Origin of the sequence: Arthrobacter sp. SLBN-100, from assembly GCF_006715305.1 — a bacterium.
In the GTDB taxonomy this organism is placed as follows: domain Bacteria; phylum Actinomycetota; class Actinomycetes; order Actinomycetales; family Micrococcaceae; genus Arthrobacter.
In genome coordinates this window covers 4,519,480-4,575,612 of the sequence record NZ_VFMY01000001.1, presented here as the reverse complement: position 1 = coordinate 4,575,612, position 56,133 = coordinate 4,519,480, and the positions used below count along the sequence as shown (strand labels likewise).

Below are 56,133 nucleotides of genomic sequence, written 5' to 3'. Positions count from 1 at the left end.
GCGTCTGCTGCGCTTCGTGCAATGGGCTGTTGCTGGGTGCTCACTGGCCGATCTCCGTCCTGACTGCGAATAGTTCGGGGAAGAACGTCAGTTCGAGGGCCTTCTGCAGGAACGCAGCACCGCTGGAGCCGCCGGTCCCCGTCTTCATGCCGATGGTCCGTTGCACCGTGCGCAAGTGCCGGAAGCGCCAGAGCTGGAAGTTGTCCTCCAGGTCCACCAGCTCCTCGCAGGCTTCGTACGCAGCCCAGTTGTCCGAGGCGTTCTCGTAGATGTGCTTGAACAGTGGAACGAGCTCGGGCCTGAATTCGTGGGCCTGGGTGACATCCCGTTCCAGCACAGACCGCGGCACGTCGAACCCCTGGCGGGCCAGATAGGCCAGGAATTCGTCATAGATACTCGGTGCATTAAGCAGTTGTTCCAACATGGCGTGGGCCTCCGGATCGGACTCGAAGACCGAAAGCATTTTGCCGTTCTTGTTGCCCAGGATGAACTCCACGGCGCGGTACTGGCTCGACTGGAACCCGGAGGCATGGCCCAGGAAGCCGCGGAACTGGGAGTACTCGGTGGGCGTCAGGGTGGCCAGCACCGACCACTGTTCGGTGAGGGTTTTCTGGATGTGCTTGACCCGCGCAATGCCCTTGAGCGCCGAACCCAGGTCATCGTCCCGGAGCCAGACGGCCGTGCTGCGCAGCTCATGCAATACCAGTTTGAGCCACAGCTCGGTGGTCTGGTGCTGGATGATGAAGAGCATTTCATCGTGGTGTTCCGGCTGGCTGACGGGTTGCTGTGCGCTCAGCAGGGTTGGCAGCTGCAGGTAGGAGGCATAACTCATCCGCGAGCTGAAATCACTGACAATGCCTTCGTCCAGTTTCCTGGTGTTCTTCTCAACGGACACGGAATTGCCTTTCCCTGCGGCGCTTGCCTTTGTGGCTGGTTCAGCTGTGGACGGTTCAGCGCCTGGCCAGGAGGTCGTGGGCCTGGACCACATCCAGCCGCATCTGGTCTACCAGTGCCTCAGGCCCACGGTATGCCACCATTCCCCTGAGCCGGGCCACAAATTCAACAACTACTGTCTGGCCGTACAGATCGAAGTCCTCCACCGCTTCGTGGGGCCTGTCGATCACGTGGGCTTCAACCTGCCTGCTCACGCCGTCGAAAGTGGGATTCGAGCCAACGGAAATGGCTGCCGGCCAGCGCTTGCCCGCCTGGTCTACAAGCCAGCCGGCGTAAATCCCGTCCGCTGGGATGAGCCCCGTGGCGTTGCTGGCGAGGTTCGCTGTTGGAAATCCGAGGGCACGGCCCCGGGCGGCGCCGTGGACAACCTCGCCGCGCATGCGGTGCGGGCGTCCCAGGACAGCGCACGCAGTGGCAACATCCCCCTCCTGCAGGGCTTCCCGCACCCAGGTGGAGGAGCAGCGGCGGTCCGTGCCGTCGTCGTCATGCAGAGGGTAGCCCTCGGAGCCGAACTCGCTGATCACGTGCACCTCAAACCCGAACTTCCGGCCGAGTGCCTTCATGGTATCCAGGTCTCCAGAGTTGCCGCGCCCGAACCTGACATCGTGGCCGATGACCACATGGCCGGCGTGCAGGCAGTCCACCAGGTACTGCTCCACGAATTCCTCGGGGGTGAGGCTGGCCAGGTCCAGCGAGTACTTCATGACGAGGATGGCGTCCAGGCCCAGCTCCCCCAGCGCCTCCAGTTTGTCCTGCAGCCCCATGATGAGCTCAGGGGCGGATTCGGGACGGTGGACCAGGGCAGGGTGCGGATCGAAGGTGACGGCCACCGCTTTGGACCTGGTGATCCGGGCCGTGCGGATCAGCTCCGACAGCACCTGCTGGTGTCCCCGGTGCACGCCGTCGAAGTTTCCGATGGTGACAACAGATGGGCCGAAGTCCGCCGGGACCTCGGACGGATCGTTCCAGATGTAGACCATCACCCTCGCCTTAAACCGCTTGCAAGTATCAATGTTCGGGCCGGTGCCGGCCGCGGAACTCTCTAAGATTACCTGCATTCGGGGGTCCGCCCTGACGAAGGGAAATCGACCCGTTTTGGCTGCTACCGGTCAGCTGACCGCCCTTGGCCATCACCGGGAGCCGGCCTTCCGGAGAACAAGCGGATCAACCCGTCCACTTCCTGTGCCGCTGTCGTGGGATGCCGGAAGTGCTGGTGCGGCTGGATGGTGTAGCGCGTCCTGCGTCCCACCTTGGCCCGTTGCAGGTAGCCGGCAGTTTCGAGGTCCTTGAGGATCTGCAGTGCCGCCCGTGTGGTGATGCCCACCCTCTCGGCGATGTCCGTCACCAGAATGTCGGGGTCCCGGGCCACGGAGAGCAGGACGTGGCCATGGTTCGTAAGGAAGGTCCAGGCGGGCCGGGCGGGCCCGCCTGGACGTGGAGCTTCCTCCCCGCTGTCGCTGGAACCCTTGACCGTCATGGATGCTCCGGCGCTTTCGCTGTCATGAGTGGTTTGACCTGCTGGTTTCGTGGCGGCGCCACAACGGTTCCAGGGCCGCCATGTCCTCCGGGGATGCTGTCCCGAACGGCGGCCGCTCCGGTGCGGGCAGGGGCCTGCGCCCCTGGCCCCGCGTGGCCCAAAGGCTTGCTGCCACCGATATGGAGAGAATCGCGGCAATGACCGCCAGGGAAACCGGCGTGGGAATGTAGTAGACGTCGATCTTCAGGAGCATCTTGATCCCCACCCAGATCAGGACGAGCGCGAGGCCAATCTTGAGGTAGATGAAGCGGTGGATGAGGTCGGCCAGCAGGAAGTACATCGCCCGCAGGCCCAGGATGGCGAACGCGTTTGCGGTGAAGACCAGGAACACGTCGTCCGTGACGGCGAAGATGGCCGGGATGGAATCGACGGCGAAAATAATGTCAGTGGCCTCGACGAGGACCAGGACGGCCAGCAGTGGGGTGGCCAGCAGTGCGCCGCCGCGCCGGACAAGGAAGCGCTGGCCGTGGAAGTCATCGGTCATAGGCACCCGCCGGCGGAAGAGTTGGAGCACTCGCGACTTCTCCGGGTCCACGTGATCGTTCCGGTGCCGGATCATCCGGTAGCCGGTGACCAGCAGGAACGCGGCGAACAGGTACAACACCCACGCAGCGCTGGCGATGATCGCGGCGCCGGCCGCGATGAAGATGCCCCGGAAGACCAGGGCGCCCAGCACGCCGAAGAACAGTACGCGGTGCTGGTACTCCCGCGGCACAGCGAAGTAGGTGAAGATGATGGCCCAGATAAAGACGTTGTCTACCGCGAGGGACTTCTCTATCAGGTAGCCGGCGAAGTACTGCTGGCCAAACTCCGCACCGTAGACCTGCCACACCAGGAGCCCGAAGCCGGCCCCAAAGGCAACCCAGACGCCTGACCATAAGGCTGCTTCCCGCAGGCCGATCACGTGGGCCCGGCGATGGGCAAAAAGGTCAACGGCAAGCATCAGGACAATGAAGAAAAGGACGGCCAGCCACGCCCATAGGGGGACGTTCATCAAGGAACCCGCTTCCAGTCAGATACACCAACCGGAGGTCTTTCCCGGCTCCCGGCGGGAGCCTGCCCCGCCGGGCCGCTCAGGGGCGGCCGTAGTGACGACGAAGCATTCAGGGGATACTCCCCTCCACACGAAACAGTGAACCATATTTCATGTTTCCCGGCAACGTCCGCATCCTGCCCCGGGAAGGCATGGTGCCCCGGCTCACCGTACTACCGCACCGGTGACTAAGGTCAGGCAGCAGTGGGCTTCGCGCCCGGCCGGCGGCGGTACAGCCACACCAGGCCAAGGACGGGCAGCAGCAACGGAATGAAGGCGTAGCCACGGCCAAACAGCGACCACACGGTTTCGTGCGGGAATGCGACTGGGTCGAAGACGCTCAGTGCCCCGACCACCAGCACCCCCACGAGTTCCACCAGGACGGCGGCAACCGACACTTTGAACCACGTACTGCCCGCCCGGGACAACGACACGGTTGCCACCACGTAAACCAGCGCGGCGAACGCGGACAGCAAGTACGCCAGCGGGGCCTCGGAAAACTTGGTGAGGATCTGGTAACCGGCGCGGGCTGTGGCCGAGATGGCGAAGACCGCATAGACGGCGATGAGCAGGCGGCCCGGCCCGGTGTTTCGGGTGTTCCCGGCACCGGCTGCATTGGAGCGTGCGCCCTTGGCGGTGCCGGGAGCGGCGGGGTTCTGGTTTTTCACGTTGCGCGCTTCTTCCACTTCAGTACCAGATCTGGTTCATACGAGCGGCCATCACCAAAGCGGTGACACCTACGGCGGCCAAGACAAAGTTGCTCCACCGGGTCCGTTCCAGGATGGACCAGTAGACGGCGGCAGGCGGCAGGAGCATGGCCGTTGCCAGGTAGCCCCAGAATTCCCAGGCCTCCCCTGCGATAGGCTCACCGGCGATGACCCGCACGATGGACCCCACCAGGTACACCAGGAGTGCCACCTCGACGGCGGCCACCGAGAGGATAGTGACGTCGTTCGGCGCTTTTTTCAGGATGCCGGCCAGCAGGCAGATCCCGGTGGACAGGAGACCCACCACCAGGATGATGTAGAAATACGCGTCCACGCTCAGGCCGCCCCGGAGGTGCCCGTGCCCGTGCCGGTGCCAGGGGCGAATACCAGAACTGGTTTGGCGAAGCTGCCGGCATCGGCCAGCAGTGCCACCAGGCTTCCGTCAGGAGCGAAGGCCGCTGCGGGACGTTCGGCAGTGGCTGCGGCGGGGCTGCCGGGGGCCGCGCCGGCGGCAATCCGGCGGCCGAATGAAATCTCGGTGGTTTCCTCCGGGCTAAGCTCGCGGTTGGGCATCAGCGCCCGGGCGGCATCCGCCATGTCGAGGACATCGAGCTCTTCGGCGAGCTGCTCGAGGGTGCGCGCCTGCTGCAACGAGTACGGTCCCACGTGGGTACGGCGCAGGGCCGTGAGGTGTCCGCCGACGCCGAGGGCGTTGCCGAGGTCGCGGGCCAGGGCACGGATGTAGGTTCCCGACGAGCATTCAACGGTGACGTCCAGGTCCACCACATCCGCCTCGTCCTGCCTGCTGATGCTGTGCACTTCAAACCGGTGGATGGTGACCGGGCGGGACGCGAGCTTGACCTCTTCGCCGGAGCGCACCCGGGCGTAGGCCCGTTCGCCGTTGACCTTGATGGCGCTCACGCTGCTGGGCACCTGCTGGATCTGCCCCGTCAGGGCAGCAACGCCGTCGTGTATTGCCTGCTCGCCCACCCCGGCAGTGGCGGCGGTGGCAGTAACTTCACCTTCGGCGTCGTCCGTCACCGTGGACTGGCCCAACCTGATGGTGGCCGTGTACGTCTTGGAGGTACCTACGATGTAGGTGAGCAGGCGGGTGGCCTTGTTGATGCCCACCACCAGGACGCCCGTTGCCATGGGATCCAAGGTGCCGGCGTGCCCTACTTTCCGGGTACCTGCGATGCGCCGCATCCGGCCAACCACATCATGGCTGGTCCATCCCTGCGGTTTGTCCACTATCACCAGTCCAGAAAGCACGCTTCCCAGTATATCGGCGCTGGTCCCGGCCCCCGCCCACGCATCCGGCCTGTTGGCCGCTTGGACCCTGCTGCTGAAGAGCCGGTTAGGATGGCAGGCATGCCAGAGCTTGCCGCCCACGTCCGCGAGGTGCCCGTCAACCAGATCCGTGAGATCACCGAGGCCGCGTGGCGCACCCCCGGGGCCCTGGTCCTGAGCATCGGCGAACCCGGGTTTCCGCTCCCCCGCCACGTCCTCGAGGCCGGCATCGCCTGCCTGGACCGGGACGAAACAAACTACACCCCCAACGCCGGCATCCCCGCACTGCGCGAGGCGTTCGCGGCCCGGTTCCGGGAACGCGCCAGCCACGGCACCGGCATTGGCTCCGACCGCGTGTATGTGGTGGACGGCGCGCAGCAGGGCCTGCACTTCGCGATGAGCCTGCTGCTCTCCCCCGGCGACGAGATCCTGATCCCCAACCCGGGCTACCCCACCTTTGCCATGACCAGCCGGCTCCTGAACGCTGTCCCCGTGGGTTACCCGCTCTATCCTGACCACGGCTTCCAGCCCAGGACCGAAGATATCGAGGCCCTCATCACGGACCGGACCCGCGTGCTGGTCCTGAACTCCCCTTCCAATCCGCTGGGTGCGGTCCTCAGCGAAAAGCTGACGCGGGAGCTGGTGGAGCTGGCCCGGAGGCACGATCTGTGGGTGATCTCGGACGAGTGCTACGAAGCGTTCACCTACGATGTGCCGCACGTGAGTCCGGCAAGTTTCGACGACCGGCTTCCGGGCGAGGCGCGCGTCTTCACTTCGCTGACGCTTTCCAAGACGTACGGCCTCACGGGGCTCCGGATCGGCGCGCTGGTGTGCCCGCCCGGGCTGGAGCAAAAGATGAACAACGTGATGGAGTCCATCGTCTCGTGCGTGGCATCGCCGTCACAGTACGCGGCGCTCGCCGCCCTTACAGGGCCACAGGATTACGTCCAGCATGCGCACGAACACTACCGGGCCAACCGCGACGCCGCGTCCGCCGTGCTGGATTCCAAGGGCATTCCGTATTTGAAGGCCGACGGCGCGTTCTACCTCTGGGCTGACGTTTCCCATGTCAGCGGCGGCGATGTCCGGGCGTGGGTCCGGCGCTTCCTCGCCGAGTCAGGCGTTGCCCTCGCACCGGGGACGGCCTTCGGTTCCATCGGCGAGGGCTGGGTGCGGATTGCGCTGTGCGGCAAGCGCGAGGAACTGCTGGAGGGCCTGTCCAGGCTCCCGGAACGCGTCGCCTGAGCGGCCTTCCCGTTAGCGCCGGGTTCCGGCCAGCGCCCCGTCCAGCCATGTGCGCAGCACCTCTGCCGGGGCGGCCCCCGCCTGCCGCGCCGCGACCTTGCCGTCAATGATGACCATCAGCGTGGGAATGGCCTGCACGTCGAACCGGCGGGACAAGCCGGGCGATTTATCAACATCAACCTTGACGAGCTTGACGGCTCCCTCCCGCTCCCTGGCCAGCTTGTCCAGGACGGGGCTCACCATACGGCACGGCCCGCACCACGCAGCCCAGAAGTCCACCAGCACCGGAACGGGCGACTGTTCGGCTATCGTGCTGAAGTCGGCATCACCGGCCTCCACGATCCAGGGCAGCCCGCTATGGCAGTTGCCGCAGCGGGGCCGGCCAGCGGCATTGGCCGGGATCCGGTTGGTCTTCCCGCAGTGGGGACATTTGATGAGGGACACTTCCATGCCTAATAGTCCTTCCTGCTTTTGTGCGTGCCCCAGGCCAGGAACGGGGCGTCCGACGCCGGCACGTCGCCCCGGCTGACCGGCAGCAGTTCCGGACGGGCACCGGAGAAGTAGTCATAGAAAACGGCGTCATCAAAGCCGGCGGAAGCGGCGCCGTAGCGGTCCGCGGCGAAGTAGACACGGTCGATCCGCGCCCAGAGGGCAGACGCCAGGCACAGCGGGCACGGCTCACAGCTCGTGTACAGGACTGCCCCGCGCAGGTCGAAGTGCCTGATGGCGGCAGCTGCGGTGCGGATGGCAACCACCTCGGCGTGGGCCGTGGGATCGTTATCTCGGGTGACCCGGTTGACGCCCTCGTGCACCCGTCCGTCCTTGGTCACCACCAAAGCCCCGAATGGACCGCCGCCGTCGGCAACGTTCCGGGTGGCCAGGGCCACTGCCTGTTCGAGGTACTGGTTGGCATCGCCGTGGTCCGCCTGGTTCATAGCTCGATCCTAGCCAAAGAGGCCGGCATTAGGGGCAAAAATAGGGGGCCGAATAGGGGGTAGTTTCCGGCGACATCGTTGCTCCGCAGGCATAATCTGGCGCCGGGGGTTCCGAATGCATTACCTCTCGCGAGGCTCCTTATCCGGCCCGTCAAGGGCGCCAACCGGAGTACCGAAATGAAGAAAAAATTTCCGCTCGTCGCCTGTCTCGCTGCCGCGGCGATAGTCCTTCCAGCCGGGCCTGCCGCCGCGGGTTCCAACGACCACCCGAAGCCGCGCACGTTGGTTGAGGGTTTGGCAGCACCTCTCAGCCTGGCGGTGGATTCCGAGGGCTCGGTTCTCGTCACCCAAAATTTCGCTGGCCTCCTCAGCCGGGTCAAAGACGACGCCACCACGCTCTATCAGACCAAAGCGGGTTGGGACGTTGGCGGCGTGGAAATCCGGCATGGAACCACCTATTTTGTGGAAAGTGTGGGCGCTGGCGTGGGTGATCCTGAAGCTCTCGAAGGCTACTTAAAGTCCATCGACGAGGACGGAGATGTCCGGACCATCGCGGACCTGGCCCGCTACGAACGCAAGCACAACCCGGACGGCGATCAGCATTACGGCCTAGGTTCCGACGTCCCGGACGAATGCCTGGCTCAGTGGCCTGAGTTCCCGCCCGCCCGCTACAAGGGCACTGTTGACTCGCATCCGTACGGCGTGGCCGTGCGGAGCGGCAAGGCCTATGTAGCTGACGCCGGCGCGAACGCCATCCTGGAAGTCGACATCGAAAGCGGCCACATTTCCACTTTGGCTGTGCTGCCGCCGCGGCCGGCGGTTATTCCGGAAAGCGCCGCCCGTCCGGTGGAGGAGGGCGGGCTTGGCGTGCCGGCTTGCGTTGCTGGTGAAAAATACGCTTTCGAGCCTGTTCCCACGGACGTGGAGATTGGGCCTGACGGCTGGCTTTATGTGACTTCACTACCCGGTGGCCCGGAAAGCCCGGAGCTGGGTGAACGTGGCGCGATATTCAAGGTCAACCGGTGGACCGGCGAGACAAAGCTCTGGGAGGACAGCATCCTGAGCCCCACGGGCCTTGCCATCGCGGACAACGGGGATGTCTATGTGGCTTCGCTCTTCGGTGGCATGATCCTGAAGTTCGATTGCCGGGGGGACCACCGTTCCGAATTCCTGACGGTAAGCCAGCCGGCCGCCGTCGAATTCCAGGACGGACACCTGTACGCCACGATTGACGCGCTGTCCGGCGCCCCGACCGGCCCGGGAGCGCCTCCTCCACCAGAGCCATCCGTCGGCAAAGTGATCCGGGTCCATATCGACTAGCCGGCCAGCAAAGTTTTCCGGGAAGCAAAAGGCCCGGACCATATGGTCCGGGCCCACTGCTGACGTTCTTGGCGGCCTACTTGTGGCCGTCTTCGTCGAGGTCTTCGTCGTCCGTCAGGTCGAAGTCCTCCTCGTCGAAGTCGTCCTCGTCGATATCCACATCGGCGGACGCGTCGCTCTTGTAGGGGTCGGGATCCCCGGCATGCCGGGCCTGCGCCGCCAGGGCGGCCACTTCGGCGTCGCGCTTCTTGGCCTCCCGGAGCAATTCCTCGAGGTTGGACGCGATAACGGGAATCTCATCGGAGACGAATTCAAGGGTGGGAGTCAGCCGGATGCTGAGGTTGCGCCCCACCTCCTGCCGAAGCACACCCTTGGCCTTCTCCAGGCCCTTGGCAGCATCAGCCTGAACGTCCTGGTCCCCCAGGACCGTGTAATACACAGTGGCATGCTGCAGATCATTGGTCACGCGGGCATCAGTAACAGTAATGCCCTCCAGCCGGGGATCCTTAACCTTCCGGCCCAAGGCCTCAGCAACAACAACCTTAATCCGCTGCGCCAACTTGGCAGCACGTGCCGGATCAGCCATGAACAACTCCTATAAAAAGAAAAATGTGGGACGTACGACGGCGGCGGTTTGGGCCTCGTCGCGAACGTTTCAGTTACCTGCCACTTACCTAAGGCGAGCCAACGACGATGCCGGAGAGTTTTGGGGGCGCCCGGGAGTGGCATCGGGCCTACCGGAGCTGGGCGGCAAAGGATCGCAAGATCCTTTGCCGCCCAGCGTAGGGGCGGGGCGCCCCCAAAACTCGGAGGCGGCCCCGCACAAAACAGCCTTAGACGCGCGGCTTCTCACGCATCTCGAAGGTCTCGATGATGTCGCCTTCGGTGATGTCGTTGTAAGACCCAAGACCGATACCACACTCGAAGTCCGTGCGGACCTCGGTGGCGTCGTCCTTGAAGCGCTTGAGCGTCTCAACGGTGAGGTTGTCACCGATGATCTTGCCGTCGCGGCTGATGCGGGCCTTGGTGTTGCGGCGGATGACGCCCGAGCGGACGATCGAGCCGGCGATGTTTCCGAACTTGGAGGAGCGGAAGACTTCGCGGACCTCGGCGGTGCCCAGCTGGAATTCTTCGTATTCCGGCTTGAGCATGCCCTTGAGCGCCATCTCGATGTCATCGATCGCGGAGTAGATGACGGAGTAGAAGCGCATGTCCACGCCTTCGCGGTCTGCCAGTTCGGCAACCCGCTCGGCAGGCTTGACGTTGAAGCCGATGATGACGGCGCTGTCCACTGTTGCCAGGTTGACGTCGTTCTGCGTGATGGCACCCACACCGCGGTGGATGACGCGCAGCTGCACGCCTTCGCCGACGTCGATCTTGAGCAGCGCGTCTTCGAGGGCTTCCACGGCACCGGACACGTCACCCTTGAGGATGAGGTTGAGGGTGTCGATCTTGCCTTCGGCCACGGCCTGGTCGAAGTCTTCGAGGCTGATGCGCTTGCGGCGCTTGGCCAGGGCGGCGTTGCGGTCCGCAGCTTCACGCTTCTCGGCGATCTGGCGGGCGGTGCGCTCGTCAGCGGTCACGAAGAAGGTGTCACCTGCACGCGGGACGTTGGACAGACCCAGCACCTGGACGGGGCGGGACGGACCGGCCTCGGTCAGGGCGCTGCCGTCGTCGTCGAACATCGCACGGACGCGGCCGTGGGCCGTGCCTGCCACGATGGTGTCGCCGACGCGCAGGGTGCCGGACTGCACCAGGACGGTGGCCACGGAACCGCGGCCCTTGTCCAGGTTGGCTTCGATGGCGATACCGCGGGCGTCCTTGTTCGGGTTGGCGCGCATGTCCAGGGCAGCGTCCGCGGTGAGCAGGACTGCCTCGAGCAGCTCGTCGATGTTGAGGTTCTGGCGTGCAGAGACCTCCACGAACATGGTGTCGCCACCGTATTCTTCGGGAACCAGGCCGTACTCGGTCAGCTGGCCGCGGACCTTGTCCGGGTTGGCGCCTTCCTTGTCGATCTTGTTCACGGCCACCACGATGGGCACGTTGGCTGCCTGGGCGTGGTTGAGGGCTTCAACGGTCTGGGGCATTACGCCGTCGTCCGCTGCGACCACCAGGATGGCAATGTCGGTGACCTTCGCACCACGGGCACGCATGGCGGTGAACGCCTCGTGGCCCGGGGTATCGATGAAGGTGATCTTGCGATCGTTGCCTTCGTGGTTGTGCGTAACCTGGTAGGCGCCGATGTGCTGCGTGATGCCGCCGTGCTCGCCCGCCATAACGTCGGACTTGCGGATGGCATCGAGCAGGCGGGTCTTACCGTGGTCCACGTGGCCCATGACGGTGACAACCGGCGGACGTGCCTCGAGGTCTTCGTCGCCTTCGGCTTCGAGCTCTGCTTCGAAGTCGATGTCGAAGGTGGAGAGCAGCTCGCGCTCCTCGTCCTCCGGCGAGACGACCTGGAGCTTGTAGCCAAGCTCTTCACCCAGCAGCGCGAAGGTTTCCTCGTCCAGCGACTGCGTGGCCGTTGCCATTTCACCGAGGTGGAACAGCACGGTTACCAGAGCGGCGGGGTTCGCCTCGATCTTGTCAGCGAAGTCCGTGATGGATGAGCCACGGCGCAGGCGGATGACGGTGTTGCCGTCGCCGCGGGGTACGCTCACGCCACCCAGCGACGGGGCACTCATCTGCTCAAGTTCCTGGCGCTTTGCACGCTTCGACTTGCGCTGCTTGCCGCGGCCTGCGCCGCCCTTGCCGAAAGCACCCTGGGTGCCACCGCGTCCGCGGCCACCCTTGCCGAAGCCGCCGCCGGCGGGGGCTCCGCCACCGGCACCGGGACCACCGGTTCCGGGAGCGCCACCCGGGCGTCCGGGGCCGCGGCCGCCGGCACCGGGACGGCCTGCACCAGCGGGTGCGGGACGCTCAGTGCGGTTGGGCATCATGCCCGGAGTGGGACGGTTTCCGCCGGCACCACCGGGGCGCGGTGCACCCGGGCGGGGTCCACCGGCACCTGCTGCGGGACGGGGACCGCCCGCACCGGCTGCGGGACGGGGCCCACCGGGACGGGGACCGCCGGCACCAGCTGCGGGACGGGGCCCACCGGGACGGTCGCCGTCGGTGCGGCTTCCACCGGGGCGGGGCATGCCCTGTGAAGTAGCGAACGGGTTGTTGCCCGGACGGGGAGGACGCTCGCCATCGCCGCCACGGCCGCGGGGCATGCCCTGCGAGGTGGCGAAGGGGTTATTGCCCGGACGGGGACCGCCGGGACGGGGAGCGGAGCTGCCTGCCGAACCGCCCTGTCCGCCGGAGCGGGCGGGGGCAGCCGGAGTTTCGGCCTTGGGGGCCGGACGTGCGCCAGGCTTTGCACCGGTGGACGGAGCAGTGCTGGTGGACGGAGCCGTGCTGCTGGACGGAGCCGTGCTGGACGGAGCAGCGGGAGCCGCCGGAGCTGCGGGCCGGCTGGCAGCGGGTGCTGCCGGAGCCGAAGCAGCAGGCTGGGCCGGTGCTTCGGGAGCGGCGGGAGCAGGTGCCTGCGCCGCGGGAGCCGGAGCCTTGGGAGCTGCCGGGCCGGGGGCGGGAGTTGAAGGACGTGCTTCTGCAGCCGGGGCGGCCGCCTTGGGCGCGGCCGCCGGTGCTGAGGCCTTGGCAGCAGCGTCGGGGAAGGCGTTGCGCAGTTTCCGCACAACGGGGGCCTCAATGGTGGAAGAGGCGGAGCGAACAAATTCGCCCAGTTCCTGCAGTTTTGTCACTGCATCTTTGGAAGTAATACCGAGCTCTTTGGCGAGCTCATGTACGCGGACCTTGGCCACATTTCTCCTGTCTCGGTCCGCACCGAGCCAGGCACGAACCGTCTACTTCTTACTGCGGGCCCCAGCCGCGATTACTGCGGAAGGGCCCATTGCAGAGCGCAACAAAGTTGTCATCGTTACGCACTCATCGCTGGGAACTCATCGGGTTTCCATCAGATTTCTGACCCGCTTTCAGGTTGGACGGTTGGTGTTGCAGTTGCCGTGGTGCCTGCAACGTTCGTTTCCGGCTTGATCCAGTGTTCAACGGCGGCAGTTCCGGTTGCGCCCGGAAGGGCACGTCCGAAAGCCCGCCGTTTGATCGCCAGAGCCAGGCACGATTCGCTGGGGTGCAGCCAAGCACCCCGGCCAGCCAGCCGGCGTCGTTCATCCACCAGGACAGCGGTTGACCCGCTGCCGTCGGCGACGAGCCGGAGCAATTCAGACCGCAGGCCCTTCTTCCGGCATCCGATGCAGGTGCGCTCCGGTTGATTCCCGGTGGAAAGTACTGCCACGGTCATCTTCCTGACATTCATATCTGCTGCCCCGGGAATGCCTGGCCTCCGCTGTGTCAGCGGAAGGGGCATGCTCGAGGCACACGGCTGCCGGCCGTTGGGCGCGGCCTTTTCTATTCTAGCCCCTCCGGGCCATTCTGCCCGAAACCGCGATGCAGTCCCGGCGTGGCCGCCCCGGGACGGGGACGGCCTAGTTTTCGCGGGTGGCGGCTGCGTCGGAAACGATATCGATGCGCCAGCCGGTCAGCTTGGCCGCCAGGCGGGCGTTTTGGCCCTCCTTGCCGATGGCCAGGGAAAGCTGGTAATCGGGAACCACCACGCGGGCGGAACGTGTGGCTTCATCGGTGATGGTGACCGAATTCACCCTCGACGGCGACAGGGCGCTGGCGATGAAGGTGGCCGGGTTCTCGCTGAAGTCGACAATGTCAATCTTTTCGTCGTTCAGTTCCGTCATCACTGCCCGAACCCGGGAACCCATTTCACCGATGCAGGCACCCTTGGCGTTGATGCCGGGGGTGTTGGCCTTGACGGCGATCTTGGTGCGGTGGCCGGCTTCCCGGGCCAGCGCAACGATCTCGACGGAGCGGTCGGCGATCTCGGGGACTTCCAGTTCGAAGAGCTTCCGGACGAGCCCCGGATGGGACCGGGACAGCGTGACGGACGGGCCCTTGGAGCCGCGGTGCACGTCGATCACCAGGGCGCGCAGGCGGTTGCCGTGAAGGTACTTCTCCCCCGGCACCTGTTCGGGCGGGGGCAGGAGCGCTTCAACGGCGCCCAGGTTGACCTGGACCATGTGCGGGTTATGGCCCTGCTGGATGGTGCCGGCAACGAGTTCGCCTTCACGGCCCTTGAACTCGCCCAGCACGTTGTCGTCCTCGACGTCGCGGAGCCGCTGCAGGATGATCTGCCGTGCGGTGCTGGCAGCGATGCGGCCGAAGCCCTCCGGGGTGTGCTCGAACTCGCCGATGGGGGCGCCGTCGTCGTCAATCTCCACGGCCCAGATGGTGACGTGGCCGCTCTTCCGGTCCAGTTCCGCGCGGGCCTTCTCGAAGGCGCCGGGCGACTTGTGGTAGGCCACCAGGAGCGCCTGCTCAATGGTGGGGATCAGGAGGTCCAGCGGGATTTCACGCTCACGCTCCAGAAGTCTCAGTGCGCTCATGTCAATATCCATCAGGCCTCCTCAGAAGGTCCATTGTGTTCAGGTTCCAGACCGTCCTCGTGGAGGTGGCTGAATTCGATCTCGACTTTTCCGTTGCGGATCCTGTCGAAAGGAAGCTTGATGGGATCACCCTGCTTGGGCTTCATCCCCTTTTTGACCGCGATCTCGGGCACGATGGTCACGCCGGCCTGGTCCACGGCCTGGATGCGGCCTGTCACGTTATCGCCCTGCAGGACGTTGACCTTCACCATCCGGCCCTTGGCGCGATGCCAGTGGCGCGGCTCCGTAAGCGGGCGCCCGACGCCCGGCGAGGAGACTTCAAGATCGTAGGGGCGGCCGTCGTCACCGGGATCGTTGTCCAAAACGTCGGAGAGTACTTTGGAGATGTCGGCAATGACATCAAGGCTCACCCCGCCGGTCTCCTCCTGCGGCAGGTCCACCACCACGTGGACCACGCGGTGGGATCCGGGAAGGATCGCCACGTCCTCCAAGTACAGGCGGTTGGCCCGCACCGAGGGTTCAAGGAGCGCCCTGAGCCGTGCAGCTTCCGGATTGTGTGCGGCCTCAGCCTTACCCGTTCCGGTATGGTCTGATGAAGCCGTGGCTTCTGCATTGCTCATGATGCCGGCCGCCTCCCTATAGATGATGTTGTGTGTACTAGCGTAGCTATTTTACTGGTTCATTGGTGCACGGCGATTCCCCCTCGACATGACACCATGGTCTGTTGTGAAAGACGACAACCAGGAAAACCGCCCGCGGATGCGCTATTTCCGGTACGCCGTTTTTTCGCTCGCGGCCCTTCTTGTCCTCAGCTTGGGTTTCGCCCTGATCCCGCCTGAACCGCCTGCTCCTGCGGAACCACCCTTCTCCGAACGGGCCCGGGCAGCCGCGCTGGAGGAGGCCCTGGAACTGCGTTCCGCCGGGCAGGAACTGGCCGCTTCCGGAATGGGCGGTGCGGCCGGCGCTCCGGCGGGGGACGCTATTGACGAGGTTGTGACGTTGCTGACCATCCAGGCCCGGGCGCTGCTGCTGCACCGAAATGCAGCCTCCCCCGGCCCAACAGAATCGGCCACAGTGTCACCCTCGTCAGCGGGGGTTCGCCCCTCTGCCGCTCCCCCATCCCCCGGTGCTCCTGCCTCGAGTTCCGCTGCCAAGGCAACAGTGGCGGAATTCGCAGCAGACCTCGCCGCCAGCGGCCGGCAACGCCTCAAGGACGCAGAAACGGCCGACGGCGGAATGGCACGGCTGCTGGCCGGCGCCGGAACGGCACAACTCCTTGCAGCCGAACGGCTTGGGGCGCCCGACGCACCGGGCCAAGAAGCTGCACGGGGCCAGGAAGCACAGGCCCAAGCGGCGGAGTCCCGAGAGACAGAGCCCCAAGAGACAAAGCTGCAAGAGATGGAGCCGCCAGCCTCCGCATGCCCGGCCACCCCTCCGGCTGCAGGCGCCAGGTTGGGGACCGCCCTCGTCACAGCCGCTGGCGCTGAACTGGAGACCGTGTACGGCTACCAGGCAGCGCTCAGCCGCCTTCCTCCGGAAGCCGCCGGCCCGGCGTCGGAATTCCTGGCGCAGCACCAGGAGCTGGCCGCACAGGCCGAAGAGTATGCGCTGGTGAAGTGCGGGACGCTGCCACCGCAACCACCCGGGTACGTCCTGGACCCGGGGTTCCTCGGGGCTCCCGCGGCCGGACTTGCCGGCCTGGAAGCTGACACCTTGCCGTCCTACGGTGACGTTGTGGCGCTGGCTGACGGGGCCACCCGGACCTGGGCCCTGTCGGCCCTCCAGGCAGCAGCGCGACGCGCACAGCATTGGGGCGCCGGCACGAATCCGCTACCGGGCCTTGTGCTGGACGAGGGGCAGCTTCCGCAACTGCCCCAGTGATGGGTCACGTCGTTCTCCTGGGTGAGGGGCAGCTTCCGCACTTCGTGATGGCACTCGGCGTCCCGCCTGGACGAGGGGCAGCTTCCGCAACTGCCCCAGTGATGGGGCGCGCGTCCCCCGGCACAAGGAACGATTTCGCTTTCTCCCCCGGTGCTGGCAGACCGGGGCGCCGGATGGTTTGCTGTAGGGATGGACACCGCGGGCGCATCCTCCTTCCATGACAACGAACCCCACCGCAACGACCTGGCGCATCGCCTGAACTGGCTGCGCGCCGGCGTCCTGGGCGCCAACGACGGGATTGTGTCCGTGGCCGCTATCGTGGTGGGCGTCGCCGGAGCAACTTCCGCGTCCGGCCCGATCCTTGCGGCAGGAGCAGCCGGGCTGGTGGGTGGCGCCGTGTCCATGGCGCTTGGCGAGTACGTCTCGGTCAGCAGCCAAAGCGACAGCCAAAAAGCGCTGATCGAAAAGGAACGGCGTGAGCTGGCCGAAGAACCTGAAGTGGAACTGGCAGAACTCACAGCGATCTACCAGGCCAAGGGCCTCAGCGAGGAAACGGCCGGACAAGTGGCGGCGGAGCTGACCGCGCACGACGCCCTCGCGGCACACCTTTCCGCTGAGCTCAACATTGACGAGGACGATATCGTCAGCCCCTGGCATGCCGCTTTTGCCTCGGCGGTGGCCTTCGTGATCGGGGCAACGCTGCCCATGCTGGCCATCCTTCTCCCGTCGGCGGAAGTCCGGGTTCCGGTCACCTTCGTAGCAGTGCTCCTGGCATTGGCACTGACGGGAGCAGTGGGTGCCTGGATCGGCGGCGGTTCCAGGTTCCGGGCTGCCGTCCGGGTGGTGGTGGGCGGAGCACTTGCCCTCGCCGCCACCTTCACCATCGGCAACCTGCTGGGGGCCACGGGCGTGGTCTGAAAGGGGCCTGCGGTACGGGCCGCTCCCATGGACTTAGGCTGGGACTGATGAGCCAGCCAGCGGTAGTACCCATCCCTCCGGACCTCACTGCCCGTTACACCCGCAGCAGTGCCGGGCGCGCATGGCTCGCGTCCCTGCCGGACCTCATCCAGGGCCGCCTGGAGAACTGGCAGCTAACCCCGGACCTGCTCCCCGGGGCGCTGCCCTGGAACGGCCACGGCGCAATAGTCATCCCGGTGCGGCAGCAGGACGGGGCCCCGGCTGCCCTCAAAATCGCCTTTCCGCACGACGAAGCCCGGGTTGAGCGGCACGCCCTGGCCCTCTGGCAGGGCCGGGGTGCGGTAGCGCTGCTCGCCTCCGACGCCGGCACCTGCGCCATGCTCCTGGAACGGCTCGACGGCGAACGCTCGCTCACCACCGTGCCCATGGAAGACGCCGTGGTGGTCTGGGCTGGCCTGGTGCGGCAGCTTAGCCTTACCCCCGATGACCGGCCACAGTGGTTTGAGTTCGAGCACATCGCCGCACGGGCGGAGCAATGGAGCGATGACTTGCCTGCGGACTGGGAACAGCTGGGGCGCCCCTTCCCCCGGTGGCTCCTCGAGGCCGCCCTGGAGGTGTGCCAGACCCGGGGTGCGGTGGGACGGCGTTCGGCGCGCGATGCCCTGGTCCACACGGACCTGCACTACCTCAACGTCCTGGCACGGCCGGCCACTTCAGCCTCTGGATGTCCGACGGCCGCTTACGCCGCCATCGATCCCCAGCCGATGATCGGGGAGCCGGAGTTTGCCGTGGCGCCGCTGCTGTGGAACCGCCTGTCCGATTTGCCGTTGGACCACCCTGCCGCCGGTCTGCGCGGGCGCTGCGCCGAGTTCAGCTCTGCGGCGGGCCTGGACCCGGACGTAGCCCGGCAGTGGGGAATCGCCCGGGAAGTGGCAAACGCCTTGGGATATGCGGGCAAGCCGGACCATGGAGGCGACCTGGCCCGCTCCCTTTGGGTGGCCAGCACGCTCGCCGGCAGGACCCTGGACGGGCTTCCCCCGGCCCACCGCCTGCCGGAGCCCGGCGAGGCCGCGGGCGTCCGCTGAAATCCTTCAGTTGATCAAGCACCCCGCACTGCAGCAAGGGCGGAACCGACGGCAGCAACGGCAGTGGCCACCTCGTCCTCCGCTGTCTGCCAGTTACTTACGGACACCCGCAGGATGTCCCGGTCGCGCCATCGGGAGCCGGACATCCACACCCTGCCGTCCTCGATAATCCGGGCTGTGACAGCGCGGGTGGTGGCGTCGTCGCCGAACGCCACGCTCACCTGGGTGTACTCGACGTCGTTCAGCACCTCCACTCCGTCCAACTCCGCCAGCCCTGCCGCGATCGCCGAGGCGGCGGCCGCCAACCCCTGCACCTGGGCTGCCACGCCGTCGCGGCCCAGGCTCTTCAGTGCCGCCCACACCGGCACGCCCCGGGCCCGGCGTGACAGCTCGGGAACTTTCTCAAACGGGTCTCCCGGCCCTTCGGCGTCCTGGATGAGGTAGCTGGTGTGCAGGCCCATCGCGGACCGGAGGGCGGACGCGTCCCGCACGATCGCGATGCCGCAGTCGTAGGGAACGTTCAGGGTCTTGTGCGCGTCGGTCCCCCACGAATCGGCGTCTTCGTAGCCGCGCGTCAGATGGCGCAGGCCCGGGGCCGCGGCCGCCCAGAGGCCGAAAGCGCCGTCGACGTGGACCCAGGCGCCGTGCTTCCGGGCGATGCGGATGGCGTCAGGGAATGGATCAAAGGCGCCGGAATGGAGGTTCCCTGCCTGCAGGCAGACGAGGGCCGGCCCGGTGCCTTCAGCCAGTGCAGCTTCCAAGGCTCCGGGAATCAGACGTCCCTGGTCATCGGCATCCACCCTCACGGGCCTGCCCAGCCCGAGATACCGGAGGCCGAGGTCGACGGCGTCGTGCCGCTCCCTGCCAACGAAGCATCGGACGCGGGGAGCGCCACTCAACCCGTCACGGTCAAGGTCGCAGCCGGCGTCAGCGAGAAGCCGCCAGCGCCCGGCTGCCAGCCCGGTGAAGTTGGCCATCGTGGCTCCGGTGACGAAGCCGACGTCGGACCCGGCGGGAAGCCCCAGCAGTTCAAGCAGCCAGGTTCCGGCACTTTCCTCCACCGCTGCCATGGCGGGGGTGGCGTAGCGAAGGCATGCGTTCTGGTCCCAGGCGCTCACCAGCCAGTCAGAGGCGAGGGCTGCGGGCAAAGTCCCGCCTATGACCCAACCGAAGAAGCGGCCGGACGGCATCGCCATAAGCCCGGGCTCGGCTGTCCGGGCCAGGAGGTCGACGACGTCTGCCGCGGGCATGCCGGAGGTTGGCAACGGCCCGCCGAACGCCCCGGTGAGGTCCTGGGCCGGCAGGCGGGGGCCGACGTGCCGGTCAGGAAGGCTGCGAAGCCACGCGGTGACATGACCCGCCGCTGCGGATAAAGCACTGGCGTACTCATCGTCACCGTGTGGCATACCTGCATGCTACGCCCGGCCGCTCACCGCCACGAGGCCTTGGCCTCCCCTGGTGCGCGCTGCATTTGGTGTGGTTACCTGGCCGCGTCTTACCCCTGGCCGGTGAAATTTTCCTGCCAGACGTCAAAGCCGAGTTTGATGATGAGGGCAGCTACCACCACGAGGAAGACGACGCGGACAAACCTGCTGCCCTGCGCCACTGCCGTCCGTGCCCCAAGGTATCCGCCGGCCATATTGGCTGCGCCGAGCAGCAGGCCCAGGGCCCACAGGATGGAGCCGTGCGGCAGGAAGAACAGCAGTGCGCCGGCGTTGGTTGCCATATTCACGATCTTCGCCTTGGCACTGGCTTCCAGGAACGCGTACCCCATCGCCGAGACCAGGGCGATGACCAGGAAGGAACCGGTCCCCGGGCCAATAAGGCCGTCATAGAAGCCGATCACAGCGCCGATGAGGCAGGCCACCACATAGTGTTTGTGGCCCTCGTGCCGCAGCGCGGTGATGTGGCCGGCGTCCGGTCTCAGCGCCGTGAAGAGTGCCACTGCCACGAGTGCGGCGACGATGATGGGTTTGAAGACGCTGGACGGCAAGGCGGCGGCAAGCACAGCGCCACCGAAACTGCCGGCCAGGGCAATGACTGCCATTGGCACCGCGGTCCGGAGGTCCGGTCCCACCCGCCGGTAATACGTGACGGCGCTGGTGGCGGTACCAAAAATGGACCCCATCTTGTTCGTTGCCAGCGCCTGGACGGGAGTGATGCCAGGCACCAGCAGCAGGGCGGGGAGCTGGATCAGCCCGCCCCCACCCACCACGGCATCCACCCAGCCCGCTGCGAAACCGGCCACCACGATCAGGACCAGCGTGGTGAGCTGGATGGACTCAATCCCCGGGAGCACTCCCAGGATCAGGAGGCGCGGACGGCGTTGACCACGTAGTCAACTGCCTTGTCCACGGCAACATTCTCGGCTTCGCCGCTGCGGCGGTCCTTGATTTCCACCACACCGTCCACCAGGCCGCGGCCCACGGCGAGGATGGTGGGGACGCCCACGAGTTCGGCGTCGCCGAATTTGACGCCCGGCGAGACCTTGGGCCGGTCGTCAAGAAGGACCTCAAGGCCTGCGGCTTCAAGGTCCGCTGCCAGCTGCTCGGCGGTGGCGAAGATGTCCTCGCCCTTGCCCACTGCCACCACGTGGACGTCTGCGGGTGCCACAGCGCGGGGCCAGACCAGGCCCTTGCCGTCATGGTTGGATTCAGCCAGTGCTGCCACGGCGCGGGTGACGCCTACACCGTAGGAACCCATGGTCACCGTGACCTGCTTGCCGTTCTGGTCCAGGACCTTCAGCTCCAGGGCTTCGGCGTACTTCCGGCCCAGCTGGAAGATGTGGCCCATTTCAATGCCGCGGGCTGTTTCCAGGGGTCCGGAGCCGTCCGGGGCGGGGTCGCCTTCGCGGACGTCGGTGCATTCGATGACGCCGTCCCAGGTGAAGTCGCGGCCGGCCACGAGGCCGAACACGTGCTTGCCTGCTTCATTGGCGCCGGTGATCCAGGTGGTGCCGCTGACGATGCGGGGGTCCACCAGGTAGAGGATGTTTGTGGCGCTTTCGGTGCCCAGCAGCAGTTCGTCCAGCGTCAGGCCGGGGCCGAGGTAGCCCTTGACGATGAGCGGCTGCTTCTTGAGGTCGTCATCGTTCGCGGCTTCCAGTCCGATCTCGCCGCCGATGGGCAGGAAGGATCCGATGTTGGCTTCGACGCGCTTCAGGTCCACCCCGCGGTCGCCCGGGAGGCCGATGACCACAAGCTGGCGTTCCCCGGTGGGCAGGGTGACGGCGAGGACAACGTTCTTGAGGGTATCCGCCCCGGTCCAGGCACCGCCGTCAGCCTCCGAACGGGGTGCAAGCTGGTTGGCTGCGGCCACCAGCGTTTCGATGGTGGGGGTATCCGGAGTGTCGAGCACCTCGGCGGCGGGGGCGCCGGTGAAGTCGATTTCCGCCGGGGCAACGGTGGTCACGGCCTCAACGTTGGCTGCGTAGCCGCCGGCGGAGCGGACGAAGGTGTCCTCGCCGATATCCGTCGGGTGCAGGAACTCTTCGCTCTTGGACCCGCCCATGGCGCCCGCCGTTGCGGTGACCGGGATGACTTCCAGGCCGAGGCGCTCGAAGATGCGCAGGTAGGCCCCGCGGTGGGCAGCGTAGCTGGCGTCCAGGCCGGCGTCGTCGACATCGAAGGAGTAGGAGTCCTTCATGATGAACTCCCGCCCGCGCAGCAGGCCGGCCCGGGGGCGGGCCTCATCGCGGTACTTGTTCTGGATCTGGTACAGGCTGAGCGGGAGGTCCTTGTAGGAGGAGTAAAGGTCCTTGACCAGCAGCGTGAACATTTCCTCGTGCGTGGGGGCCAGCAGGTAGTCCGCGCCCTTGCGGTCCTGGAGGCGGAACAAGCCTTCGCCATACTCTGTCCAGCGGTTGGTGGCCTCGTAGGGTTCACGCGGCAGGAGGGCCGGGAAGTGGACTTCCTGCGCTCCGATATTCGCCATTTCCTCGCGGATGATGGCCTCTACCTTGCGCAGGACGCTGAGCCCCAGCGGAAGCCAGGTGTAGATCCCGGGGGCAGCGCGGCGAATGTAGCCCGCACGGACCAGAAGCCGGTGGCTGGCCACCTCGGCGTCGACGGGATCTTCACGCAGCGTGCGCAGGAAAAGCTGGGACAGTCTTGTAACCACGGGTGGATATCCGTTTCTGGGGAGGTGCTGGATCAGCAGGGCCGGACAAATTCGTCTGGGTACTAATCTACCGGCACTGGACGCCTGGCCCCCACTCCCCCGGATGACTCTTGACTCCTCCGGACACAGTAGAGCCACGCCCGGGAAAACAAAGCCCCTGGCCCCCCTCGAGGCTGGTCATCGCTCCCGGGCGTGGCTCGACGCCGTTATCGCCCAAGTACTGGTGAGGACTGGTGAGACCGCCCACGCCACTCCAGCGCAGCTAGATCGAACCTAAGTGATAGCGCCCACATTTATCAAGTACTTTTCCATCCAAGTCTGTTGATTAAGGATAGTTGCAGGCATAGCGTTAATTCATCAGGTGATGAATTTACGGGCTTCCCGGCCCCGACCACCTGCAGTTCAGCGGAGGCGGCCTTGTCCCGTTCGGCACCGGAAAGCGCGCCCGGAGAGGATCAGAGCGGCGCGGTGGCGGCCAGCGCCCTGACGGTGGTGCGGGGCAGGGTTCCCGTCCTCCAGGGCCTTAATTTTGCTATTCCTCCCGGACAAATTACGGGACTCCTCGGTCCATCCGGAAGTGGGAAAACCACCTTGATGCGGGCCATCGTCGGCGTGCAACGCATCACCTCAGGCTCGGTGCGGGTCCTTGGGCAGCCTGCTGGCACCAGCCTGCTGCGGCACCAGGTGGGGTACGTGACACAGGCACCCAGTGTCTACCCTGACCTGACGGTGGAAGGGAACGTGCGCTACTTCGGGGCCATGCACCGCAAAGGGGCGGCCGAGGCAGCGGAGGCGATTGCCGCCGTCGGACTTGAACCCCAGGCGCGGCAGAAGACCGCAGACCTGTCCGGGGGCCAGCTCAGCCGGGTATCCCTCGCCTGCGCGCTGGTAGCCCGCCCGCGCCTGCTGGTGCTGGATGAACCGACGGTAGGGCTGGATCCTGTGCTGCGGGCGGACCTCTGGGGCCGTTTCCGCGCCATGGCCGCGCAAGGGATCACACTGCTCGTGTCAAGCCATGTCATGGAGGAGGCCAGCCACTGCCAGACGCTGCTTCTCCTGCGGGAAGGCCGTCTGCTTGCCCAGCTGACGCCCGATGAGTTGAGCCGGCGCGGACACAGCGCCGACCTGGAGAAAGCCTTCCTGCACATCATCCAGGAGGCGGGGGAAGAAGGGGTTCCCGCTGTCCGGCACAATTCGAACCAGGACAGGGCTGCACTGGACAGGGCTGCATTGGATAGGACCGCACAGGACAGGACAACTCAGGACAGGAGCGTGTGGTGATGGATGTCCTGATGATGCTCGCAACCACCCGCCGCGTGCTGGAGCAGCTGCGGCACGACCACCGCAGCATTGCCATGATCCTGGCGGTCCCGGCACTGCTGCTCACCGCCGTGTACTTCCTCTTCAAGAATGAGACCCTGCCGCCCGGGGCGCCGCGCACCTTCGACCGCGTGGGACTGATGATGCTCGCCATCTTCCCGTTTGTGGTGATGTTCCTGGTCACCTCCATCACCATGCTGCGTGAGCGGACCTCAGGGACACTGGAGCGGCTGCTCACCACACCCGTCCATAAATCCGACCTGCTCTTTGGATACGGCCTGGGCTTCTCCATTATGGCCGCCCTGCAGTCTTTGGTGGCGACCGCCGTGGCGTACTGGATTTTCGATCTCGACATCGAGGGCCCGCCTGGCTTCGTGGTCCTGATCGCCGTCATCAACGCAGTCCTGGGGGTGGCCCTGGGCCTGCTGTGCTCGGCGTTTGCGCAGACCGAATTCCAGGCGGTCCAGTTCATGCCGGTGGTGGTGGTGCCGCAAATCCTCCTTTGCGGACTGTTCGTGGCGCGCGACCGCATGAATGATGCCCTCGAGGCCATCTCGAATGTCCTTCCGTTGACGTTCTCCGTGGACGCTCTGCAGGAGATTGCCGCTAACCCGGAGGCCACGGAACAGATGTGGCAGGATGCCGCCATCATGGGAGCCATCGTGCTGGGCGTCCTGGTGCTGGCCTCGCTGACGCTGCGCAGGCGGACGGCATGACCCTGGAGGGGAGTGGTTCTCCACCGGCAAGGCGGGGGCGCCGCGGCGGAACAGCGGCATCAAGGGACGGGATCCTGGATGCCGCCCGGCGGCTGTTCGCCGAACATGGATTCGAGGGCACCAGCCTGAGGCAGGTGGCCCGGGCAGCGGGGGTGGATCCTGCCATGGTCCACCATTTCTTCAACGGCAAGGATGAGCTCTTCGCCCTGAGTATCGAACTTCCCGCCGACCCGGAGGAGGTGCTGGCGGGTGTTTCGGCCGCCCGCCCGGAGCAGCGGGCCGAGTTGATCGTCCGCGCCGTGCTGCGCCTCTGGGAAAGCCCCGCCCAGCCAAGCCTGGTGGCGTTCCTGCGCGGCACCCTCAGCTCAAAGGCCCGGACCGCGCTCCTCCCCGAACTGGTGACCCGGACTGTCGTCAGCCGGATCACGGCAGGAGTGCAGGGGCCGCCTCAGGAAGTTGCCTTGCGGGGAGACCTGGTGGCCACACAGATGGTGGGACTCATGATGGTCCGCTACGTGGTCCGCCTGGAACCCATCGCGTCGGCGGCACCGGAGGACGTGGTCAAGCTCGTGGCCCCGAATGTGCAGCGCTACCTGACCGGCGAACTGGGCAGCTAACCGCAACCTTGGCGGCTGGAAAAGAGCTGGCTAGAAAAGAACCGTAGCGAACGTGCCCACCTGCTGGAAGCCGACCCGCTCATAGGTGGCGCGGGCGCGCAGGTTGAAGCCGTTGACGTAGAGGCTGGTGATGGGCGCCATTGTCCGGGCTTGCTCCACCACGGCGGCCATGTAGCCGGCGCTCAAGCCCTGGCCCCGGTAGAGCGGGTTCATCCAGACGCCCTGGATCTGGGTGACGTCGGAGGTGACGGCGCCCAGTTCAGCCTTGAACACCACCTCGCGTGCGTTGTTCAGGTGGACCAGTGAATGGCCCTGGCGGATCAGCCCTTCCACCCGCCGGCTATAGAACTCCTTGCCGCCCAGGAAGGGGGAATACCCCACTTCTTCCTCGAACATGGCGGCGCAGGCGGGAAGGATGCGGTCAAAGTCGGCCAGGTTTCCCAGCGCAAGGCCGGGGTGGGGTTCGATCGACGGCCGGCCCTCGATGGTCATGAGGGGCTGCTCGGCGCGGACTTCGTGGGCCCGGTGGCCCAGTTCCACAAGTTCCGCGTGCAGGGCCAGGACCGACTGGGCGGGGCCAAAGGCTGAGGCGTACCGGCGGCCGGACGTGTTGGCTACTTCCGCGACCACCCCCGCAAGCTCCGGGTCCAGCTGGACCGGTACCAGGTTGGCCCCTGCCCAGCATGCCCCCACCAGGATGCCGTCGTCGAAAACGCCAATGACGCCGGCGCCGCCGCTGGTCGGTGCGGCGGTGCCGGCGGCATGCAGGTGGGCGAGGATAAAGACATTGGTGACCGGATCCTGCTCCGCCAGCAGCCTGAGCGCGGCAGTATCGGTCCCGTCCAGCGTGCGGACGGAAAGTCCCGGGGGGTCGGGGACGTCCTTACGAGACGCTAACCACGGGGCTACCCTTGACAGCATCTTCGCCATCGGCCTCCCCCATCTCTTCCGCGATACGCATGGCCTCTTCGATCAGTGTCTCAACAATTTGGCTCTCGGGCACAGTCTTGATGACTTCACCCTTCACAAAGATCTGGCCCTTGCCGTTGCCGGAAGCAACGCCAAGATCTGCCTCGCGGGCTTCACCTGGACCGTTCACCACGCAGCCCATCACGGCTACGCGCAACGGGATCTCCATGCCTTCCAGGCCGGCAGTCACCTGCTCGGCGAGCGTGTACACGTCCACCTGCGCGCGGCCGCAGGACGGGCAGGAGACAATCTCCAGCTTCCGGGGGCGCAGGTTGAGGGACTGGAGAATCTGGTTGCCTACCTTGATTTCCTCCACCGGCGGGGCGGAGAGGGAAACCCGGATGGTGTCGCCGATGCCCCGGGACAGGAGCGCACCGAAGGCGGTGGCGGACTTGATGGTTCCCTGGAACGCCGGCCCGGCCTCCGTCACACCGAGGTGCAGCGGCCAGTCGCCCTTCTCCGCCAGCATCTCGTAGGCAGCCACCATAATCACGGGATCGTTGTGCTTAACGGAGATCTTGAAGTCGTGGAAGCCGTGCTCTTCAAACAAGGATGCTTCCCAGACGGCAGACTCCACCAGTGCCTCCGGGGTTGCCTTCCCGTATTTTTTGAGGATGCCGGGCTCCAGCGAGCCTGCGTTCACGCCGATACGGATGGAAGTGCCGTGATCCCGGGCTGCTGCTGCGATCTCCTTGACCTGGTCATCGAACTTGCGGATGTTTCCGGGGTTCACGCGTACGGCGGCACAGCCTGCTTCGATGGCAGCGAAGACGTATTTGGGTTGGAAGTGGATGTCCGCGATGACCGGGATCTGGGACTTCCTGGCGATGATGGGCAGCGCCTCGGCGTCGTCCGCCGAGGGGCAGGCGACGCGCACAATATCGCAGCCGGACGCGGTGAGCTCCGCGATCTGCTGCAGGGTGGCGTTAATGTCCGTGGTGGGCGTGGTGGTCATGGACTGCACACTGATGGGGGAATCAGAACCGACACCCACGGAACCGACTTTGATCTGGCGGGTCTTGCGGCGGGGGGCAAGAACGGGCGGGGGTGCTGACGGCATTCCCAGGCTGACCGAGGTCACGTGGACTCCTAGAGTTGAAAGGGTGTTGAAGCGGCTACGCGACGAGTCCGGCGAGCACGCCGATGATGGGTGACCACTCCGTGATGCGGGTCCCGGCGATGACTCCTGCGGCGGCGAAGGGATCCTGCTTGAGGATCGAGTTGAGGGCGGCCTCGTCTGCTGTCTTGAAGATCAGGAGAGCTCCGGCGCCGTCACCGTACGGACCGCTGGCAAGGACGGCACCGTCCTGTGCAAGGCCCGCAAGCCATTCGCGGTGCGCTGGCCTGGCCTCGTTGCGGGCTTCGGTGGAATCGGCGGCGTAAACGTACTCAACGGCAAAAACTGTCATACGGCTACCCTATCGCCCTGCCTCCCGTTGCACGCATCCGCATGGCCGAACGGGATCCTTCCCACACCCGCACCGGTCCTGTTCCTACGACAGGAACAGGACTTTGACAGCAGCTGCAGTTCCGGCCGCCCACAGCATGGAGGTCAGCGTTCCGATGATGAAGCGTTCGGCCGCCACCGGCGTTTCCTTCAACTCCGCAAACCTGCCCAGGCCCTTGATGGCGACAATGTAGGCGATGGCCACCGGCTGCCCGGTCAGGATGGCCAGGCAAACGCCGAGCCTTTCGAGGATCCCGATGATGGCCCCGCCGCGCAGGATGCGCTGGGTTGGAGCCGGCGGCTCCCCGGCAGAACCGGCCGACGCCGGCGCCTCGGGCGCTGCTGTCAGCTCACCGTCCACGCTTTGGGTTTCGGTGTGCGGGGAATCAGCAGTGACGTCTGCCGAGGGGTCCTCCGCTGCCCTCCTGGCCTCTTCTGCAGCTTTGGCGGCGTCCGCCCTGTCATCGATGGTGCGGGCGAGCCGGAACACCAGGGCCGTCACGGGCCAGCCGGCGAAGCCAGCCACGAGCAGCGCGAGGGTGATCCAGAGTGCGGTCACGTGTCTCCTTCGTTCCCGGGCCGGGAGGTTTGCGGCGGGGCAGTTCCGGTATCGGCGGTCCGGCTCTGCGCATACCCGAGGAGCATTGCTGCGGCCGGCCTGGCTGCCCATTCTTCCTGCCAGCCTGAGCGGAGCACGGCACGGCTCACCGATTGCTCCGATATTCCCAGCTCCCGGGCTACATGTTTCTGGCTGCCGTGTTTGCCCTCGCCGGCTTCCAGGGCGCGGAGACTGTCCACCACCCGCCACTGGGCCTGCGTACGTTGCTGGACGAGACGTCCGATCAACCGAAGCACTGCCTGGGCATTTGCACCGGCCATGGCACCCTCCTTGGCTTGGGGCGGGATTTCCCTGCCACGGCCCATAGTGCCTGCGACCACTGACAACGGCACATGGCCCGCAGCGCTCTTCGCCAGTTCCACGGCTTTTCGCGCGGCCACAAACCCGCTTCCGGCCCCTTCGCGGGGGCTGCCTCCCGGAGCCACCTGCACCGCACCGATACCAATCCCGACGTACCAGTACCCGCCACGAAGGGCATGCAGGGCGATATCCACCACTTCTTCCGGCTGTTCCACCACGCCCTGGAGTTCGTCGCCTACCGAACGCTCGAAGCGGGCGGACGTGAGGCTTTGCAGTGCGGAAATCAGCTCCGGCACCCGGTCGATGTCGGAAGTGCTGCCCTGCTGGTCAATCGTCAGAACGTACATGCACCAACCGTAGGCGGCTGATTCACAACAATCAATCATGAACGGCTGATTATTCAATATCAGCCGAAATCGGCTGATAAATGGGAATCAGCTGAGTTCAGCCGAACAGGTTCACCGGCTTCACGATGTCGGCATAGATAAGGAGTGCGCTCATGCCCATCAGCAACGCGGCCACCACATAGGTCACCGGGAGGAGCTTTGCAATATCGAAGGCCCCCGGGTCCGGCCTGCCGAACAGCTTGGCCACCTTGCGCCGGGCACCTTCGTACAGCGCGCCCGCAACATGCCCGCCGTCGAGCGGCAACAGCGGGACAAGGTTGAAGACCGCCAGCGCAAAGTTGAGCCCGGCGAGCAGTCCGATCAGGGCGGCCACCCGCGACTGGACGGGAATCTCCTCCATGGCGGCCACTTCACCGGCCACCCTGCCGACGCCCACCACGCTGATGGGGCCGTTGGGATCCCGCGGTTCCTCGCTGAAGGCAGCCTTCGCCACACCCACCACCCGCGCCGGAAGGTTAAAAATCACGCCGGCCACCTGCTTGATGTTCTCTCCGGCCATGGGCAGGACGGACGACGCCGGCTGGGCCACGAGTTCAGTTTGGGCACCGATGCCCAGGAAGCCGACGTCCTGGTACAGGAGATTGCCGCCGTCGTCCCTCGCCTGCCGGCCGTCTGTCCCGATGATGGGCCTGGCGGACAGCACGGGGGTCACGGTAGTGGACACGGGAGAATCGTCCCGCTCAACGGTGATGGCTACCTCGCGTCCGGCGGAGGCACGGATCCACTCGGTGAGTTGGTCCCAGCTGGTGACGGTCTTGCCGTCGAAGGAGGTGACGGTGTCGTTCGGTTTCAGGCCCGCAGCGGCGGCTGGGGTGAGCTTGCAGTCGGCGGAATCGGGATCCACCGTTTCGCCGGCGGCCACCTGGCACTTGGAGACGTCAGAGATGCTGGTGGTGGCTATGGCGATGCCGAATCCCATCAGCAGGACGGCCGTCAGGATCACGCCGAGGACTATGTTCATGGCCGGGCCGCCCAGCATAACGATGATCTTCTTCCACACCGGAAGCCGGTAGAAAACGCGGTTTTCATCGCCCGGCCCCACTTCCTGGTGCGCCATGGAGCGGGCTTCCGTGGCCAGGGTCTGGAACATTCCGGTGCTGGACGGACGGACCGTCCCGTCCTCCTTGTTGGGCGGGTACATGCCAATCATGGACACGTAGCCGCCCAGCGGAATGGCCTTCACGCCGTACTCGGTTTCGCCTTTCCGCCGCGACCAAAGAGTAGGGCCAAAGCCGATCATGTACTTGGTGACGCGGACCCGAAAGAGCTTGGCGGGCAGGAGGTGGCCCACTTCGTGAAGCGCGATGGAGGCCGCGATGCCGATGGCCACAAAGACGACACCGAGGACAAAGAGGAGAACGGGGGTCATGGAGATGCTTGCTGCTTCCTAGAGACTGCTGACTGCTAAACGTTCGTTGGCGCGCGCACGTGCCCACCTCTCAGCATCCAGCACTGATTCCACCGTCAGCCCGGAGGACCCTGGGTGTTCGCTGAGAACGGCTGCGATGGTGTCCACAATGTCGGTAAACCGGATGCGGCCCGCGTGGAACGCGGTGACGGCTTCCTCGTTGGCGGCATTGAAGACTGCGGGGAATGTGCTGCCCTGCTTGGCGGCGTCCTTGGCAAGATCCACAGCAGGGAAGGCCGCCACGTCCAACGGCTCGAAGGTCCAGGTGGCGGCTTGGGTCCAGTCGCAGGCAGCGGCCGCCCCGGGGACCCTGTCCGGCCAGCCCAGGCCCAGGGCTATGGGGAGGCGCATGTCCGGCGGCGAGGCCTGCGCGATGATGGATCCGTCGATGAACTGGACCATGGAGTGCACCACGGACTGGGGATGGACCACCACGTCGATCCGGTCCAGCGGCACGTCGAACAGCAGGTGGGCCTCGATAACTTCCAACCCTTTGTTGACGAGGGTAGCGGAGTTGGTGGTGACCATGACTCCCATGTCCCAGGTAGGGTGCGCCAGAGCCTCCGGCGGCGTGACGTCGTGGAGCTCCTCCCGGTTGCGGCCCCGGAAAGGGCCGCCGGACGCAGTCAGGATCAGTTTCTCCACCTCCCCCGCCGAGCCTGAACGCAGGCACTGGGCGATCGCCGAATGCTCCGAATCCACCGGGACGATCTGGCCTTCACGGGCCGCCGCCTTGACCAGTTCCCCGCCCACAATCAGGGATTCTTTGTTGGCGAGGGCGAGCGTGGCGCCGGACTTCAGCGCCGCGAGCGTCGGCGCGAGTCCGATTGATCCGGTGATGCCGTTGAGCACCACGTCAGCTTCGGCCTCGGCGATCCTGGTGGAGGCGTCCGGCCCGGCGATGATCTCCGGCCGGTAACCGCGCTTCCCCGCTGCGGCAGCCGCCTCATCTATCAGGGTTGCCAGCCGGCGCGGGTCGCCGCCGGCGATTCCTACCGCTGCGGCTCCGGTGTGGACCGCCTGCCGGGCCAGGAGTTCCAGGTTTCCGCCGCCGGCGCTGAGTGCCACGACCTCGAAAAGATGCGGGGCGCCGTCGACGACGTCAATCGCCTGGGTGCCGATGGAACCAGTGGATCCGAGGAGGGCGATTCTGCGTGGCTGCATTGGTTAAGTATCCCGCACCATCATTGACCTGCTGCGCCTTGACCTGCGCATGGTCGGGCGTAACGTGGATTCCGTGGACTGGCTCTCCTGGTTTGACGCGCCGGAATACGAACTCGCCCGGCAGGTGCTGCAGCGAGGGACTGCGGCACTCTACTTTATTGCTTTCCTGTCTACGCTGAACCAGTTTCCGGCCCTTTTGGGTGAGCGCGGGCTTCTCCCCGTGCCGGAGTACCTGGGCGCCTTCAGCCGGCTGCGCCGGCCCACCCTGTTCCGCTGGCGGTACTCCGACCGGCTGTTGCGCTGGGTATGCGCGGCGGGGCTTGTGATCTCCGCCCTGCTCGTTGCCGGCATCCCGCAGGCAGGACCGCCGTGGGTTCCGCTGATTGCGTTCCTGGCCCTGTGGCTGCTGTACATGTCCATCGTGAACGTGGGCCAGACGTTCTACGGATTCGGCTGGGAGATGCTCCTGCTGGAGGCGGGATTCACGGTGGCGTTCCTGGGCTCGAACCAGACCGACCCGCCGCGGACCATCCTGATCCTGATCGTCTGGCTCGTGTTCCGGCTGGAATTCGGTGCCGGCATGATCAAGATCCGCGGCGGCAGGGAATGGCGCGACCTCACCGCCCTCTACTACCACCATGAGACGCAGCCGATGCCCGGGCCCCTGAGCCGCCAGGCTCACCTGCTGCCCAAGCCACTTCATAAGGTGGAAGTGCTGGGCAACCATTTCGCCCAGCTGGTGGTGCCCTTCTTCCTGTTCGCGCCGCAGCCCGTTGCCAGCGTGGCAGCCGCGGTGGTCATCGCCACCCAGCTGTGGCTCGTGGCCAGCGGGAATTTCGCCTGGCTGAACTGGATAGCCATTGTGCTGGCCTTCGCCGCGGTGAGCGATCCGGTGGCCCACGCCGTGTTCCCCGGCATCCCGCTGGACTGGCATGGGGACGCAACCGTGGACCGCGAGACCCCGCTCTGGTGGCTGGTGATCACCCTGGCGGCCACCCTGCTGCTGGTGGTCCTGAGCTACTGGCCGCTGCGCAACCTGTTCTCCAAGCGCCAGCTGATGAATGCCAGCTTCAACCGCTGGCAGCTGGTCAACACGTACGGGGCGTTCGGATCCGTGACCAAACAGCGGATCGAGATCGTGGTGGAAGGAACGCTTGACGACGAGCCGGACGACTCTTCGGACTGGCGCGAGTACGGCTTCAAGGGCAAGCCCGGCGACCTCCGGCGGGTGCCCCGGCAGTGGGCGCCCTACCACCTGCGGCTGGACTGGCTGATGTGGTTCCTTCCGTTGCGGACAGTGCACGAGGAGTGGTTTTACGCCTTCCTGGGCAAGTTGCTGGAGGCGGACCGCCAGACGCTGCGGCTGCTCCGGCATGATCCCTTCGACGGCGCGGCCCCGCATTTGGTTCGCGTGCGCAGCTACCACTACCGGTTCTCAACCCGGAAGGAGTTCCGGGAAACGGGGAACCGTTGGGTGCGGACACTGATCCACGAGCCAATTCCGCCCGTTTCGCTGCGGCGGTCGCAGGGACGGCAACGGTAACTGAACGTCCGTTATGCTTCCGCAGCGGGTTATGTGCCCGCGGCGGAGCGGCGGACGATCTCCTGGGCATGCTTGAGGATGGGTCCGTCGATCATCTTTCCCTGGTACTGGAAGACTCCCGATCCAGCCGACACTGCGGCTTCCAGGAGCGCTTGGGAAGCGGCAACCTCGTCGTCAGTGGGTGCGTAGGCTTTGCGGACCACGGCGGCCTGGTCGGGGTGGATGCACGCCTTGGAGCTGAAGCCGGAGGCCACGGCGTCGGCTGCTTCGGCCGCGAGCCCGTCGAGGTCGGGGATGTTGGTGTACACGGCATCCACCGCTTCCTTGGCATAGGCGCGCGCGGCCAGCAGGACGCTGGAGCGGGCGTGCAGCGCGACCGCCCGGTAGCCGCCGTCGTCCTTCCGGCTGGAGGTACCTCCCAGGGTGGCCAGCAGGTCCTCCGCTCCCCACATCAGGCCCACCACGTTGGGAGCGGCGGCGATGGCCTGGGCGTTGAGCACGCCCAAGGCCGTTTCACACAGCGCGATCACCTGGTAGCCCTCCAGCGCCTTAAGCTGTTCGGCCGATTCGGCCTTGGCCAGCATCACCGTGCGGTAGGGCGTGTGGGCCAGGCAGTGCAGGTCCTTTTCGAAGTCCGCCGTACCAACGGGATTGACCCTGACAATGGTGCAGCTGGGTTCGAGCTCCGGTTCCACACCCGTGGTTCCCACCTGGGCAAGGATGGCACCGCGCGCACGTTGCTTGTCCGCAGGGGCCACGGCGTCCTCAAGATCGAGGATCACGGCATCCGCGCGGGTGGCAGCCTTCTGGTAGCGCTCCGGCCGGTCGGCAGGGCAAAAAAGCAGGGCAGGGCCCATTACAAAGGTCATACCGGTATTGTGCCCCTTTCGCCGCCCGCCTGCTGCCGGTGCGCATCGCGGGTCCACATCAGGCAGCTGCGCGTGGCCAGTGCCACCACGGTGCCGTCCTGGTTGCGGCCGGTATGTTCCATGGTGACGATGCCCTGGCCGGGCCTGGATGAGGAGAGCCGCTTCCCGCTGATCACGGTCTCGGTGTAGAGGGTATCGCCGTGGTACAGCGGCTGCGGGAAGGAAACGTCAGTCAGGCCCAGCTGGGCGATGATGGTTCCCTGGGTCAGCTGCGACACGGACTGGCCCACCATCGTTGCCAGCGTGAACATCGAATTGACCAGCCGCTGGCCGAACGGCTGCCCGGCGCTCCAGGCCGCATCGAGGTGCAGGGCCTGGGTGTTCATGGTGAGGGTGGTGAACAGGACGTTGTCCGCTTCAGTGACCGTCCGGCCGGGCCGGTGGGCGTACAGCACCCCCTCCTCCAGCTCATCGAAGTACAGCCCGCGCTGCTCGATGACGCGCTGCTCCCCCGGATTGGAGCCGATGGTTGGGCCCGTCGAAACACCGTTCCCCGTCATACGGTCAGTTCCCGGTCTTCCTCGAAGAGCTCGGCGCCGGTGGCCGCTGCCACGTCCTCGACGGAAACGTTGGGCGCCAGTTCACGCAGCACCAGCCGGGAGCCTGAGTGGTCCGCAACGACGTCGATGACTGCCAGGTCTGTGATGATCCGGTCCACGCAGCCCTTGCCGGTCAAGGGCAGCGAGCACTGCTTGACGATTTTGGGGTTCCCGTTCCGGTCAACGTGTTCCATCATCACGATGACCTTTTTGGCGCCGAACACCAGGTCCATGGCCCCGCCCATGCCCTTGACCATCTTGCCGGGAATCATCCAGTTGGCGAGGTCGCCGTTCTCGGCCACCTCCATGGCGCCCAGGACAGCGACGTCCACATGGCCGCCGCGGATCATCCCGAAGGACGTGGCGGAATCGAAGAACGCCGCCCCTTTGTTGACCGTGACAGTTTCCTTGCCCGCGTTGATCAGATCGGGATCAATCGCATCCTCCGCGGGATAAGGTCCGACGCCGAGGATTCCGTTTTCGGAGTGCAGCACCACTTCCACGCCGGCGGGGATGTAATTAGGGATCAGGGTGGGCATGCCGATGCCAAGGTTGACGTATTGGCCGTTGCTGAGCTCTCGCGCCACCCGGGCAGCCAGTTCGTTCCTGGTCCAGCCTTTGGTGCCGGTACCGTCTGCGGCTGTCTCATGCTGCTGGGCCGCCCGGCGGTACTCGGGGCGGACCCCTTCGGGCCGCGGGGCATAGGGGCTGTTCGGGTCCATGGCTAGGCTCCTGCCTGCGGGTTGCTGCCGGTCTGGTCGGAGGCGTTCCGGTTGGAAGCGTTCGGATGGGTGCTGTTCCCCGCCCGCGGGGCGATGGCGACTGTCCGTTTCTCGATGCGCTTGCCGGCATTGGCGGCAAGCACCACGCGCTGGACGAAGATGCCGGGGGTATGGACGTGTTCGGGGTCCAACTCGCCCGGTTCCACGAGTTCCTCCACCTCGGCAATGGTGATCCGGCCCGCCATGGCGCACAGTGGGTTGAAGTTCATGGCCGTGGCGTGGAAGACCAGGTTCCCGTGCCGGTCGCCCTTCCACGCATGGACCAGCCCGAAGTCCGGGGTCAACGCCTCCTCCAGCACATAGTCGACTCCGGCGAAGGAACGTACCTCCTTCGGTGAGGACGCGATCGCAACCCCGCCCTCGGCGTCGTACTTTTGCGGCAGGCCGCCTTCGGACACCTGCGTGCCCACACCGGCTTTCGTGTAAAAAGCAGGAATGCCGGCACCGCCGGCACGGAGTTTTTCGGCCAGCGTTCCCTGCGGCGTGAGAACCACCTCGAGCTCGCCTGCCAGGTACTGCCGGGCGAATTCCTTGTTCTCGCCGACGTAGGAGCTGATGGTGCGGCGGATCCGGCCGTCGCGCAGCAGGATGCCCAGGCCCCAGTCGTCCACGCCGCAGTTGTTGCTCACCGTTTCCAGCCCGGAGATTCCTGCCCGGTGCAGGGCGTCGATGAGGGTTACCGGGATTCCGCACAAACCGAAACCGCCCACGGCCAGGGAGGCGCCGTCCGGGATGTCCGCCACAGCGTCCTCAGCGGTGGCAACAACCTTGTTAATCATCGGTGATCCTTTCAGGCGGCTACATCCCAGGTACTACAGACCCAACTCGCGGGCGATCAGCATCAGCTGGACCTCCGTAGTGCCCTCCCCCACTTCAAGGATCTTGGAGTCGCGGTAATGGCGTGCCACGGTGAACTCGTTGATGAAGCCATAGCCGCCGAACACCTGGGTGGCATCCCGCGCGTTATCCATGGCCGCCTCGCCTGCGACCATCTTAGCGATGGCCGCCTGCGTCTTGAACGGATTCCCGGCAAGCATCCGGGCAGCCGCATCGTAATAGGCCAGGCGGGCAGTGTGGGCCCTGGCTTCCATCCTGGCAATCTTGAAAGCGATGGCCTGGTACTTGCCGATTTCCTGGCCGAACGCCCTGCGCTCCTTGGCGTATTTGACCGAAAGGTCCGCGCAGCCCTGCGCGGCGCCGGTGGCCAGGGCCGCGATGGCGATGCGTCCCTCGTCCAGGATGGAGAGGAAGTTGGCGTAGCCACGGCCTTCGGCACCCAGCAGGTTTTTCTCCGGGACGCGGACGTCCTTCAGGGTAAGGGGGTGGGTGTCGGAGGCGTTCCATCCCACCTTGTTGTACGGCTTCTCCGCCTTGAAGCCGGGCGTGTCGGTAGGTACCAGGATGGTGGAGATCTCCTTCTGGACCGACCCGTCCGCACGTTCCTTCTGCCCCGTGACCGCGGTGACGGTGACGAGGCGGGTGATGTCCGTGCCCGAGTTGGTGATGAACTCTTTGTTGCCGTTGATCACCCACTCGCCACCCTCGCGCCTGGCGTAGGTTTTCGTGCCGCCCGCGTCCGAGCCCGCCTCCGGTTCGGTCAGGCCGAAGCCGGCGAGCGCCTGGCCGGACGCGAGCATGGGCAGCCACTCCTGCTTCTGCTCCTCGGTGCCGAAACGGTAGACCGGCATTGCGCCCAGGGAGACACCTGCCTCAAGGGTGATCGCAACTGACTGGTCCACACGGCCAAGCTGCTCCAGCGCGAGCGCCAGGGCGAAGTAGTCCCCGCCCATCCCGCCAAATTCCTCCGGGAAGGGCAGCCCGAACAGGCCCATCTCCGCCATCTGCTTGACCACCTCGTACGGGAAACTGTGCTCCTCGTCGTGCTTGGCCGATACAGGAGCCACCACTTCGTCGGCGAATTCGCGGACGGTGTTGCTCAGGTCCTGGTATTCCTCGCTGAGTTCAAAACCTGCCATGTCTAGGCTCCTTTGCCTGTTGCGTCTGCGGTTGCGTCTGTGTCTGGGGGCTGGCTGCTGCTGTCACTGGAGGGATGCGGATGAATGGTGGCCAGCACCTGGTCAGCCTTGACCAGGTCACCCGGCCGGATGCTGAGATGCACTGTTCCGTCCAGCGGAGCCAGCAGCTGGTGCTCCATCTTCATTGCCTCCACGGAAACGAGCACCTGCCCCAGGGTGACGGCCTCCCCGTCGCTGACCGGAACGGACACCACCGTTCCCGGCATGGGCGAGCGTACCGCGGGATCGGCCGTGCCCTCCTCCCGCTGGATGGCTGCAAGCACCCGCTCAAGCCGCGACTCCCGCGTCAGGACGTCCAGCCGGCAGGACCAGCCCCCGGTTCCGAGGAAAAGTTGCGAGGGCGAGAGCGGCTGGGGTGTGTCCAGGCCTGGCGGGGTGGGGCCGGTGTAGACGGGGGCGAACGAGTATTCGCGGTCCGTGCCCTCCAGGCGAAGCTCGATGCTGTTCCGGCTGGGGCGCTGGAGGGATGCCTGGCGCAATGGCCCGCCGTCCACGCGGACCGCAATATCTCCAGTGCTGATGCTGCCGCTGACCGCCACGGTGGCCACGCCGCCGTCGGGTGTTCCCAGGCTGATCCGGCGGGGCGCCGGCGCGCCCAGCCGCCAACCGTTGCGGACCTGCCACGGGCCGGCGGCGGGAGGGCCATGTTCAATGGCCTGGAGTACGAAGATCGCTGCCGCCACCAGTTCGGCGTCACCCACGCGCCGGAAGGCAAGCTCCGGCAGCTTACGCTCGATCAGGCCGGTATCGAGGTGCCCTGCCCGCACGTCTGCGTCATTGATCAGCAGCCGCAAGTACTCGACGTTCGTGTCCACGCCCAGTGCTGTGTGGCCTGCGAGCGCAGCGTCCAGGGTATCCAGGGCGGCCGCACGGTCCTGACCCCATGCGATCACCTTGGAAATCATGGGATCGTAACTGGAGGAAATTTCCAGGCCTTCAACCAGGGAGGAGTCCACCCGGACACGGCCCCCTGCTGTTTCCGTTTCGCTTCGGGCGGGGGCGCTCGGCCGCTGCCTCGGACCAGGCAGTTCATCCAGCAGAAGCACTGTCCCTGTTGACGGCAGGAAGTTCTTCTCCGGCATCTCGGCGTAAACCCGTGCCTCCGCAGCGTGCCCATTAAGTTCGACGTCGGCCTGCCGGAGGCTGAGTTCCTCACCGGCGGCGATCCGCACCTGCCATTCGACCAGGTCCACCCCGGTGACCATCTCGGTGACCGGATGCTCCACCTGCAGCCGGGTATTCATCTCCATGAAGTAGAACTCGTCCGGCGCCTCGTCGGAGACAAGGAACTCCACCGTTCCCGCGCCACTGTAATTGACGCTGCGGGCAGCATTGCAGGCGGCCTCACCGATGCGGGCGCGAATGGCGCCGCCCTCCGGGTGCCCCTCAAGCAGTGGCGAGGGCGCCTCCTCGATGACTTTCTGGTGCCGCCGCTGCAGCGAACATTCACGCTCGCCCAGGTGGATGACGTTGCCGTGGATATCGGCGAGCACCTGCACTTCGATATGCCGGGGCGTGGACACCAGCCGTTCCAGGAAAAGCGTGTCATCACCGAACGCGCTTGCGGCCACCCTTCGGGCAGTGGCCAGGGTGGCCGGGAGGTCCTCCGGGCGTTGCACCACGTGCATGCCCTTGCCGCCGCCGCCCGCAGAGGGTTTGATCAGCAGCGGAAATCCTACGGCGCCGGCAGCCTGGATCAACTGCTCATCGGTCATGCCCGGCTGCGCCACCCCAGGGACCACGGGGACGCCGTAACCGGCCACGTGGTTCTTGGAGCTGATCTTGTCCCCCATCATGTTCAGCGCCTCCACGCCGGGGCCGATGAAGGTGACGCCGGCCTGCTCCAGGGCGCGGGCGAAGTCGGCGTTTTCACTCAGGAAGCCATAGCCCGGATGCACAGCTTCGGCTCTGGTCCTGAGGCAGGCGTCGATGATGGCCTCGATCTTCAGATAGCTCTCTGTTGCGGGGGCCGGGCCGATCCGCACGGCAGTGTCAGCTTCGCGCACGTGCCGGGCACCGGCGTCGGCATCGCTGTAAACGGCGACCGAACGGATGCCCAGGGTCCGAAGGGTACGGATCACACGGCATGCAATCTCGCCGCGGTTGGCCACCAGGACTGTCCCGAAGAGCGGCTTACGGGCCGTGGGGGCGCTGGTAAGGGAAGGAATGGTCATACGGCTCACATCCTGAAGAGGCCGAAGGAGGTTTCCGGCAGCGGGGTGCGGGACACAACGTCCAGCGCCAGGCCCAGGACGGTCCGGGTGTCGGCGGGATCTATCACGCCGTCATCCCACAGCCGGGCGGTGGAGTAGTACGGGCTGCCCTGGTCCTCGTATTGCCGGCGGATGGGCGCTTTGAAGGCCTCCTCGTCCCCGGCGGACCACTCCTCGCCGGCCGCTTCATACTGGTCCCGCTTGACGGTGGCCAGGACACTGGCGGCCTGGTTTCCGCCCATTACGGAGATCCGGGCCGCCGGCCACATCCACAGGAACCGCGGTGAGTACGCGCGGCCACACATGGAGTAGTTGCCGGCGCCGAAGGAACCGCCGATGACCACTGTCAGTTTGGGCACTCGAGCGGTAGCGACGGCTGTAACCATCTTCGCCCCGTTTTTGGCGATACCGCCTTGTTCCGAGTCCTTACCCACCATGAACCCGGAGATGTTCTGCAGGAACACCAGCGGGATCCCGCGCTGGTCGCAGAGCTCGATGAAGTGCGCGCCTTTGAGCGAGGACTCGCTGAACAGCACGCCGTTGTTGGCCACGATGCCCACCGGATGGCCGTACAGCCGGGCAAACCCGGTCACCAGGGTGGTGCCGTACTCCTTCTTGAACTCGTGGAATTTGCTGCCATCAACCAGCCTGGCGATGACTTCGTGGACGTCGTACGGGGCGTTGACGTCCGTGGGTACAGCGCCGTAGAGCCCGTCGGGGTCCGTGGCGGGTTCGACGGCGGCGCCCACCTCCCAGACGGGCAGGGCCGGAGGCGGGAGCGTGGCCACGATGTCGCGGATGATTTGCAGCGCGTGTTCATCATTTTCGGCAAGGTGGTCCGTCACGCCGGAAATCCTGGAATGCACTTCACCGCCGCCCAGCTCCTCCGGGGTGACGATTTCGCCGATCGCGGCCTTCACCAGCGGCGGACCGCCCAGGAAGATCGTGCCCTGGTTCCGGACGATCACTGTTTCGTCACTCATGGCGGGCACGTAGGCACCACCGGCCGTGCACGAGCCCATCACGGCGGCGATCTGCGGGATCTTGGCCGCCGAAAGCCGCGCCTGGTTGTAAAAGATCCTGCCGAAGTGATCCTTGTCCGGAAAGACCTCATCCTGCTTCGGCAGGTAGGCACCGCCGGAATCCACCAGGTAGATGCAGGGCAGCCGGTTTTCCAGGGCGGTCTCCTGGGCCCGCAGGTGTTTCTTGACAGTCATTGGATAGTAGGTGCCGCCTTTGACCGTGGCGTCGTTGGAAATCACCAGCACGTGGCGGCCGTGGACCAATCCGATGCCGGCAATCACTCCCGCGCCGGGGGCCTCGTCGTTGTACATCCCATTGGCTGCGAGCGGCGCAATTTCCAGGAACGGGCTGCCGTCATCCAGCAGCTGGTCGATGCGCTCGCGCGGCAGGAGCTTGCCCCGTGCTACGTGTCGCTGCCTGGATTTTTCCGGTCCCCCCAGCGCTGCGTCCGCCAGTTTCTTCCGCAGTTCTTCGCTGAGTTCCCGCTGGGCGGCACGGTTGGCTGCATATGCTTCGGCAGTTGCATCGAGCCGGGTGGCAAGGGTCTCCATTGACGGTCCGTTCCTGTTCCAATCCGAGCCCTTCTACGGCAAACTCGGTTAGCGCCGAATAACTGAAATTCAGGTTAGTCTTTATTAACTGTGAAGTCCAACACATAGCTGCTCTTGCTAAGATCTGCGGGATCCGAGGAGGAAATGTGCGCAGCACCGACGCCACCACACAGCCCCGCTACCCCGCCCAGCTCCCGGCAACACAGCGCGGGCAGGCGAAAGAGAGCCGCCGGCAGGCATTGCTGTCAGCTGCGGCGTCGCTGTTTGCGATCAACGGGTTCAACCGTGTTTCGCTGGAGGACCTGGGTTCGGCTGCCGGGGTCAGCGGGCCTGCGGTCTACCGCCACTTTCCCGGCAAACAGGCGGTCCTCGCCGACCTTCTGGTCACGGTCAGCCAGGAGTTGCTCGACGGCGGCCGCGAGGTTGTGGCCCGCAATGCAGACCCTGCCTCGGCGCTGCGGCGCCTGGTGGAGTTCCAGGTGGACTTTGCCCTGGGCAAGCCCGACGTCATCCGCGTCCAGGACAGGGATTTCAGCAACCTCTCGGAGCAGGACCAGTCAGCAGTAAGGGCGCTCCAATTGAGTTACGTCGAGGTGTGGGTGGATATCCTCGCCAAGCTGCACCCGGGCACCGACATCGCCGAGCTCCGGATGCGGGCGCATGCCACGTTCGGGCTGATCAACTCCACGCCCCACTCCGTGCGCAGCCACGGCCGGAAAATGGCGGCCCGCTCCGCGCGGCCCCTGCTGGAGAGCATGGCCCTGGCAGCGCTGCTGGTCGACGCGCCGCAGGACTAGAACCTGGCCTTTTGATACCACCCAGTTGTGGAACCGACCCGCTGCGGCATGATGACGGCCCTGGGCCGCATAAGCGGTGCCGGGCAGCAACGCTTATGCGGTCCAGGGCCGCGGCTGCAATACGGGAGCACAACCTAGACCATGGCCAGGACCATTCCGGGGTCGGCGAGGATGGCGCCCACATCCGCCAGGAAGCGCGAGCCTTGTTCCCCGTCCACCAGGCGGTGGTCAAAGGACAGGCTCAGTGTGAGGACCTGGCGAAGGGCCACTTCACCCTGGTACTCCCATGGCGTATTCCGCACTGCTCCGACGGCGAGGATGGCGGCCTCCCCCGGGTTAAGGATGGGAGTGCCCGCATCGATCCCGAAGACGCCGATATTGGTGATGGAGATGGTTCCGCCGGACAGGTCGGCCGGCGTGGTCTTGCCCGCACGCGCGGTTTCTGCCAGTTCAGTCAACGCCTCCGCCAGCTGAAGGAGGGACAGCGAATCGGCATCCTTGATGTTGGGCACGGTCAATCCCCGCGGAGTGGCGGCTGCGATGCCCAGGTTCACATAGTTGAAGGCCACGATCTCCTGGTTCGCCTCGTCCCAACGGGTATTGAGGGCGGGGTTGCGACGCAGCGCGATCAGGACGGCCTTCGCCGCGAGTGTGAGCGGCGTCAGCTTGCGGCCCGTGAACTCGCGGGTGCCCTTGAGCTTGGCCAGCAGCTCCATGGCCGCAGTGACATCCACCGTGAGGAACTCCGTGACATGCGGCGCGGTGAAGGCACTCTCCACCATGGCGGCTGCCGTGAACTTCCGTACTCCCTTGATGGGCGTCCGGGTTTCCCGATCCTGGCGGGACTGTGCGCCGGCCGCGGCAACCGTCTCCGGTCCAGGAGAGCCTGCGTCCGCGGAATGCCCCTCCACAAAGTGCTGTACGTCCTCGCGGGTGATCAGCCCCTGCAGGCCGGTCCCCGACACCAGCGACAGGTCTACACCGAGGTCCCTGGCGAACTTCCGAACCGGCGGAGTGGACCGGGGCCGGGTTTCGACAGGCCTGGTTTCTACAGGCTTGGTTTCGACAGGCTTGGTTTCGACAGACTCAACCACCGGGGGCAGGTTGCGGGGGCGTCGCACCGGCCGGCCGGAACTTTCGACGACGGCGCCGTACCCCACGAGGTTCGGTTCCCTTTTGGCTGGTGCCGGGTTCGGCTCCGTTTCCTCCGCCTGCCCTGCCGGGGACGAGGCGGGGGTGGCGGGCGCATCGGAGGAAGCCCCGGCGTCGTCCGCTACTTCGAACGAGACGATAGGCTTGCCCACCTCCACGACGGTGCCGGGCTGCTCGTGAAGTTCCCGGATGACTCCCGCAAAGGGGGACGGGAGCTCCACCACTGCCTTGGCGGTCTCCACCTCGGCAATCACCTGGTTCAGGGTGACGGTATCCCCCACCCCCACCTTCCAGCTGAGGATTTCCGATTCGGTGAGTCCTTCGCCCAGGTCCGGGAGCCTGAATTCCCTGATCATGGCGCCGCTCATCCTTCCAGCCCGCTGAGGGAGTTCGGCCGGCCCAGGGCACGGTCCACGCCATCGAGGATCCGGTCCAGGCCCGGCACGTGGTGCATTTCCAGTTTGGAATACGGGTACGGGATGTCGAAGCCGGTAACCCGGACCGGCGCCGCCTCCAGATAATAGAAGCACCGTTCGGTGATGCTGGCCGCCACCTCAGCGCCGAGGCCGCCCGACTGGCCGGCTTCATGCGTGACCACCAGCCGGCCGGTCTTGCGGACGGACGCGACCACGGTGTCGTAATCCACTGGGGCCAGTGAGCGGAGGTCGATGACCTCGATGGAAATCCCTTCATCTGCGGCTGCCAGGGCGGCGTCCCGGGCAGTCTTAACGAGCGGACCGTAGGCCACCAGGGTGACGTCCGTGCCCTCGCTGACCACGCGGGCCTGATCCATGGGCACGGCTGCACGCGGATCCATGTTCTCGTCCACCTCGCCCTTGTCGTGGTAGCGGCGCTTGGGCTCGAAATAGAGCACGGGGTCGTCGCAGGAGATGGCCTGCCGGATGACGGTATGGGCGTCCTGCGGGTTGGATACTGTCACCACGCGCAGGCCGGACGTGTGCGTGAAGTACGCTTCCGGCGATTCGGAGTGGTGCTCGGGCGAGCCGATGCCGCCGCCGAACGGGACCCTGATGGTGATGGGCATTTTGACCGCTCCGCGCGTCCGGTAGTGCAGCTTGGCCACCTGGCTGACGATCTGGTCGAACGCCGGGTAGATAAAGCCGTCGAACTGGATTTCCACCACGGGCCGGTAGCCGCGGTAGGCCAGGCCCACAGCCGTTCCCACAATGGCCGATTCAGCCAGGGGCGTGTCCACAACACGGTGCTTGCCGAAATCCTTCTGCAGCCCGTCGGTAATCCTGAACACGCCGCCCAGCGCACCGATGTCCTCACCCAGGAGGACCACCTTGGGATCGTCTTCCAAAGATTTGCGCAGGCCGGCGTTAATGGCGCGGGCAAAGGTCATCTGGGTCATCAGCGTGCACCTTCTTCTGATACGGCTTCTGCGGGATCGCCGAAGGAAGCCAGGTAACGGGCGTAGTGGTCCTGCTGCCGGTCCAGCCAGGAGTTGGGCGTGCTGTAAACGTGCTTGAAAACGTCCAGCGGGCGCGGATCCGGCATGCTGGTGCACCCCGTGCGCATCTCCCGTGCCACGGCGTCGGCCTTGTCCCGGACCTGCTGCTGCAGTTCTGCCGTCAGCAGGCCTTTGCGGTCCAGCAATGCCTCAACGCGGCTGATCGGGTCCCTTTCCGCCCAGTCCTCCAGTTCATTGGCGTCCCGGTAGCGGGTGGGGTCATCGGCCGTGGTGTGCGGACCCATCCGGTAGCTGACCGCCTCAATGAAGGTGGGACCGCCGCCTCGCCGCGCGCGGTCCAGCGCTACCCTGGTTGCGGCCATCACGGCCAGGACGTCGTTGCCGTCCACCCGCAGGCTGGGGATACCGAAACCGGCTGCCCGGTCCGCCAACTGGATGTGCGACTGGAGCCGTACCGGTTCGGAAATGGCCCAGTGATTGTTCGTGCAGAAAAACACCACCGGCACCTGGAAACTCGCGGCAAAAACCATCGCCTCGTTGACGTCGCCTTCACTGGTGGCGCCGTCGCCGAAATACGTCACCGCCACACAATCCGCGCCGTCATTCTGGATGCCCATGGCGTAACCGGTGGCGTGCAGGGTCTGGGCACCGATGATGATCTGCGGCGTTGCCATGTTGATGGAGTACGGATCCCAGCCGGATGAAGCATTCCCGCGCCAGACCCGCACGATGTCCGTCAGGTCGACACCCCGGCAATACGCAACCCCGTTTTCGCGGTAGCTGGAGAACACAAAGTCATCCTCGCGAAGGGCACGGCCCGAGCCGATCTGGGCGGCCTCCTGTCCGAGCAGCGGGGGCCACAACGCGAGCTCACCCTGGCGCTGCAAGGCGGTGGCTTCGACGTCGATGCGCCGGATGACGGTCATGTCCTCGAACAAAGAACACAACTGCTCGTCGGTGATGTCCTGCAACCAGGGATCGAATTCCGGGTGGCTGATCCGCTCCCCTGAAGGGGTAATCAGCTGGACAAGTCCCGTTCCCGGTCCGGGGGTTTCCGCCGGGATACCCGCGCCGGTGTTATCAGCAGCGCTTGGGGCACTTGCGCTGCCCTGGCCCGTTCTGTCTGTAGACACGATAGCCGCAACCTCTCACGAAAGTTGACCTGCGGTTTTCGGACTTGTGGTCCCGCTGCCGCCGGCCTCCCGGGCGCCGTTGCCCGGATAACTGTGACCCTACTCACAATGCTCATTGGGTACAACCACCACGGCCGTCAGTGAGCAGAATGCTCTGTCCGGGTGGTTTGGACGGTGCTAACGTTGCGCATTATGCAAGCTCTGGATGGCACTGACACGCGGCTGCTTTCGGCCCTGGCCCAGGATCCGCGACGGACGGTGGTGGCCCTTGCCCAGAAGCTCGGGTTGTCCAGGAACACGGTGCAGGCCCGGTTGGCCCAGCTGGAGAAAAAGCACGTTTTTCTGTCCTTCGAACGCCGGATCAATCCGGTGTCCCTTGGCTACCCGCTGATGGCCTTTATCTCCGTCCATGTCCAGCAGCAAAAGCTTGCCCAGCTGGCCAAAGACCTGGCTGATGTGCCCGAAATCCTCGAAGGTCACGGGCTCACAGGCTCCGCCGACCTGCTGCTTCGCGTGGTGGCCCTGGATGCGGAGGACCTTTTCCGGATCAACGGAAAGATCCTCGCCTGCGACGGTGTGGAGCGCACGGATACTGCCCTGGCCATGGGCGAGCTCATCCCGTTCCGGGTCCAGCCCCTGCTTGAGCGTGGTTCGCAGGGCACCTAGCGGTTCCTGTCCGCCTGCCGGGTCATGCGCCGCAAACAAGCACCGCCCGGGGTGGGGAGCCCCGCCACAAAGTACGACGGCGGCCACGCCCGCTATAGGCTGTTGCAAGTTATTCACGGGTACCGGCACAGGTTCCCCCTACCACGCGGTGCCATGCACCCCGCCGGAAAGGCCCCATCTTGAGCAATCCTCAGGAACCGTACCAGCCGGGAGAGCCCGGTTATGCACCGCAGCAGCCGCCCGCGGCCTTGCAGCAGCCGGCGGTGCAGGGCGGACGCGCCTACCAGGCTTCAGGTTCCTACCCTGCTTCCGCCGGCCCCCACCAGGCCCCCGCCACCGGACACCAGGAAGCCAATCCGTTCGGGCTGCCCGGCCAGCAGCCCCCGGCCAAGGGCCGGCGGAAGCTCTGGATCATCCTCGGCAGCATCGGCGGCGTCCTGCTGCTCGTGATCCTGGGGATCATCATCCTGGTGAACGTGGCGGGCAGTGCCACCACCCAGGCACGGGGCCTTGCCGACGGTTTCACCAAACTGGTCATCGCGGGTGAAAACGCCAAAGCCTATGACGACTACCTTGACCCTGCCCTGCAGCAACACCTGTCCAAGGAAGCCTTCATCACCGGCGTCGAGAGCCTGGAAATGAATGACTCATGCAAGCCGTCCTACAACGACTTCACGGTGAGTACCGAAAACGGAGTCAAAGCCGCGGACGTCGCCGGCGTCATCACCTGTGACGGCAAGGAAGTGGACCTTGCCTACCGTTTTGAAGGCACGGACGAGCTGAAGATGACCAATATCAAACTCCGGCCCAAGGCCTAGATCCAAACAACACCAGGAACACGAAAAGAGCCTCTGCGCCCGAAGCGGAGAGGCTCTTTTCGTATTCCGGAACGGTTCAGGCCCCAGGGATCAGGGACTAACCCCGCTCAGGGGCTAACCCAGGTCAGTGGTCGACTGCCTTTTCTGCCCCGATGCCGGTCAGCGACCGGACTTCCATTTCTGCCTGCTTGGCGGTGTCTTCGCGCTTCTTGTCGAGCACCGTTCCGAGCCAGCCCAGCAGGAATGCCAGCGGGATGGACACGATGCCCGGGTTGCTCAGCGGGAACAACGCGAAGTTGGCGTCCTTGATCATGGAAGTCGCTCCGCCGGAAACCACCGGCGAGAAAATGATCAGGACAATGGCCGCACCCAGCCCGCCGTACATGCTCCATACTGCGCCCTGGGTGGTGAACCTCCGCCAGAACAGGGAGTAGATGATGGTGGGCAGGTTGGCCGAGGCAGCGACGGCGAACGCCAGGGCCACGAGGAACGCCACGTTCTGCCCGTTGGCGAGAATGCCGCCCAGGATGGCGAGGATGCCGATGACCACCACGGTGCGCCGGGCCACCCTGACTTCGGTGTCGGCGTCGGCCTTGCCCTTGGCGATGACGTTGGCGTAGATGTCATGCGCGAAGGACGCCGCCGCGGTGATGGTCAAGCCGGCCACAACGGCGAGGATGGTGGCGAAGGCCACCGCCGAGATGAAGCCAAGCAGCAGTGGCCCGCCCAGGTAGAAGGCCAGCAGCGGTGCAGCCGAGTTCACGGCACCAGGTGCAGCCTTGATGGTTTCCGCACCAACCAGTGCAGCAGCACCGTAACCCAGCACCAGGGTGAAGAGGTAGAAGAGGCCGATCAGCCAGATTGACCACACCACGGACTTGCGGGCTTCCTTGGCGGTGGGGACCGTGTAGAAGCGCATGAGTACGTGCGGCAGCGCTGCAGTGCCCAGGACCAGTGCCAGGCCCAGTGACATGAAGTCGAGCTTCGAGGTTTCCGTCTTGCCATACTGCAGGCCGGGATTCAGGACGGCGGGGTTGTTGGCCGTCTCCACTGCGGCGCCCAGGAGGCTGGAGAGGTTGAAGCCGTAGATCGCCAGGACCCAGAAGGTCATCACGGCGGCACCGGCAATGAGCAGGATCGCCTTGATGATTTGCACCCAGGTCGTGCCTTTCATGCCGCCGATGAGTACGTACATGATCATCAGGGCGCCGACGACGACGATCACCAGCGCCTGTCCCCGCAAGTCGCTGATGCCCAGCAGCAGGGAGATGAGGCTTCCGGCGCCGGCCATCTGGGCCAGGAGGTAGAAGAAGCAGACAGCGAGGGTGGAGATGGCGGCGGCGATGCGGACGGGCCGCTGCTTCAACCGGAAGGAAAGCACATCGGCCATGGTGAACTTGCCCGTGTTGCGCAGCAGTTCAGCTACCAGGAGCAGCGCCACAAGCCACGCCACCAGGAATCCAATGGAGTACATAAAGCCGTCGTACCCGTTGATGGCGATGGCGCCCGTGATGCCCAGGAAGGACGCCGCGGAGAGGTAGTCCCCGGCAATGGCGGTGCCGTTCTGGGAGCCGGTGAAGGAGCGCCCGGCCGCGTAGTAGTCGGCGGCGGTCTTGTTGTTCCGGCTTGCGCGGAACACAATCACCATGGTGACGGCAACGAACAGGCCGAAAATTCCCATGTTCAGCAGGGTGGTGTCCTTGAGGGCAGCGACATCCACCGCGGCAGCTATGTTGATCATTTGTTGGCTCCGCCCACTCGCTTGCCGTGCTTATCGAATTCGTGCCCCTCGATCTCGTCCCGGATCTCCTTGGCGATGGGGTCAAGCCGCTTGTTGGAGTAGTGGACGTACCAGCCGGTGATCGCAAACGTCGAAACGAACTGGAGCAGGCCGAGTATCAGGCCGATGTTGATGTTGCCCCAGACCTTGGTGGACATAAAGCCCACGGCGTAGTCCGCCAGCAGGACGTATGCGAAGTACCACAGCAGGAATACGACTGCCATGGGGAAGACAAAGCTGCGGTGACGCTTGCGCAATTCCTGGAACTGCCCGGTCGACTGGACTTGTTCAAAGTCCACGGACGCCGCTGCGTCCGGAGTGTGGGCCTCGTTACCCATCGTTCCTCCTCATTGAGACTTGCCTGTGACACACCCGCCGCAAATCCCGGACAGGGGAAACCGCAAGTGTGACTGCAATCACTCTGCTGTCCGCGATGCACCACATGCCATACCTGTCCGGGCCGTCGTCGCTCAACGGTCGGGATGCTGCGACAAACGGCACCCGCCGCTACGCTGGGCACCATGCCGGACTCCCCCCTCCTGACTGCCGCGGCCGTGGCCGTCATCGCCATGGCCGTCGCCGTCGTCGTCGGCGTGGGCCTGAAGGTGCTCCGCTCCTTCCGGGACCTGGGCACCGATGCGGAGCGCGCCACCTACCACACCCTTCATGCAGCATCCCAGGCGGGGCAGCACCTGCGGCGCGGCCTGAACCCCGCCGGCGCGGCAAAAGCCAGCCGGCACCTGCGGACGTTGCTGGGCTGCGAGGCCCTGGCCATCACTGACACCACCGGCGTACTGGCATGGGACGGTGCGGCCGAGGAACTGAAACCGCAGGTGATGCGCCTCGCGGAAGGGGTGCTGGCAGGCGGCAGGACGGCGGTCCTGCCGGCCGGCAGCCCAACGGGTGCGGACGGCGCGCCTAAGGACGGGACCGGCAGTCCGCTCGCCGCGGTGATCGCGCCGGTGCGTGCGGGCACGCGCGTGGTGGGCGCGGTGGCGGCTTTTGCGCCGTCGGCCGGTGCAGGGCTGGTCCGGGCCACCAGTGAGGTGGCCGACTGGGTGGCCGCCCAGGTGGAGCTCGCAGAGCTGGACGCATCACGGACGCTGCTGATGGAAGCCGAGGTGCGGGCACTGCGCGCCCAGATCAGCCCGCATTTCATTTACAACTCACTGAACGCCATCGCATCCTTCATCAACACCGATCCCGCTCGCGCCCGGGAACTGGTGGTGGAGTTCGCCGACTTCACCCGCTACTCCTTCCGGCGGCACGGTGACTTCACCACCCTGGCCGAGGAGCTCCGCTGCATCGACCGCTACCTGCTCCTGGAACGGGCCCGCTTCGGCGAGCGCGTCCAGGTCAGCCTGCGCGTTGCGCCCGAGGTCCTGGGCACGGTCATCCCGTTCCTCAGCCTGCAGCCGCTGGTGGAAAACGCCGTGCGGCACGGACTGGAGGCCAAGGAGGGCCCGGGGCATATCAGCATCACCGCGAACGACGCCGGCGCGTTCGCCGAGGTGACGATCGAAGACGACGGTGTGGGCATGGACCCGGCGCAGCTGCAGTCCATGCTCGCCGGCCATACCGACGGCGACCACGTGGGACTGCGGAACGTGGACGCCCGCCTCCGCCAGGTGTACGGCAACGACCACGGCCTCGTCATCGAAACCGCCCCCGGGGAAGGAACAATGATCACCATGCGCGTCCCCAAGTCCCAGCCTGGCCACGATGCCTGAGCCCCCTGCCTCGTCTGGGCCTCGTCCGGTCCGGCCGGGCGGACGCTAACCTAGGAAGATGATTAACGTCCTCGTCGTCGACGATGAGCTGCCCGCCGTTGAGGAACTGGCTTTCCTCCTGGGCCGGGACGACCGTATCGGCACCGTCCTGCGCGCCACCTCCGGCAGCGAGGCCCTTCGAGCACTGGCCGCAGGCCATATTGACGCCGTTTTCCTGGACATCCACATGCCGGCAGTGTCCGGCCTGGATATCGCCCGCGCCATCAGCGGGAGCAGGAATCCCCCGGCGGTGGTGTTTGTGACCGCCGACGAGGACCACGCGCTGAAGGCCTTCGAACTCGCAGCCGTGGATTATTTGCTCAAGCCGGTCCGTGCGGAACGGCTGGCACGGTCAGTGGGGCGCATCAGTGAACTGCGCGACGGCGGGACGGCAGCGGAGATGATCACGGTGGACCAGGGCGGAACCACCAGGATGATCCGCCGGGACGACGTCACATACGTCCAGGCCCAGGGTGACTACGCGAGGCTGCACACGGCAGATGCGAGTTACCTGATCAGGGTACCGCTGGCCGATCTTGAGCAGCAGTGGGCGGATGCCGGCTTCATCAGGACCCACCGCTCCTACCTCGTGGCCCTGAAGCATGTGACCTCCATGAAGCTGGCAGCAGACGGGCCCAGCGTCACTGTCGCGGGCGCAGGACTGCCCATCAGCCGCCGCCATCTGCCAACAGTCCGGGAAAAGCTGGGGGCCACCCGGATCAGGCCGCAGGCATGACCAGGGTGCGCGTGACAGCGCCGCGATCCGCCGCCCTCCCCGCCCGGGACAGCCGGGAGGCTGCCCAGGACTCCGAAGTGGGGCAGGTGTTCGTCAGGTCGCTGATCCGCTCCCAGTTGCGGCTTGCCTTGGTGGTGGCTGGCGGGTTCCTGCTCATCCTGGGCGCCTTCCCGCTGCTGCTCGCCGTGGTGCCCGGCCTGTCGGAGACCCGCATCGGAGGGATCCCGTTCGATTGGCTTCTCCTGGGCGCCGGCATCTACCCCCTGATCGGGCTCAGTGCCTGGCTGTACGTCCGGACCGCGGCCCGGAACGAGGCGCGGTACAGGGACTTGGCCGGTGACCAGTGAGCAGGAAACAGTGAGCACGGACCAGTGAGCAGGAAACAGTGAGCAGGAAACCAGTGACGGAAGCATGAATCCAAGCGTGGCCATAGCTGCGCTCGCCGTGGTCTCCGTGGCCACGGCGGTGATCGGCTTCTACGGGCTCCGGATTTCCCGCACCACGGGTGATTTCTACGTCGCTTCCCGGACCGTCCGCCCCTGGTGGAATGCCTCGGCAATCGGCGGCGAATACCTCTCGGCCGCAAGTTTCCTGGGAGTTGCCGGGCTCATCCTGCTCTCCGGGACGGACGCGTTGTGGTTTCCCGTGGGCTACACCGCCGGATACCTGATGCTGCTGTTGTTTGTTGCCGCCCCGCTGCGCCGGTCCGGGGCCTACACGATCCCGGACTTCACCGAGGCGAGGCTGGACTCACAGATTGTCCGGAAAGTTACCAGCCTGGTAGTGGTGCTCGTAGGCTGGCTCTACATTGTGCCGCAGCTCCACGGCGCCGCCTTGACCATCCGGATCACCACCGGACTGCCTTCCTGGGTGGGATCGGTGGCGGTGGTGATCGTGGTATGCCTGACGGTAGTGGCCGGCGGCATGCGTTCCATCACGTTCGTGCAGGCTTTCCAGTACTGGCTCAAGCTCACCGCCCTGGCCGTTCCCATCCTGTTCATCATTTTTATGCTGGCCCGAAACGGAACACCCGCCCTGTCCCCTCCTGCGGTGAATCCCACCAGCCTGGCCCCTGCCGGGGCGTACCAGAACGTGTCGCTGCTGGTGGCCCTGCTTTTCGGCACCCTCGGGCTGCCTCACGTGCTGGTGCGCTTCTATACCAACCCTGACGGGCAGTCTGCCCGGCGGACCACGCTGATTGTCCTGGGCCTGTTGTCCGTGTTCTACCTGTTTCCCACGGCGTACGGGCTGGTGGCCAGAATGTTTGCCCCGGGCCTGGCCCGGGCCAACCAGGCCGACGCCATGGTGCTGCTGCTGCCCGGCGAACTCGTTGCCGGTGCGGCCGGGGACCTGCTCTCGGCCCTGGTGGTGGCTGGCGCTTTTGCTGCTTTCCTGTCCACCACCTCCGGCTTGGTGGTGTCCCTGGCCGGCGTCATCAGCCAGGATGTCCTGGGCGGCGAAGTGGGCGGCTTCCGGCTCGCGGCGGTGATCTCCGCCGTCGTACCGCTGGGGTTCGCCTTCATGACCGACTCACTGGCGCTGGCCGGCAGCGTGGGCCTGGTTTTCGCCTTCACTGCCTCCACCGTATGTCCGGTGCTCCTGCTGGGCATCTGGTGGCGGGGGCTTACTGACGCCGGTGCCATCTCAGGGATGGTGACGGGCGGAATCCTCTGCGGCGGCGCGATGATCGCCGGTGCGCTGGTGGGAGCCTCGAACCTTGCGCCGTGGCTCGCCCAGCCGGCTGCGTGGACCGTGCCAACGGCCTTCGCCGTGATGGTGATCGTCTCGCGCGCCACTGTGCACCGGGTCCCCAAGACAATGGCCCGGGTCATGACGCGGCTGCACACCCCGGAAAGGCCGCTGGCCACGGAACGCTGATCCCGCCGTCGGCCGTGCAGTCTGCGGCTTGGCCTTCCTGGCGGGTTCCGCCTCCCTCCGCTACCGCTCGTACGCGGCAATCTGGCGCAGGTTTACGCCGGTGTCCCCCACGCCGGCCTCCCCCACGCCGGCCGATGGAAACTGAACCGTCCTAGTCAATGGCCGCCATCAGTTCAACCACCCGGTCCAGGAATGCGTCAACCTGGGCTTCCTCATAGCCATCCTTGCCAGCCGCAGGACGGAAGACTGCCCGGCGGACATTGTCCACGCTGAGCGGCTTATCCTGTTCGAGGTACGCGACAAGTTCGCGGCACAGCCGGTCCACGTCGTCGGTGTTGTAGCTGCGGACCTTTTTCTTCGCGGGGCGGCGGAACCGCTCACCGTCGGGGCGGTGCAGCCGGCCGCGGAGGATGCCGGACAGGTTCCCGATTTCACGCAGCCAGGCCTCCTCGCCACGCGCAGCAATCAACTCATCCCGCTCGCGGCGGGCGAAGGCGTCCTCGAGGCGGTCCAGTGCCGCATCAACTACAGCGGCGGAGTAGCCGCCCTTCACCGGATCAAAGGAGACAGCCCGGACATCGGAGCTGTTGATGGGGTGCGCTGCGGCCTCGGGGGTTTCAAGGGAAACCCGTGCGCGTTGCAGGAACTGGTCCACCTGCTTGGCGTTGTAGCCATATTCGCTGCGCTGTACGCGCTCAAAGGACGCAGGGATCTGCCGTTGAATGTCCAATGCCACTTTGATTCCTTCAATGCTCTTCAGCCGTATCGCTTCTGCCCCAGTTTAGTGGCGGCGGATCCGGCAAGGGTTTGTGTCAGGCTGCGTCCGTGTCAGGCTCCGGCGAGCAGCCCGTACAGGATGAATACCACCGGGGAGGCGAACACTATGGAGTCGAGCCGGTCCATCACGCCGCCGTGCCCGGGAAGGATGCTGCTCATGTCCTTGACGCCGAGTTCGCGTTTGACCATGGACTCGGCGAGGTCGCCGGCAGTGGCGGCCGTTACCGTTCCCACCGCCAGGATGATCCCCACCCACCAGGGTTTGTCCAGCACAAAGAGGCTGGCGAGGACGCCGATCAGCATGGCTCCCGCCACGGAGCCGGCGAACCCTTCCCAGGATTTCTTCGGGCTGATCTTCGGGGCCATGGGATGCTTGCCCAGGGACGCGCCCACCAGGTAGCCGAAGGTGTCGTTGGACACCACCAGCAGCAGCATCACCGCCACTTGCCAAGCGCCGTCGGGAACGGTGCCGCCCGGCCAGAGCCCCAGCGGGGTGGCGGCTCCCGCGGCATGCAATGGAAGCGCGGCGAAGCTGATGAAAAACGGCACCCAGCCCAGTGTGAACACACCGGCGAAGATGCTGTTGGCGGAGCCGGCTGCGCTTTCCACGGACCGCCACAGCAGGACAGCCACGGAGCTCAGCAGCATGGCAAAGAGCAGGCTTTCAATGCCGCCGAGGTAGGCGCAGAACGGCATGGCCACCGTGCCGGTCATCACCGGCACGATGGGCATCCTGGTGCCGTTCGCTTCCAGTGCCCGGTAGATTTCCCACACACCGAACACGGCGAACGTGGTGGTGACCGCCACGAACCCGAGCGGGAGGAACAGCAGTCCGCCCAGCACGGCGAACAGCATGGCAAGGCCTACCGCCACCGCGGCCGGCAGGTTGCGCCCGGCCTTTGGTGTTGGATTGCTCCTGGGCTGCTTCCCCCTTGTGCGCGCCCGTTGTGCGGGGGCCTGCTCTGCCTGGCCCATCAGACTTCGAGCAGCTCTGCTTCCTTGCGCTTAAGCAGCTCATCGATGCCGTCCACATGCGCCTTGGTGATGCCGTCCAGTTCCTTTTCGGCCCGGGTGCCCTCGTCCTCGCCGGCCTCGCCGTCCTTGACCAGCCGGTCCAGGGTCTCCTTGGCCTTGCGGCGGATGTTGCGGATGGAAACCTTGGCGTCCTCGCCCTTGGTCTTGACGATCTTGACGTATTCCTTGCGGCGTTCCTTGGTCAGCTCCGGGATGGTGATCCGGATGACGTTGCCGTCGTTGGACGGGTTGGCGCCGACCTCGGAGTCGCTGAGTGCACGCTCGATGTCCCGCAGCGCGGTCTTGTCGAACGGGGTGATCAGGATGGTACGGGCGTCCGGGATGGCGAACGAGGCGAGCTGCTGCAGCGGCGTCGGGGAACCGTAGTATTCCACCAGGACCTTGTTGTAGAGGCCCGGGTTAGCCCGGCCGGTACGGATGCCAGCGAAGTCTTCCTTGGCTACCTCTACTGCCTTGTCCATTTTTTCTTCGGCTTCGAGCAAGGTTTCTTCTATCACGGTCTCTCCTGACGATTCTGGTGCAGTCCGGGGCGCCGGCTCCATGCACGTGGTTCTCGGTTGCTGTTTCCGGCCCCGGCCCGAAGGCAGGGGCGGAACTGTCCTGAAAACATCCTAGCCGCAGCTAGGCGGTGACCAGCGTGCCGAGCTTTTCGCCCAGGATGGCGCGGGTGACGTTTCCTTCACCCTCCATGCCAAAGACCACCATGGAAAGGTTGTTGTCCTTGCACATGGTCATGGCGGTCTGGTCCATCACGCGGATATCGCGGCGGAGCGCGTCGTCATAGCTGAGAGTCTCAAGCCGCTCGGCAGTGGGGTCCTTCTTGGGGTCGGCGGTGTAGACGGCGTCCACTCCGCTCTTGGCCATCAGGACGACGTCGGCATGGACTTCGAGTGCGCGCTGGGCAGCGACGGTGTCGGTGGAGAAGTATGGAAGTCCGGCCCCTGCACCGAAGATGACCACGCGGCCTTTTTCCATGTGCCGGATGGCGCGGCGGGGAATGTACGCTTCGGCCACCTGTCCCATGGTGATGGCGCTCTGTACCCGGGTTTCGACGCCGGCCTGCTCCAGGAAGTCCTGCAGTGCCAGGCAGTTCA

57 protein-coding genes (2 of these 57 cut by a window edge) are annotated in these 56,133 nt (G+C 65.7%); 16 read left to right on the top strand and 41 right to left on the bottom strand.

Features of this window, described 5'->3' with window-relative positions:
• From FBY31_RS21030 to truB, 8 genes are all read right to left on the bottom strand, one after another.
• Nucleotides 1-44: the 5' portion of a kynureninase gene (locus FBY31_RS21030; RefSeq protein WP_142044848.1), read on the bottom strand. Its footprint begins 1,225 nt before the window's first position; 44 of the gene's 1,269 nt are visible here — the first part of the coding sequence; the start codon lies at nt 42-44; its stop codon lies beyond the left edge, outside the window.
• Nucleotides 41-895, bottom strand: coding sequence for a tryptophan 2,3-dioxygenase (gene kynA / locus FBY31_RS21025; protein ID WP_142044846.1), 855 nt, complete (start codon nt 893-895; stop codon nt 41-43). The genes FBY31_RS21030 and kynA overlap by 4 nt, the downstream gene beginning before the upstream one ends.
• A gap of 55 nt (nt 896-950) precedes the next feature.
• Nucleotides 951-1,934 carry a bifunctional riboflavin kinase/FAD synthetase gene (locus FBY31_RS21020; protein WP_142044844.1) on the bottom strand — a complete coding sequence of 328 codons (984 nt, stop codon included), beginning with the start codon at nt 1,932-1,934 and terminating at the stop codon, nt 951-953.
• 122 nt (nt 1,935-2,056) lie between these two features.
• Complete coding sequence (locus FBY31_RS21015) at nt 2,057-2,431, bottom strand: winged helix-turn-helix domain-containing protein (protein WP_142044842.1); 375 nt, start codon at nt 2,429-2,431, stop codon at nt 2,057-2,059.
• Between the two features lie 22 nt (nt 2,432-2,453).
• Entirely contained in the window at nt 2,454-3,485 is a 1,032-nt protein-coding gene (locus tag FBY31_RS21010) for a TerC family protein (protein WP_142044840.1), read from the bottom strand.
• A 233-nt stretch (nt 3,486-3,718) separates the two neighbouring features.
• Nucleotides 3,719-4,210, bottom strand: a complete 492-nt coding sequence (locus tag FBY31_RS21005) for a hypothetical protein (RefSeq protein WP_142044838.1) — start codon at nt 4,208-4,210, stop codon at nt 3,719-3,721.
• 1 nt (nt 4,211) lies between these two features.
• Nucleotides 4,212-4,565 carry a hypothetical protein gene (locus FBY31_RS21000; RefSeq protein WP_142044836.1) on the bottom strand — a complete coding sequence of 118 codons (354 nt, stop codon included), beginning with the start codon at nt 4,563-4,565 and terminating at the stop codon, nt 4,212-4,214.
• 2 nt (nt 4,566-4,567) lie between these two features.
• A complete protein-coding gene (gene truB, locus FBY31_RS20995; protein ID WP_142044834.1) occupies nt 4,568-5,503 on the bottom strand; it encodes a tRNA pseudouridine(55) synthase TruB in 936 nt (311 codons plus the stop codon).
• Between the two features lie 99 nt (nt 5,504-5,602).
• Between truB and FBY31_RS20990 the strand changes: the two genes are divergently transcribed.
• Nucleotides 5,603-6,766: a pyridoxal phosphate-dependent aminotransferase gene (locus FBY31_RS20990; protein ID WP_200833424.1), complete on the top strand. Its 1,164-nt coding sequence runs from the start codon at nt 5,603-5,605 to the stop codon at nt 6,764-6,766.
• Between the two features lie 12 nt (nt 6,767-6,778).
• On the opposite strand, the gene trxA is transcribed toward FBY31_RS20990, so the two are convergent.
• Both trxA and FBY31_RS20980 read right to left on the bottom strand, forming a co-directional pair.
• Nucleotides 6,779-7,216, bottom strand: a complete 438-nt coding sequence (gene trxA / locus FBY31_RS20985) for a thioredoxin (RefSeq protein ID WP_142044830.1) — start codon at nt 7,214-7,216, stop codon at nt 6,779-6,781.
• A gap of 2 nt (nt 7,217-7,218) precedes the next feature.
• Nucleotides 7,219-7,701, bottom strand: a complete 483-nt coding sequence (locus tag FBY31_RS20980) for a nucleoside deaminase (protein WP_142044828.1) — start codon at nt 7,699-7,701, stop codon at nt 7,219-7,221.
• Nucleotides 7,702-7,878: 177 nt separating this feature from the next.
• On the opposite strand from FBY31_RS20980, the gene FBY31_RS20975 reads away from it, so the two are divergent.
• The gene (locus FBY31_RS20975; RefSeq protein WP_142044826.1) at nt 7,879-9,021 is read left to right on the top strand and encodes a ScyD/ScyE family protein; all 1,143 of its coding nucleotides are present in this window, start codon (nt 7,879-7,881) and stop codon (nt 9,019-9,021) included.
• 76 nt (nt 9,022-9,097) lie between these two features.
• Here the strand turns inward: FBY31_RS20975 and rbfA are convergent, their stop codons facing one another.
• The 5 genes from rbfA to rimP form a co-directional block, all read right to left on the bottom strand.
• Nucleotides 9,098-9,607 (bottom strand): 30S ribosome-binding factor RbfA, encoded by a 510-nt coding sequence (gene rbfA, locus FBY31_RS20970; RefSeq protein WP_142044824.1) that lies wholly within the window; start codon nt 9,605-9,607, stop codon nt 9,098-9,100.
• 247 nt (nt 9,608-9,854) lie between these two features.
• Nucleotides 9,855-12,827 (bottom strand): translation initiation factor IF-2, encoded by a 2,973-nt coding sequence (infB, locus tag FBY31_RS20965; RefSeq protein WP_142044822.1) that lies wholly within the window; start codon nt 12,825-12,827, stop codon nt 9,855-9,857.
• A gap of 152 nt (nt 12,828-12,979) precedes the next feature.
• On the bottom strand, nt 12,980-13,324 hold the full coding sequence (locus FBY31_RS20960; RefSeq protein WP_235013154.1) for a YlxR family protein: 345 nt from the start codon (nt 13,322-13,324) through the stop codon (nt 12,980-12,982).
• Between the two features lie 184 nt (nt 13,325-13,508).
• Nucleotides 13,509-14,489 carry a transcription termination factor NusA gene (gene nusA / locus FBY31_RS20955; RefSeq protein WP_142044818.1) on the bottom strand — a complete coding sequence of 327 codons (981 nt, stop codon included), beginning with the start codon at nt 14,487-14,489 and terminating at the stop codon, nt 13,509-13,511.
• Complete coding sequence (gene rimP, locus FBY31_RS20950; protein WP_142044816.1) at nt 14,489-15,097, bottom strand: ribosome maturation factor RimP; 609 nt, start codon at nt 15,095-15,097, stop codon at nt 14,489-14,491. The genes nusA and rimP overlap by 1 nt, the downstream gene beginning before the upstream one ends.
• 106 nt (nt 15,098-15,203) lie before the next feature.
• On the opposite strand from rimP, the gene FBY31_RS20945 reads away from it, so the two are divergent.
• The 3 genes from FBY31_RS20945 (at nt 15,204) to FBY31_RS20935 (ending at nt 18,361) form a co-directional block, all read left to right on the top strand.
• Nucleotides 15,204-16,358 carry a DUF4439 domain-containing protein gene (locus FBY31_RS20945; protein WP_235013153.1) on the top strand — a complete coding sequence of 385 codons (1,155 nt, stop codon included), beginning with the start codon at nt 15,204-15,206 and terminating at the stop codon, nt 16,356-16,358.
• Nucleotides 16,359-16,547: 189 nt separating this feature from the next.
• Nucleotides 16,548-17,276: a VIT1/CCC1 transporter family protein gene (locus tag FBY31_RS20940; protein WP_142044814.1), complete on the top strand. Its 729-nt coding sequence runs from the start codon at nt 16,548-16,550 to the stop codon at nt 17,274-17,276.
• Nucleotides 17,277-17,323: 47 nt separating this feature from the next.
• On the top strand, nt 17,324-18,361 hold the full coding sequence (locus FBY31_RS20935) for an aminoglycoside phosphotransferase family protein (RefSeq protein WP_142044812.1): 1,038 nt from the start codon (nt 17,324-17,326) through the stop codon (nt 18,359-18,361).
• A gap of 14 nt (nt 18,362-18,375) precedes the next feature.
• Here the strand turns inward: FBY31_RS20935 and FBY31_RS20930 are convergent, their stop codons facing one another.
• The 3 genes from FBY31_RS20930 to FBY31_RS20920 all read right to left on the bottom strand — a co-directional run bounded on the left by FBY31_RS20930 (nt 18,376) and on the right by FBY31_RS20920 (nt 22,480).
• The gene (locus tag FBY31_RS20930) at nt 18,376-19,767 is read right to left on the bottom strand and encodes a pyridoxal phosphate-dependent decarboxylase family protein (protein WP_142044810.1); all 1,392 of its coding nucleotides are present in this window, start codon (nt 19,765-19,767) and stop codon (nt 18,376-18,378) included.
• 89 nt (nt 19,768-19,856) lie between these two features.
• Complete coding sequence (locus FBY31_RS20925) at nt 19,857-20,660, bottom strand: sulfite exporter TauE/SafE family protein (RefSeq protein WP_142044808.1); 804 nt, start codon at nt 20,658-20,660, stop codon at nt 19,857-19,859.
• 8 nt (nt 20,661-20,668) lie between these two features.
• Nucleotides 20,669-22,480, bottom strand: a complete 1,812-nt coding sequence (locus FBY31_RS20920) for a proline--tRNA ligase (protein WP_142044806.1) — start codon at nt 22,478-22,480, stop codon at nt 20,669-20,671.
• Between the two features lie 468 nt (nt 22,481-22,948).
• Between FBY31_RS20920 and FBY31_RS20915 the strand changes: the two genes are divergently transcribed.
• Genes FBY31_RS20915 through FBY31_RS20905 form a run of 3 tightly spaced genes read left to right on the top strand, consistent with a single transcriptional unit; the run spans nt 22,949 to nt 25,133 of the window.
• Entirely contained in the window at nt 22,949-23,761 is an 813-nt protein-coding gene (locus FBY31_RS20915) for an ABC transporter ATP-binding protein (RefSeq protein ID WP_442858222.1), read from the top strand.
• An 11-nt stretch (nt 23,762-23,772) separates the two neighbouring features.
• Nucleotides 23,773-24,516, top strand: coding sequence for an ABC transporter permease (locus FBY31_RS20910; RefSeq protein ID WP_142044802.1), 744 nt, complete (start codon nt 23,773-23,775; stop codon nt 24,514-24,516).
• The gene (locus FBY31_RS20905) at nt 24,513-25,133 is read left to right on the top strand and encodes a TetR/AcrR family transcriptional regulator (RefSeq protein ID WP_142044800.1); all 621 of its coding nucleotides are present in this window, start codon (nt 24,513-24,515) and stop codon (nt 25,131-25,133) included. The genes FBY31_RS20910 and FBY31_RS20905 overlap by 4 nt, the downstream gene beginning before the upstream one ends.
• A 30-nt stretch (nt 25,134-25,163) precedes the next feature.
• Here FBY31_RS20905 and FBY31_RS20900 read toward each other — a convergent pair whose 3' ends face one another.
• The 7 genes from FBY31_RS20900 to dxr form a co-directional block, all read right to left on the bottom strand.
• Nucleotides 25,164-26,054, bottom strand: a complete 891-nt coding sequence (locus FBY31_RS20900; protein WP_142044798.1) for a GNAT family N-acetyltransferase — start codon at nt 26,052-26,054, stop codon at nt 25,164-25,166.
• Complete coding sequence (gene ispG / locus FBY31_RS20895; protein ID WP_013600504.1) at nt 26,017-27,183, bottom strand: flavodoxin-dependent (E)-4-hydroxy-3-methylbut-2-enyl-diphosphate synthase; 1,167 nt, start codon at nt 27,181-27,183, stop codon at nt 26,017-26,019. The genes FBY31_RS20900 and ispG overlap by 38 nt, the downstream gene beginning before the upstream one ends.
• Before the next feature lie 34 nt (nt 27,184-27,217).
• Complete coding sequence (locus tag FBY31_RS20890) at nt 27,218-27,511, bottom strand: YciI family protein (RefSeq protein ID WP_142044796.1); 294 nt, start codon at nt 27,509-27,511, stop codon at nt 27,218-27,220.
• Between the two features lie 84 nt (nt 27,512-27,595).
• Nucleotides 27,596-28,108 carry a hypothetical protein gene (locus FBY31_RS20885; protein ID WP_142044794.1) on the bottom strand — a complete coding sequence of 171 codons (513 nt, stop codon included), beginning with the start codon at nt 28,106-28,108 and terminating at the stop codon, nt 27,596-27,598.
• Entirely contained in the window at nt 28,105-28,815 is a 711-nt protein-coding gene (locus FBY31_RS20880; RefSeq protein WP_142044792.1) for a MarR family transcriptional regulator, read from the bottom strand. Before FBY31_RS20880 ends, FBY31_RS20885 begins: the two co-directional genes overlap by 4 nt.
• Before the next feature lie 97 nt (nt 28,816-28,912).
• On the bottom strand, nt 28,913-30,244 hold the full coding sequence (locus FBY31_RS20875; protein ID WP_142044790.1) for a M50 family metallopeptidase: 1,332 nt from the start codon (nt 30,242-30,244) through the stop codon (nt 28,913-28,915).
• An 18-nt stretch (nt 30,245-30,262) separates the two neighbouring features.
• On the bottom strand, nt 30,263-31,447 hold the full coding sequence (dxr, locus tag FBY31_RS20870; protein ID WP_142044788.1) for a 1-deoxy-D-xylulose-5-phosphate reductoisomerase: 1,185 nt from the start codon (nt 31,445-31,447) through the stop codon (nt 30,263-30,265).
• Nucleotides 31,448-31,520: 73 nt separating this feature from the next.
• Between dxr and FBY31_RS20865 the strand changes: the two genes are divergently transcribed.
• Nucleotides 31,521-32,990 (top strand): lipase maturation factor family protein, encoded by a 1,470-nt coding sequence (locus tag FBY31_RS20865; RefSeq protein ID WP_142045617.1) that lies wholly within the window; start codon nt 31,521-31,523, stop codon nt 32,988-32,990.
• A 29-nt stretch (nt 32,991-33,019) separates the two neighbouring features.
• Here FBY31_RS20865 and FBY31_RS20860 read toward each other — a convergent pair whose 3' ends face one another.
• From FBY31_RS20860 to FBY31_RS20830, 7 genes are read right to left on the bottom strand one after another with little or no spacing between them, the layout of a single operon-like run.
• Nucleotides 33,020-33,859: an HpcH/HpaI aldolase/citrate lyase family protein gene (locus FBY31_RS20860; RefSeq protein WP_142044786.1), complete on the bottom strand. Its 840-nt coding sequence runs from the start codon at nt 33,857-33,859 to the stop codon at nt 33,020-33,022.
• Nucleotides 33,856-34,419 carry a MaoC family dehydratase gene (locus tag FBY31_RS20855; protein WP_142044784.1) on the bottom strand — a complete coding sequence of 188 codons (564 nt, stop codon included), beginning with the start codon at nt 34,417-34,419 and terminating at the stop codon, nt 33,856-33,858. The genes FBY31_RS20860 and FBY31_RS20855 overlap by 4 nt, the downstream gene beginning before the upstream one ends.
• Complete coding sequence (locus FBY31_RS20850) at nt 34,416-35,180, bottom strand: CoA transferase subunit B (protein WP_142044781.1); 765 nt, start codon at nt 35,178-35,180, stop codon at nt 34,416-34,418. The genes FBY31_RS20855 and FBY31_RS20850 overlap by 4 nt, the downstream gene beginning before the upstream one ends.
• Before the next feature lie 2 nt (nt 35,181-35,182).
• Entirely contained in the window at nt 35,183-36,019 is an 837-nt protein-coding gene (locus FBY31_RS20845; protein ID WP_142044779.1) for a CoA transferase subunit A, read from the bottom strand.
• 33 nt (nt 36,020-36,052) lie between these two features.
• Nucleotides 36,053-37,216: an acyl-CoA dehydrogenase family protein gene (locus tag FBY31_RS20840; RefSeq protein WP_142044775.1), complete on the bottom strand. Its 1,164-nt coding sequence runs from the start codon at nt 37,214-37,216 to the stop codon at nt 36,053-36,055.
• Between the two features lie 2 nt (nt 37,217-37,218).
• Complete coding sequence (locus FBY31_RS20835) at nt 37,219-39,450, bottom strand: acetyl/propionyl/methylcrotonyl-CoA carboxylase subunit alpha (RefSeq protein ID WP_142044773.1); 2,232 nt, start codon at nt 39,448-39,450, stop codon at nt 37,219-37,221.
• A 5-nt stretch (nt 39,451-39,455) separates the two neighbouring features.
• Nucleotides 39,456-41,063, bottom strand: a complete 1,608-nt coding sequence (locus FBY31_RS20830; protein ID WP_142044771.1) for a carboxyl transferase domain-containing protein — start codon at nt 41,061-41,063, stop codon at nt 39,456-39,458.
• 146 nt (nt 41,064-41,209) lie between these two features.
• Here FBY31_RS20830 and FBY31_RS20825 point away from each other — a divergent pair, with 146 nt between their 5' ends.
• On the top strand, nt 41,210-41,860 hold the full coding sequence (locus FBY31_RS20825) for an SACE_7040 family transcriptional regulator (protein WP_142044769.1): 651 nt from the start codon (nt 41,210-41,212) through the stop codon (nt 41,858-41,860).
• A gap of 134 nt (nt 41,861-41,994) precedes the next feature.
• Here the strand turns inward: FBY31_RS20825 and FBY31_RS20820 are convergent, their stop codons facing one another.
• Genes FBY31_RS20820 through pdhA form a run of 3 tightly spaced genes read right to left on the bottom strand, consistent with a single transcriptional unit; the run spans nt 41,995 to nt 45,580 of the window.
• Nucleotides 41,995-43,380 (bottom strand): dihydrolipoamide acetyltransferase family protein, encoded by a 1,386-nt coding sequence (locus FBY31_RS20820; RefSeq protein ID WP_142044767.1) that lies wholly within the window; start codon nt 43,378-43,380, stop codon nt 41,995-41,997.
• Nucleotides 43,377-44,387, bottom strand: a complete 1,011-nt coding sequence (locus FBY31_RS20815; protein WP_142044765.1) for an alpha-ketoacid dehydrogenase subunit beta — start codon at nt 44,385-44,387, stop codon at nt 43,377-43,379. Before FBY31_RS20815 ends, FBY31_RS20820 begins: the two co-directional genes overlap by 4 nt.
• Nucleotides 44,387-45,580 (bottom strand): pyruvate dehydrogenase (acetyl-transferring) E1 component subunit alpha, encoded by a 1,194-nt coding sequence (gene pdhA / locus FBY31_RS20810; RefSeq protein ID WP_142044763.1) that lies wholly within the window; start codon nt 45,578-45,580, stop codon nt 44,387-44,389. Before pdhA ends, FBY31_RS20815 begins: the two co-directional genes overlap by 1 nt.
• 192 nt (nt 45,581-45,772) lie before the next feature.
• Between pdhA and FBY31_RS20805 the strand changes: the two genes are divergently transcribed.
• Together FBY31_RS20805 and FBY31_RS20800 are read left to right on the top strand one after the other, a co-directional pair.
• Nucleotides 45,773-46,246, top strand: coding sequence for an Lrp/AsnC family transcriptional regulator (locus FBY31_RS20805; protein ID WP_142044761.1), 474 nt, complete (start codon nt 45,773-45,775; stop codon nt 46,244-46,246).
• Between the two features lie 179 nt (nt 46,247-46,425).
• Nucleotides 46,426-47,064, top strand: coding sequence for a hypothetical protein (locus tag FBY31_RS20800; RefSeq protein WP_200833423.1), 639 nt, complete (start codon nt 46,426-46,428; stop codon nt 47,062-47,064).
• A gap of 124 nt (nt 47,065-47,188) precedes the next feature.
• On the opposite strand, the gene FBY31_RS20795 is transcribed toward FBY31_RS20800, so the two are convergent.
• Nucleotides 47,189-48,805 carry a solute symporter family protein gene (locus tag FBY31_RS20795; protein WP_142044759.1) on the bottom strand — a complete coding sequence of 539 codons (1,617 nt, stop codon included), beginning with the start codon at nt 48,803-48,805 and terminating at the stop codon, nt 47,189-47,191.
• Entirely contained in the window at nt 48,802-49,182 is a 381-nt protein-coding gene (locus FBY31_RS20790; RefSeq protein WP_142044757.1) for a DUF485 domain-containing protein, read from the bottom strand. The genes FBY31_RS20795 and FBY31_RS20790 overlap by 4 nt, the downstream gene beginning before the upstream one ends.
• 183 nt (nt 49,183-49,365) lie before the next feature.
• On the opposite strand from FBY31_RS20790, the gene FBY31_RS20785 reads away from it, so the two are divergent.
• From FBY31_RS20785 to FBY31_RS20770, 4 genes are all read left to right on the top strand, one after another.
• On the top strand, nt 49,366-50,574 hold the full coding sequence (locus FBY31_RS20785) for a sensor histidine kinase (protein ID WP_142044755.1): 1,209 nt from the start codon (nt 49,366-49,368) through the stop codon (nt 50,572-50,574).
• Nucleotides 50,575-50,632: 58 nt separating this feature from the next.
• On the top strand, nt 50,633-51,349 hold the full coding sequence (locus FBY31_RS20780) for a LytR/AlgR family response regulator transcription factor (protein ID WP_142044753.1): 717 nt from the start codon (nt 50,633-50,635) through the stop codon (nt 51,347-51,349).
• Nucleotides 51,346-51,696: a DUF485 domain-containing protein gene (locus FBY31_RS20775; RefSeq protein WP_142044751.1), complete on the top strand. Its 351-nt coding sequence runs from the start codon at nt 51,346-51,348 to the stop codon at nt 51,694-51,696. Before FBY31_RS20780 ends, FBY31_RS20775 begins: the two co-directional genes overlap by 4 nt.
• A gap of 64 nt (nt 51,697-51,760) precedes the next feature.
• Complete coding sequence (locus FBY31_RS20770; protein WP_142044749.1) at nt 51,761-53,227, top strand: sodium/solute symporter; 1,467 nt, start codon at nt 51,761-51,763, stop codon at nt 53,225-53,227.
• Nucleotides 53,228-53,378: 151 nt separating this feature from the next.
• On the opposite strand, the gene FBY31_RS20765 is transcribed toward FBY31_RS20770, so the two are convergent.
• From FBY31_RS20765 to pyrH, 4 genes are all read right to left on the bottom strand, one after another.
• Nucleotides 53,379-53,963, bottom strand: coding sequence for a DivIVA domain-containing protein (locus FBY31_RS20765; protein ID WP_142044747.1), 585 nt, complete (start codon nt 53,961-53,963; stop codon nt 53,379-53,381).
• A gap of 92 nt (nt 53,964-54,055) precedes the next feature.
• Complete coding sequence (locus tag FBY31_RS20760; protein ID WP_142044745.1) at nt 54,056-54,979, bottom strand: phosphatidate cytidylyltransferase; 924 nt, start codon at nt 54,977-54,979, stop codon at nt 54,056-54,058.
• Complete coding sequence (gene frr / locus FBY31_RS20755) at nt 54,979-55,536, bottom strand: ribosome recycling factor (RefSeq protein ID WP_142044743.1); 558 nt, start codon at nt 55,534-55,536, stop codon at nt 54,979-54,981. The genes FBY31_RS20760 and frr overlap by 1 nt, the downstream gene beginning before the upstream one ends.
• A 124-nt stretch (nt 55,537-55,660) precedes the next feature.
• On the bottom strand, nt 55,661-56,133 hold the 3' portion of the coding sequence (gene pyrH / locus FBY31_RS20750) for a UMP kinase (RefSeq protein ID WP_142044741.1). Its footprint extends 265 nt past the window's final position; 473 of the gene's 738 nt are visible here — the last part of the coding sequence; its start codon lies beyond the right edge, outside the window; the stop codon is at nt 55,661-55,663.

Coding starts and splice junctions, on each gene's coding strand:
- FBY31_RS21020 (WP_142044844.1), bottom strand. CDS start 1,934: ATGGTCTACATCTGGAACGATCCGTCCGAGGTCCCGGCGGACTTCGGC.
- FBY31_RS20845 (WP_142044779.1), bottom strand. CDS start 36,019: ATGATTAACAAGGTTGTTGCCACCGCTGAGGACGCTGTGGCGGACATC.
- FBY31_RS20990 (WP_200833424.1), top strand. CDS start 5,603: ATGCCAGAGCTTGCCGCCCACGTCCGCGAGGTGCCCGTCAACCAGATC.
- FBY31_RS20760 (WP_142044745.1), bottom strand. CDS start 54,979: ATGGGCCAGGCAGAGCAGGCCCCCGCACAACGGGCGCGCACAAGGGGG.
- FBY31_RS20770 (WP_142044749.1), top strand. CDS start 51,761: ATGAATCCAAGCGTGGCCATAGCTGCGCTCGCCGTGGTCTCCGTGGCC.
- dxr (WP_142044788.1), bottom strand. CDS start 31,447: ATGCAGCCACGCAGAATCGCCCTCCTCGGATCCACTGGTTCCATCGGC.
- FBY31_RS20785 (WP_142044755.1), top strand. CDS start 49,366: ATGCCGGACTCCCCCCTCCTGACTGCCGCGGCCGTGGCCGTCATCGCC.
- FBY31_RS20780 (WP_142044753.1), top strand. CDS start 50,633: ATGATTAACGTCCTCGTCGTCGACGATGAGCTGCCCGCCGTTGAGGAA.
- FBY31_RS20805 (WP_142044761.1), top strand. CDS start 45,773: ATGCAAGCTCTGGATGGCACTGACACGCGGCTGCTTTCGGCCCTGGCC.
- FBY31_RS20835 (WP_142044773.1), bottom strand. CDS start 39,450: ATGACCATTCCTTCCCTTACCAGCGCCCCCACGGCCCGTAAGCCGCTC.
- FBY31_RS20875 (WP_142044790.1), bottom strand. CDS start 30,244: ATGACCCCCGTTCTCCTCTTTGTCCTCGGTGTCGTCTTTGTGGCCATC.
- FBY31_RS20910 (WP_142044802.1), top strand. CDS start 23,773: ATGATGCTCGCAACCACCCGCCGCGTGCTGGAGCAGCTGCGGCACGAC.
- FBY31_RS20960 (WP_235013154.1), bottom strand. CDS start 13,324: ATGACCGTGGCAGTACTTTCCACCGGGAATCAACCGGAGCGCACCTGC.
- FBY31_RS20880 (WP_142044792.1), bottom strand. CDS start 28,815: ATGTACGTTCTGACGATTGACCAGCAGGGCAGCACTTCCGACATCGAC.
- FBY31_RS20830 (WP_142044771.1), bottom strand. CDS start 41,063: ATGGAGACCCTTGCCACCCGGCTCGATGCAACTGCCGAAGCATATGCA.
- FBY31_RS20980 (WP_142044828.1), bottom strand. CDS start 7,701: ATGAACCAGGCGGACCACGGCGATGCCAACCAGTACCTCGAACAGGCA.
- FBY31_RS20815 (WP_142044765.1), bottom strand. CDS start 44,387: ATGACCCAGATGACCTTTGCCCGCGCCATTAACGCCGGCCTGCGCAAA.
- FBY31_RS20890 (WP_142044796.1), bottom strand. CDS start 27,511: ATGACAGTTTTTGCCGTTGAGTACGTTTACGCCGCCGATTCCACCGAA.
- FBY31_RS20930 (WP_142044810.1), bottom strand. CDS start 19,767: ATGCCACACGGTGACGATGAGTACGCCAGTGCTTTATCCGCAGCGGCG.
- FBY31_RS20820 (WP_142044767.1), bottom strand. CDS start 43,380: ATGAGCGGCGCCATGATCAGGGAATTCAGGCTCCCGGACCTGGGCGAA.
- rbfA (WP_142044824.1), bottom strand. CDS start 9,607: ATGGCTGATCCGGCACGTGCTGCCAAGTTGGCGCAGCGGATTAAGGTT.
- nusA (WP_142044818.1), bottom strand. CDS start 14,489: ATGGATATTGACATGAGCGCACTGAGACTTCTGGAGCGTGAGCGTGAA.
- FBY31_RS20940 (WP_142044814.1), top strand. CDS start 16,548: ATGGACACCGCGGGCGCATCCTCCTTCCATGACAACGAACCCCACCGC.
- FBY31_RS21010 (WP_142044840.1), bottom strand. CDS start 3,485: ATGAACGTCCCCCTATGGGCGTGGCTGGCCGTCCTTTTCTTCATTGTC.
- FBY31_RS20795 (WP_142044759.1), bottom strand. CDS start 48,805: ATGATCAACATAGCTGCCGCGGTGGATGTCGCTGCCCTCAAGGACACC.
- FBY31_RS20900 (WP_142044798.1), bottom strand. CDS start 26,054: ATGCTGTCAAGGGTAGCCCCGTGGTTAGCGTCTCGTAAGGACGTCCCC.
- FBY31_RS20935 (WP_142044812.1), top strand. CDS start 17,324: ATGAGCCAGCCAGCGGTAGTACCCATCCCTCCGGACCTCACTGCCCGT.
- FBY31_RS20790 (WP_142044757.1), bottom strand. CDS start 49,182: ATGGGTAACGAGGCCCACACTCCGGACGCAGCGGCGTCCGTGGACTTT.
- trxA (WP_142044830.1), bottom strand. CDS start 7,216: ATGGAAGTGTCCCTCATCAAATGTCCCCACTGCGGGAAGACCAACCGG.
- FBY31_RS20840 (WP_142044775.1), bottom strand. CDS start 37,216: ATGGCAGGTTTTGAACTCAGCGAGGAATACCAGGACCTGAGCAACACC.
- FBY31_RS20850 (WP_142044781.1), bottom strand. CDS start 35,180: ATGGACCCGAACAGCCCCTATGCCCCGCGGCCCGAAGGGGTCCGCCCC.
- FBY31_RS20860 (WP_142044786.1), bottom strand. CDS start 33,859: ATGACCTTTGTAATGGGCCCTGCCCTGCTTTTTTGCCCTGCCGACCGG.
- FBY31_RS20905 (WP_142044800.1), top strand. CDS start 24,513: ATGACCCTGGAGGGGAGTGGTTCTCCACCGGCAAGGCGGGGGCGCCGC.
- FBY31_RS20855 (WP_142044784.1), bottom strand. CDS start 34,419: ATGACGGGGAACGGTGTTTCGACGGGCCCAACCATCGGCTCCAATCCG.
- FBY31_RS20775 (WP_142044751.1), top strand. CDS start 51,346: ATGACCAGGGTGCGCGTGACAGCGCCGCGATCCGCCGCCCTCCCCGCC.
- FBY31_RS20975 (WP_142044826.1), top strand. CDS start 7,879: ATGAAGAAAAAATTTCCGCTCGTCGCCTGTCTCGCTGCCGCGGCGATA.
- rimP (WP_142044816.1), bottom strand. CDS start 15,097: ATGAGCAATGCAGAAGCCACGGCTTCATCAGACCATACCGGAACGGGT.
- FBY31_RS21015 (WP_142044842.1), bottom strand. CDS start 2,431: ATGACGGTCAAGGGTTCCAGCGACAGCGGGGAGGAAGCTCCACGTCCA.